The 57,068-nt window shown below is 56.8% G+C and carries 52 protein-coding genes (2 of these 52 running past the window's edge); 36 read left to right on the top strand and 16 right to left on the bottom strand.

The genetic code is table 11. The annotated features are described in order from the left end of the window. Together malF and malE are read right to left on the bottom strand one after the other, a co-directional pair. Nucleotides 1-451: the beginning of a maltose ABC transporter permease MalF gene (gene malF, locus FHW76_RS21695; RefSeq protein ID WP_008807314.1), read on the bottom strand. 1,094 nt of this gene lie to the left of the window's left edge; 451 of the gene's 1,545 nt are visible here — the first part of the coding sequence; its start codon is at nt 449-451; the stop codon falls past the left edge of the window. A gap of 117 nt (nt 452-568) precedes the next feature. Further along, nucleotides 569-1,759: a maltose/maltodextrin ABC transporter substrate-binding protein MalE gene (gene malE, locus FHW76_RS21690; protein WP_008807313.1), complete on the bottom strand. Its 1,191-nt coding sequence runs from the start codon at nt 1,757-1,759 to the stop codon at nt 569-571. Between the two features lie 370 nt (nt 1,760-2,129). On the opposite strand from malE, the gene malK reads away from it, so the two are divergent. The 5 genes from malK (at nt 2,130) to ubiA (ending at nt 7,222) form a co-directional block, all read left to right on the top strand. Next, nucleotides 2,130-3,239 carry a maltose/maltodextrin ABC transporter ATP-binding protein MalK gene (gene malK, locus FHW76_RS21685; protein ID WP_008807312.1) on the top strand — a complete coding sequence of 370 codons (1,110 nt, stop codon included), beginning with the start codon at nt 2,130-2,132 and terminating at the stop codon, nt 3,237-3,239. An 85-nt stretch (nt 3,240-3,324) separates the two neighbouring features. Then, nucleotides 3,325-4,614: a maltoporin gene (locus FHW76_RS21680; RefSeq protein WP_008807311.1), complete on the top strand. Its 1,290-nt coding sequence runs from the start codon at nt 3,325-3,327 to the stop codon at nt 4,612-4,614. 114 nt (nt 4,615-4,728) lie between these two features. Then, the gene (malM, locus tag FHW76_RS21675; protein ID WP_008807310.1) at nt 4,729-5,658 is read left to right on the top strand and encodes a maltose operon protein MalM; all 930 of its coding nucleotides are present in this window, start codon (nt 4,729-4,731) and stop codon (nt 5,656-5,658) included. 187 nt (nt 5,659-5,845) lie between these two features. Further along, entirely contained in the window at nt 5,846-6,343 is a 498-nt protein-coding gene (ubiC, locus tag FHW76_RS21670; RefSeq protein ID WP_008807309.1) for a chorismate lyase, read from the top strand. A 12-nt stretch (nt 6,344-6,355) separates the two neighbouring features. Next, a complete protein-coding gene (gene ubiA, locus FHW76_RS21665) occupies nt 6,356-7,222 on the top strand; it encodes a 4-hydroxybenzoate octaprenyltransferase (protein WP_008807308.1) in 867 nt (288 codons plus the stop codon). Nucleotides 7,223-7,279: 57 nt separating this feature from the next. Here the strand turns inward: ubiA and plsB are convergent, their stop codons facing one another. After that, on the bottom strand, nt 7,280-9,703 hold the full coding sequence (gene plsB, locus FHW76_RS21660; protein ID WP_008807307.1) for a glycerol-3-phosphate 1-O-acyltransferase PlsB: 2,424 nt from the start codon (nt 9,701-9,703) through the stop codon (nt 7,280-7,282). Between the two features lie 128 nt (nt 9,704-9,831). Between plsB and FHW76_RS21655 the strand changes: the two genes are divergently transcribed. From FHW76_RS21655 to FHW76_RS21640, 4 genes are all read left to right on the top strand, one after another. After that, a complete protein-coding gene (locus tag FHW76_RS21655; protein ID WP_008807306.1) occupies nt 9,832-10,200 on the top strand; it encodes a diacylglycerol kinase in 369 nt (122 codons plus the stop codon). 122 nt (nt 10,201-10,322) lie between these two features. Further along, nucleotides 10,323-10,931 (top strand): transcriptional repressor LexA, encoded by a 609-nt coding sequence (gene lexA, locus FHW76_RS21650; protein ID WP_004206291.1) that lies wholly within the window; start codon nt 10,323-10,325, stop codon nt 10,929-10,931. 69 nt (nt 10,932-11,000) lie between these two features. Further along, nucleotides 11,001-12,317, top strand: a complete 1,317-nt coding sequence (dinF, locus tag FHW76_RS21645) for an MATE family efflux transporter DinF (protein ID WP_008807305.1) — start codon at nt 11,001-11,003, stop codon at nt 12,315-12,317. Between the two features lie 235 nt (nt 12,318-12,552). Beyond that, nucleotides 12,553-12,762 (top strand): CsbD family protein, encoded by a 210-nt coding sequence (locus FHW76_RS21640; RefSeq protein WP_004206293.1) that lies wholly within the window; start codon nt 12,553-12,555, stop codon nt 12,760-12,762. Between the two features lie 95 nt (nt 12,763-12,857). On the opposite strand, the gene zur is transcribed toward FHW76_RS21640, so the two are convergent. Next, nucleotides 12,858-13,373 carry a zinc uptake transcriptional repressor Zur gene (gene zur, locus FHW76_RS21635; protein WP_012543190.1) on the bottom strand — a complete coding sequence of 172 codons (516 nt, stop codon included), beginning with the start codon at nt 13,371-13,373 and terminating at the stop codon, nt 12,858-12,860. 249 nt (nt 13,374-13,622) lie between these two features. Here zur and FHW76_RS21630 point away from each other — a divergent pair, with 249 nt between their 5' ends. The 3 genes from FHW76_RS21630 (at nt 13,623) to pspG (ending at nt 15,592) form a co-directional block, all read left to right on the top strand. Continuing rightward, entirely contained in the window at nt 13,623-14,111 is a 489-nt protein-coding gene (locus tag FHW76_RS21630) for a cupin domain-containing protein (RefSeq protein WP_002884935.1), read from the top strand. A gap of 100 nt (nt 14,112-14,211) precedes the next feature. Beyond that, a complete protein-coding gene (dusA, locus tag FHW76_RS21625) occupies nt 14,212-15,210 on the top strand; it encodes a tRNA dihydrouridine(20/20a) synthase DusA (protein ID WP_012543189.1) in 999 nt (332 codons plus the stop codon). A gap of 139 nt (nt 15,211-15,349) precedes the next feature. Next, nucleotides 15,350-15,592, top strand: coding sequence for an envelope stress response protein PspG (pspG, locus tag FHW76_RS21620; RefSeq protein WP_012543188.1), 243 nt, complete (start codon nt 15,350-15,352; stop codon nt 15,590-15,592). Between the two features lie 181 nt (nt 15,593-15,773). Here the strand turns inward: pspG and FHW76_RS21615 are convergent, their stop codons facing one another. Next, nucleotides 15,774-16,757, bottom strand: coding sequence for a quinone oxidoreductase (locus FHW76_RS21615; protein WP_032734031.1), 984 nt, complete (start codon nt 16,755-16,757; stop codon nt 15,774-15,776). A gap of 169 nt (nt 16,758-16,926) precedes the next feature. Between FHW76_RS21615 and dnaB the strand changes: the two genes are divergently transcribed. The 6 genes from dnaB (at nt 16,927) to FHW76_RS21585 (ending at nt 22,637) form a co-directional block, all read left to right on the top strand. Continuing rightward, nucleotides 16,927-18,342, top strand: coding sequence for a replicative DNA helicase (gene dnaB / locus FHW76_RS21610; protein ID WP_008807299.1), 1,416 nt, complete (start codon nt 16,927-16,929; stop codon nt 18,340-18,342). Nucleotides 18,343-18,373: 31 nt separating this feature from the next. Beyond that, entirely contained in the window at nt 18,374-19,453 is a 1,080-nt protein-coding gene (alr, locus tag FHW76_RS21605; RefSeq protein ID WP_008807298.1) for an alanine racemase, read from the top strand. A gap of 176 nt (nt 19,454-19,629) precedes the next feature. Further along, nucleotides 19,630-20,823, top strand: coding sequence for an aromatic amino acid transaminase (tyrB, locus tag FHW76_RS21600; RefSeq protein ID WP_008807297.1), 1,194 nt, complete (start codon nt 19,630-19,632; stop codon nt 20,821-20,823). 193 nt (nt 20,824-21,016) lie between these two features. Next, a complete protein-coding gene (aphA, locus tag FHW76_RS21595; RefSeq protein ID WP_008807296.1) occupies nt 21,017-21,730 on the top strand; it encodes an acid phosphatase AphA in 714 nt (237 codons plus the stop codon). Between the two features lie 130 nt (nt 21,731-21,860). Further along, nucleotides 21,861-22,277, top strand: coding sequence for a secondary thiamine-phosphate synthase enzyme YjbQ (locus tag FHW76_RS21590; RefSeq protein ID WP_008807295.1), 417 nt, complete (start codon nt 21,861-21,863; stop codon nt 22,275-22,277). 3 nt (nt 22,278-22,280) lie between these two features. After that, a complete protein-coding gene (locus tag FHW76_RS21585) occupies nt 22,281-22,637 on the top strand; it encodes an MmcQ/YjbR family DNA-binding protein (protein WP_008807294.1) in 357 nt (118 codons plus the stop codon). Here the strand turns inward: FHW76_RS21585 and uvrA are convergent, their stop codons facing one another. Further along, nucleotides 22,638-25,463: an excinuclease ABC subunit UvrA gene (gene uvrA, locus FHW76_RS21580; protein WP_100681901.1), complete on the bottom strand. Its 2,826-nt coding sequence runs from the start codon at nt 25,461-25,463 to the stop codon at nt 22,638-22,640. A gap of 251 nt (nt 25,464-25,714) precedes the next feature. Between uvrA and ssb1 the strand changes: the two genes are divergently transcribed. Further along, on the top strand, nt 25,715-26,242 hold the full coding sequence (ssb1, locus tag FHW76_RS21575) for a single-stranded DNA-binding protein SSB1 (RefSeq protein ID WP_008807292.1): 528 nt from the start codon (nt 25,715-25,717) through the stop codon (nt 26,240-26,242). A 150-nt stretch (nt 26,243-26,392) separates the two neighbouring features. On the opposite strand, the gene FHW76_RS21570 is transcribed toward ssb1, so the two are convergent. After that, a complete protein-coding gene (locus FHW76_RS21570; protein WP_012543186.1) occupies nt 26,393-27,973 on the bottom strand; it encodes a lytic transglycosylase F in 1,581 nt (526 codons plus the stop codon). 588 nt (nt 27,974-28,561) lie between these two features. Here FHW76_RS21570 and FHW76_RS21565 point away from each other — a divergent pair. Continuing rightward, a complete protein-coding gene (locus tag FHW76_RS21565; RefSeq protein ID WP_008807289.1) occupies nt 28,562-30,820 on the top strand; it encodes a TonB-dependent siderophore receptor in 2,259 nt (752 codons plus the stop codon). A 263-nt stretch (nt 30,821-31,083) separates the two neighbouring features. Here FHW76_RS21565 and FHW76_RS21560 read toward each other — a convergent pair whose 3' ends face one another. After that, a complete protein-coding gene (locus FHW76_RS21560) occupies nt 31,084-31,452 on the bottom strand; it encodes a helix-turn-helix transcriptional regulator (protein ID WP_008807288.1) in 369 nt (122 codons plus the stop codon). A gap of 33 nt (nt 31,453-31,485) precedes the next feature. Continuing rightward, nucleotides 31,486-33,246: a tannase/feruloyl esterase family alpha/beta hydrolase gene (locus FHW76_RS21555; protein WP_022065216.1), complete on the bottom strand. Its 1,761-nt coding sequence runs from the start codon at nt 33,244-33,246 to the stop codon at nt 31,486-31,488. 626 nt (nt 33,247-33,872) lie between these two features. Here FHW76_RS21555 and bamA point away from each other — a divergent pair. Then, entirely contained in the window at nt 33,873-36,296 is a 2,424-nt protein-coding gene (gene bamA / locus FHW76_RS21550; RefSeq protein ID WP_012969159.1) for an outer membrane protein assembly factor BamA, read from the top strand. 39 nt (nt 36,297-36,335) lie between these two features. On the opposite strand, the gene FHW76_RS21545 is transcribed toward bamA, so the two are convergent. Then, nucleotides 36,336-37,502, bottom strand: a complete 1,167-nt coding sequence (locus FHW76_RS21545) for an L-dopachrome tautomerase-related protein (protein WP_023323470.1) — start codon at nt 37,500-37,502, stop codon at nt 36,336-36,338. 129 nt (nt 37,503-37,631) lie between these two features. On the opposite strand from FHW76_RS21545, the gene FHW76_RS21540 reads away from it, so the two are divergent. Then, the gene (locus FHW76_RS21540) at nt 37,632-38,579 is read left to right on the top strand and encodes a LysR family transcriptional regulator (protein WP_022065214.1); all 948 of its coding nucleotides are present in this window, start codon (nt 37,632-37,634) and stop codon (nt 38,577-38,579) included. Nucleotides 38,580-38,849: 270 nt separating this feature from the next. Then, the gene (locus FHW76_RS21535) at nt 38,850-39,203 is read left to right on the top strand and encodes an anti-adapter protein IraM (RefSeq protein WP_008807283.1); all 354 of its coding nucleotides are present in this window, start codon (nt 38,850-38,852) and stop codon (nt 39,201-39,203) included. A gap of 38 nt (nt 39,204-39,241) precedes the next feature. On the opposite strand, the gene FHW76_RS21530 is transcribed toward FHW76_RS21535, so the two are convergent. The 3 genes from FHW76_RS21530 to FHW76_RS21520 are packed head-to-tail and all read right to left on the bottom strand — an operon-like array spanning nt 39,242 to nt 41,794. Continuing rightward, nucleotides 39,242-40,003, bottom strand: a complete 762-nt coding sequence (locus tag FHW76_RS21530) for an inositol monophosphatase (protein WP_012969157.1) — start codon at nt 40,001-40,003, stop codon at nt 39,242-39,244. Nucleotides 40,004-40,013: 10 nt separating this feature from the next. Further along, entirely contained in the window at nt 40,014-41,027 is a 1,014-nt protein-coding gene (locus FHW76_RS21525; RefSeq protein ID WP_016160112.1) for a LacI family DNA-binding transcriptional regulator, read from the bottom strand. Further along, nucleotides 41,024-41,794 (bottom strand): MBL fold metallo-hydrolase, encoded by a 771-nt coding sequence (locus tag FHW76_RS21520; RefSeq protein WP_117269254.1) that lies wholly within the window; start codon nt 41,792-41,794, stop codon nt 41,024-41,026. Before FHW76_RS21520 ends, FHW76_RS21525 begins: the two co-directional genes overlap by 4 nt. A gap of 162 nt (nt 41,795-41,956) precedes the next feature. Here FHW76_RS21520 and FHW76_RS21515 point away from each other — a divergent pair, with 162 nt between their 5' ends. From FHW76_RS21515 to FHW76_RS21500, 4 genes are read left to right on the top strand one after another with little or no spacing between them, the layout of a single operon-like run. Then, the gene (locus tag FHW76_RS21515; protein WP_012543175.1) at nt 41,957-42,988 is read left to right on the top strand and encodes an ABC transporter ATP-binding protein; all 1,032 of its coding nucleotides are present in this window, start codon (nt 41,957-41,959) and stop codon (nt 42,986-42,988) included. Nucleotides 42,989-43,017: 29 nt separating this feature from the next. Further along, entirely contained in the window at nt 43,018-44,157 is a 1,140-nt protein-coding gene (locus tag FHW76_RS21510) for an extracellular solute-binding protein (RefSeq protein ID WP_008807278.1), read from the top strand. A gap of 60 nt (nt 44,158-44,217) precedes the next feature. After that, nucleotides 44,218-45,051, top strand: a complete 834-nt coding sequence (locus FHW76_RS21505) for an ABC transporter permease (protein WP_008807277.1) — start codon at nt 44,218-44,220, stop codon at nt 45,049-45,051. Further along, nucleotides 45,048-45,905, top strand: a complete 858-nt coding sequence (locus FHW76_RS21500) for an ABC transporter permease (protein ID WP_183476979.1) — start codon at nt 45,048-45,050, stop codon at nt 45,903-45,905. Before FHW76_RS21505 ends, FHW76_RS21500 begins: the two co-directional genes overlap by 4 nt. 46 nt (nt 45,906-45,951) lie before the next feature. On the opposite strand, the gene FHW76_RS21495 is transcribed toward FHW76_RS21500, so the two are convergent. Further along, the gene (locus tag FHW76_RS21495; protein WP_008807275.1) at nt 45,952-46,233 is read right to left on the bottom strand and encodes a YjcB family protein; all 282 of its coding nucleotides are present in this window, start codon (nt 46,231-46,233) and stop codon (nt 45,952-45,954) included. A gap of 508 nt (nt 46,234-46,741) precedes the next feature. Here FHW76_RS21495 and FHW76_RS21490 point away from each other — a divergent pair. Further along, the gene (locus tag FHW76_RS21490; protein WP_008807274.1) at nt 46,742-48,346 is read left to right on the top strand and encodes an EAL domain-containing protein; all 1,605 of its coding nucleotides are present in this window, start codon (nt 46,742-46,744) and stop codon (nt 48,344-48,346) included. Here the strand turns inward: FHW76_RS21490 and soxS are convergent. Then, nucleotides 48,331-48,660, bottom strand: a complete 330-nt coding sequence (gene soxS / locus FHW76_RS21485) for a superoxide response transcriptional regulator SoxS (RefSeq protein ID WP_004151738.1) — start codon at nt 48,658-48,660, stop codon at nt 48,331-48,333. The genes FHW76_RS21490 and soxS overlap by 16 nt on opposite strands. 84 nt (nt 48,661-48,744) lie before the next feature. On the opposite strand from soxS, the gene soxR reads away from it, so the two are divergent. From soxR to FHW76_RS21465, 4 genes are all read left to right on the top strand, one after another. After that, nucleotides 48,745-49,203 carry a redox-sensitive transcriptional activator SoxR gene (gene soxR, locus FHW76_RS21480; RefSeq protein WP_004206331.1) on the top strand — a complete coding sequence of 153 codons (459 nt, stop codon included), beginning with the start codon at nt 48,745-48,747 and terminating at the stop codon, nt 49,201-49,203. A gap of 259 nt (nt 49,204-49,462) precedes the next feature. Next, nucleotides 49,463-50,131 (top strand): glutathione S-transferase family protein, encoded by a 669-nt coding sequence (locus FHW76_RS21475; RefSeq protein ID WP_012543173.1) that lies wholly within the window; start codon nt 49,463-49,465, stop codon nt 50,129-50,131. Nucleotides 50,132-50,521: 390 nt separating this feature from the next. Beyond that, the gene (locus FHW76_RS21470) at nt 50,522-51,871 is read left to right on the top strand and encodes an NCS2 family permease (protein WP_008807272.1); all 1,350 of its coding nucleotides are present in this window, start codon (nt 50,522-50,524) and stop codon (nt 51,869-51,871) included. 147 nt (nt 51,872-52,018) lie between these two features. After that, nucleotides 52,019-53,665, top strand: coding sequence for a Na+/H+ antiporter (locus FHW76_RS21465; RefSeq protein ID WP_012543172.1), 1,647 nt, complete (start codon nt 52,019-52,021; stop codon nt 53,663-53,665). A gap of 162 nt (nt 53,666-53,827) precedes the next feature. On the opposite strand, the gene FHW76_RS21460 is transcribed toward FHW76_RS21465, so the two are convergent. Further along, the gene (locus tag FHW76_RS21460; protein WP_008807271.1) at nt 53,828-54,709 is read right to left on the bottom strand and encodes a LysR family transcriptional regulator; all 882 of its coding nucleotides are present in this window, start codon (nt 54,707-54,709) and stop codon (nt 53,828-53,830) included. A gap of 105 nt (nt 54,710-54,814) precedes the next feature. Between FHW76_RS21460 and FHW76_RS21455 the strand changes: the two genes are divergently transcribed. The 4 genes from FHW76_RS21455 to FHW76_RS21440 form a co-directional block, all read left to right on the top strand. Further along, nucleotides 54,815-55,222 (top strand): CidA/LrgA family protein, encoded by a 408-nt coding sequence (locus FHW76_RS21455; RefSeq protein ID WP_022065207.1) that lies wholly within the window; start codon nt 54,815-54,817, stop codon nt 55,220-55,222. Beyond that, nucleotides 55,219-55,908: an LrgB family protein gene (locus tag FHW76_RS21450; protein ID WP_012969151.1), complete on the top strand. Its 690-nt coding sequence runs from the start codon at nt 55,219-55,221 to the stop codon at nt 55,906-55,908. Before FHW76_RS21455 ends, FHW76_RS21450 begins: the two co-directional genes overlap by 4 nt. Before the next feature lie 510 nt (nt 55,909-56,418). Next, nucleotides 56,419-56,976, top strand: coding sequence for a fimbrial protein (locus FHW76_RS21445; protein WP_074442684.1), 558 nt, complete (start codon nt 56,419-56,421; stop codon nt 56,974-56,976). A 60-nt stretch (nt 56,977-57,036) separates the two neighbouring features. Continuing rightward, nucleotides 57,037-57,068, top strand: the 5' end (the start) of a protein-coding gene (locus FHW76_RS21440; RefSeq protein WP_032691118.1) for a fimbrial assembly chaperone. It continues 658 nt past the right edge of the window; only the first 32 of its 690 coding nucleotides appear in the window; it begins with the start codon at nt 57,037-57,039; its stop codon lies off the right edge, out of view.

The raw sequence follows: 57,068 nt of genomic DNA, 5'->3' as shown, positions 1-57,068 counted from the left end.
ATTTAAAAGCGTCGGAAAGGTAGTTTTTACCGCTCTCGCCGTCGGTCAGGGCCAGTTTCCACTCGTCCCCCGCCGGGATCAGCGTGAAGTTATAGGCTTTGCCAGCCTGGAAAGAGCGATCCATCAGCACCTGCTGCGCACGTTCAAAGGTCAGCTGGTTGGTGCTGCTGTAGTTAGTGAAGGCGATGGCAATGGTACAGATCAGCGGAAACAGGACGAACAGACCCATGCCGGCGAGGCCGGGATAGACATAGCGCCAGGCATAAGCCTTGCGATTAGCGAAAATATACAGGCCAACTGAGCTTAAAATCAGCGTCATGATGGCGAACAGGTACTCCCCCTGGGCGTACATCAAAACAACAAGGTAACCCACCAGCAGGCACAGTAAGCCAATCACAGACCATGTGAGTTGCGGACTTTGCCACCAGTGTTTCTTTTTAACGGCATCCATGGGGATCATCCTCTACAGCGGTGAAAACTTATTTGTCAGGCGGCGCTTCGCTTACCTGACCTACGGTCCGAGCCGTAGTGGTAGGGCGGGTAAGCGCAAGCGCCACCCGCCGTTTTCTTACTTGGTGATACGGCTCTGTGCATCCTTCAGTGCAGCATCGACCGTCTGGCGACCGCTGGCGGCGTTGATTACCGCGGTACGAACGGCATACCAGAAGGCAGACATCTGCGGGATGTTAGGCATGATTTCGCCATTCTGGGCGTTCGCCATGGTGGCGGCGATGCGCGGATCTTTTTCCAGTTTCTCCTGGAAGGATTTCAGCGCGACAGCACCCAGCGGTTTGTCGTTGTTAACCGCTTCCAGACCCTGATCGGTCATCAGGTAGTTTTCGAGGAACTCTTTCGCCAGCTCTTTGTTCGGGCTGGCGGCGTTGATACCGGCGCTCAGCACGCCAACGAACGGTTTCGATGGTTTGCCTTTAAAGGTCGGCAGCAGGGCGACGCCGTAATTAACCTTGCTCTTATCAATGTTAGACCACGCCCACGGACCGTTGATGGTCATGGCGGTTTCGCCTTTGTTGAAGGCGGCTTCCGCGATGGAGTAATCCGTGTCGGCATTCATGTGCTTGTTCTTGATCAGGTCAACCAGGAAGGTGAGACCCGCTTTCGCGCCTGCGCTGTCTACGCCGACGTTTTTCACGTCATATTTGCCGTTTTCAAACTTGAAGGCGTACCCGCCGTCGGCAGCGATCAGCGGCCAGGTGAAGTACGGTTCTTGCAGGTTGAACATCAGCGCGCTCTTACCTTTCGCTTTCAGCGCTTTATCCAGCGCCGGGATCTCTTCCCAGGTTTTCGGCGGGTTCGGCACCAGGTCCTTGTTATAAATCAGGGACAGGGCTTCAACCGCCACCGGATAGGCGATCAGTTTGCCGTTAAAGCGCACGGCATCCCAGGTGAAGGGATAGAGTTTGTCCTGGAACGCTTTGTCCGGGGTGATTTCAGCCAGCAGGCCGGACTGTGCGTAGCCGCCGAAACGGTCATGCGCCCAGAAGATGATGTCCGGGCCGTCGCCGGTCGCCGCAACCTGCGGGAACTTCTCTTCCAGCTTGTCCGGATGCTCTACGGAAACTTTAATGCCGGTGTCTTTTTCAAACTTTTTACCCACTTCAGCGAGGCCGTTATAGCCTTTGTCGCCGTTAATCCAGATAACCAGCTTACCTTCTTCAATTTTTGCGAGGGCAGAGGCGGAAAACATCATCGTGGTCAGTGCTGACAGCGCGAGGATGCGAGCGCCAGTTTTGATTTTCATATACCCGTCCTATTTGGTGATGTACTCGTGGATACACTTCGGTGGCTTAACGATGATGAGTTTCCTTTTTTAACAACCCCTTTCCATCCTCCCCAGGTCTACGCCCCACCCGCTGGTTGTGTGATCTCCATTGCAAAAACGGCCGTATTGCGTCCTGGAGCACAGAAAAAAGTGCCCAATTTTGTCGTCCCCATCACGAAATCACGCTGCGTCCGCCATCCCCCGCGGCGAGAGGCAATCTCTCATCCTCCCATCTCCTCCCCCATAAAAAAGCCGGGGGGTGGAGGATTTGCCAGCCTAAGGAATGCCGCATAGTCGACCCATCTTGAATGTGTCTTTAAGTGACAGGTTGTAACGAAGGGAGAAGGGCATGGCGAGCGTACAGCTGCGAAATGTAACGAAAGCCTGGGGCGACGTGGTGGTATCTAAAGATATCAATCTCGAGATCCAGGATGGGGAGTTCGTCGTGTTTGTTGGACCGTCGGGCTGCGGCAAATCCACCCTGCTGCGTATGATTGCCGGACTGGAAACCGTCACCAGCGGCGATCTGTTTATTGGCGATACCCGGATGAACGACGTGCCGCCAGCCGAACGTGGCATCGGCATGGTATTCCAGTCATATGCGCTTTATCCCCATCTTTCCGTTGCCGAAAATATGTCTTTCGGCCTCAAGCTGGCCGGCGCGAAAAAAGAGGTTATTAACCAGCGTGTGACTCAGGTGGCTGAGGTCTTACAGCTGGCGCATCTCCTGGAGCGTAAACCGAAAGCGCTTTCCGGTGGTCAGCGCCAGCGTGTGGCGATCGGTCGTACGCTGGTGGCAGAGCCAAGCGTCTTCCTGCTGGATGAACCGCTCTCTAACCTGGATGCCGCCCTGCGCGTCCAGATGCGTATCGAGATCTCCCGTCTGCATAAGCGACTGGCCCGCACCATGATTTATGTCACCCACGATCAGGTGGAAGCGATGACCCTCGCCGACAAGATCGTGGTTCTGGACGCCGGCCGTGTGGCGCAGGTCGGGAAACCGCTGGAGCTCTATCACTATCCGGCTGACCGCTTCGTTGCCGGCTTTATCGGTTCGCCGAAGATGAACTTCCTGCCGGTCAAAGTCACGGCGACGGCTATCGATCAGGTGCAGGTAGAACTGCCGAACCGTCAGCAAGTCTGGCTGCCGGTGGACAGCGCCAACGTTCAGGTGGGCGCCAACATGTCCTTAGGTATCCGCCCGGAGCATTTACTGCCCAGCGATATCGCCGATGTGACCCTCGAAGGCGAGGTTCAGGTCGTCGAACAGCTCGGTCATGAAACGCAAATTCATATCCAGATCCCCGCCATCCGTCAGAACCTGGTTTACCGCCAGAACGACGTGGTGTTGGTAGAAGAGGGAGCCACATTCGCCATCGGTTTGCCGCCAGAACGTTGCCACTTATTCCGTGAGGATGGCACCGCTTGTCGTCGGCTGCATAAAGAGCCGGGCGTGTAAGGCTTCCCATTAAAAAAAGGCGCGAACCCGGCAGGCGGTACACCGGCGAAGCGTTCAAAGAAAAGCAATGATCTCAGGAGATAGAATGATGATTACTCTGCGCAAACTTCCTCTGGCGGTCGCCGTCGCAGCAGGCGTAATGTCTGCTCAGGCGCTGGCTGTCGATTTCCATGGCTACGCGCGTTCCGGCATTGGCTGGACCGGCAGCGGCGGCGAGCAACAGTGCTTCAAAGCGACCGGTGCTCAAAGTAAATACCGTCTTGGTAACGAATGTGAAACCTATGCGGAACTGAAGCTGGGCCAGGAACTGTGGAAAGAAGGGGATAAGAGTTTTTATTTCGATACTAACGTTGCCTATTCCGTGAATCAGGAAGATGACTGGGAAAGCACCTCTCCGGCGTTCCGTGAAGCCAACATCCAGGGTAAAAACCTGATCGACTGGCTGCCGGGCTCCACGCTGTGGGCGGGTAAACGCTTCTATCAGCGTCATGACGTTCACATGATCGACTTCTACTACTGGGATATCTCCGGCCCGGGTGCAGGTCTGGAAAACGTTGACCTTGGCTTCGGTAAGCTCTCTCTGGCCGCTACCCGTAACTCAGAAAGCGGCGGTTCTTATACCTTCTCCAGCGATGACACCAAAAAATATGCAGCGAAAACGGCCAACGACGTCTTTGACATCCGTCTGGCGGGCCTGGAAACCAACCCGGGCGGCGTGCTGGAGTTAGGCGTCGATTACGGCCGCGCGAACCCGCAGGATGACTACCGCCTGGAAGACGGCGCGTCGAAAGACGGCTGGATGTGGACCGGTGAACATACTCAGTCCATCTGGGGCGGCTTCAACAAGTTTGTCGTTCAGTACGCGACCGACGCAATGACCTCCTGGAACAGCGGCCACTCTCAAGGGACCAGCATCGATAACAACGGCAGCATGATCCGCGTTCTGGATCACGGTGCGATGGACTTCAACGATGACTGGGGCCTGATGTACGTGGCAATGTACCAGGACGTGGACCTGGACAGCAAAAACGGTTCGACCTGGTACACCGTGGGTGTCCGTCCGATGTACAAATGGACGCCGATCATGAGCACCCAGCTGGAAATCGGTTACGACAACGTGAAATCCCAGCGTACCAGCGAAAACAACAACCAGTACAAAATTACTCTGGCTCAACAGTGGCAGGCAGGCAACAGCGTCTGGTCTCGTCCGGCTATCCGTATTTTCGCAACCTACGCGAAGTGGGATGAAAACTGGGGTTACAGCAACGCCTCCGGTCTGCAGACCAAAGACAGCAGCGGAAGCGGCATGTACACCTCCAGCCGCGGTGACGACAGCGAAGTTACCTTCGGTGCCCAGATGGAAGTGTGGTGGTAATACCGTCCGCAGGACGGGTGTAACCTGGGAGGGGCGTCAGCCCCTCCTGACTATTCAGGGTTAGCGCGCTATTGCCTGGCTACCGCTAAACCGATGCTATCCAAGGTGAGAAGAATGAAAATGAAGAAAACTCTCGTCGCTCTGTGTTTATCCGCAGGGATGTTGGCATGCGTGCCGGGGATGAGCCTTGCCGATGTTAACTTTGTACCGCAAAACACCAGCGCCGCTCCGTCTATTCCAGCCAGCGCGCTGCAGCAGCTGATCTGGACGCCTGCCGATCAATCAAAGACGCAGAGCGTTGATTTAACCACCGGCGGTCAACGCCTGGATGTCCCGGGGATCGTCGGACCGGTCGCCGCCTGGAGCGTACCGGCCAATATCGGTGAGCTGACTCTGACGCTCGACAGCGAACTGAACAAACATAAGCAGATTTTTGCGCCGAACGTGCTGATTCTGGATCAGAACATGACGCCAGCGGCGTTCTTCCCCAGCAACTACTTTACCTATCAGCAGCCGGGCGTCATGACCGCTGACCGCCTGGGCGGCGTGATGCGCCTGACCCCGGCGCTGGGCCAGCAAAAACTCTATGTGCTGGTGTTTACCACTGAAAAAGATCTCCAGCAGACCACGACCCTGCTGGATCCGGCGAAAGCCTATGCCAAAGGCGCCGGCAATGCGGCCCCGGATATCCCGGATCCGATCGCTAAACATACCACCGATGGCGTGCTGAAGCTGAAAGTGAAAACCAATAGCACCTCCAGCGTGCTGGTGGGCCCGCTGTTCGGCTCCTCCGGCCCGGGTCCGGTCACCGTCGGCAATACCGCCGCGCCGGTGGCCGCGCCAGCCGCCGCTGCTGCTGCTGCGCCGGCAGCCAAAAGCGAACCGATGCTCAGCGATACCGAAACCTACTTCAACAACGGTATTAAGCAGGCGGTGAAACAAGGTGACATCGACAAAGCCCTGAAATTGATGAACGAAGCTGAGCGCCTCGGCTCGAAATCCGCTCGTTCCACCTTTATCAGCAGTGTAAAAGGCAAGGGGTAATCGTCTCCCCACAATGCTGATGTTTAGGCACAGCCTTTAGGTGCATCCTTCGGGATGCACCTTTTTTTGCACGCGCGGCAGCCTGTTGCATGGCTGTTGCGTGAATGATCGTATATTGACGTTTGCCCGCCACCAACCGCCTATTCTGCGATACAATGCTTTCACGTTATGTACCGGAGAATCAGGCATGTCCCATCCTGCGCTTACGCGACTGCGTGCGCTGCGCTATTTTGCCGTTATGCCATCCCTGGCGCCGCCCCTGAGTGACTGGCTGCTGCTGGAGGACTCAATGACCCAGCGCTTTGAGCAACAAGGAAAGCAGGTCACCGTGACCCTGATTAACGAAGGGTATATTGAGCGTGAGGCGCTGACTGACGAAGCGGCGCTGCTACCTGACGAGCCGCGCTACTGGCTGCGGGAGATTATACTCAATGCCGATGGCGAACCCTGGCTGGCCGGGCGCACGGTGGTGCCGGAGTCGACACTGTGTGGTCCGGAGCTGGCGCTACAGCAGCTCGGGCAGATCCCGCTGGGCCGATACCTGTTCACGTCGTCGACATTAACCCGCGATTTTATTGAAATTGGTCGCGATGCAGCGCTGTGGGGGCGTCGTTCCCGCCTGCGGCTGAGCGGCAAACCCCTGCTGCTGACCGAGCTGTTTTTGCCTGCGTCGCCGTTGTACTAAGAGGAAGAAAAAATGGAGTGGAGTCTGTCGCAGAATAAGCTGTTGGCGTTTCATCGCCTGATGCGCACTGACAAACCGATCGGCGCTTTGCTGCTGCTGTGGCCGACGCTGTGGGCGCTGTGGGTGGCCTCGCCGGGCGTCCCGCCGCTGTGGATCCTGGCGGTATTCGTCGCCGGCGTCTGGCTGATGCGCGCCGCCGGCTGCGTGGTGAATGACTATGCCGATCGAAAATTTGATGGTCACGTAAAGCGTACCGCCCGTCGTCCGCTACCGAGCGGCGACGTTACCGAGAAAGAGGCGCGAACGCTGTTTATCGTTCTGGTGTTGCTCTCCTTCCTGCTGGTGCTCACCCTCAACACCATGACCATTCTGCTGTCGGTCGCGGCGCTGGCCCTGGCATGGGTCTACCCGTTTATGAAGCGCTACACTCATCTGCCGCAGGTGGTGCTGGGGGCCGCCTTTGGCTGGTCGATCCCGATGGCCTTCTCGGCCGTTAGCGAATCGCTGCCGCTGAGCTGCTGGCTGATGTTCCTCGCCAACATTCTGTGGGCGGTGGCCTACGATACCCAGTATGCGATGGTGGATCGCGATGACGACGTGAAGATCGGCATCAAGTCCACGGCGATCCTGTTCGGCGAAAACGATCGTCTGATTATCGGTATCCTGCAGGTGGCCGTGCTGGCGCTGATGGGCGCGGTGGGCTGGCTGAATGGGCTGGGCTGGGAATACTACTGGTCGTTGTTTGTCGCGGCAGGTCTGTTTGGCTGGCAGCAGAAGCTTATCTTCAATCGCGAGCGCGATAACTGCTTCAAAGCGTTTATGAACAATAACTACGTCGGGCTGGTGCTATTCCTGGGCCTGGCGATGAGCTACCTGTAATCCCCTGTCAGCTTCCCCCCGGTGTATCGGGGGGAAGCGAGGGCAGAAAACACCGCGTTACGCGTCATCCTGCGTGACGCTTTCAATCGTCAGCCGCACATCCGACGTAATCAAGTCCGCCAGCATCCGATAAACCTTCAGGGTCTCTTCCGGCTCGGCATCGCCGGTGTCGCTAATGTAGCCTTCATCGCGCAGGGTCAGCACCAGGGTGCTGAACACCGCTTTGTCGAAGAACTCCGGCGCGTTAATGCCATGCAGCACCGACAGGCGCTGGGCCACGGTACGACTCTCTTTTTCCAGCGAACTGCGGTTGATTGACGGGTTGGCGCTCAGCAGCCAGAAGGTGATGGCATAGCGCTGCAGCGTCTCGCGCGCGCCCGCGGCCAGCAGTTGCAGGGAGCGAGAGTGCGACGGATTGAGGCTCATCACCTCGCCATCGACGACGATCAGCTCCTGACGCAGCATCTCGGCAATCAATGCATCCACCACCCCGGCCAGCTCTGCTTTCTCCCAGCGCAGGAACAGCTCGGCCTTGAGGAACGGATACAGCGTTTCGACATGGCGCAGCACTTCGGTGCGGCTGAGCTGACGATGCTGAGTCACCAGGGCGGCTAACAGCGACGGTATCACCAGCATATGGGCGATGTTGTTGCGATAGTAGGTCATCAGCACCGCCTGCTCGCGCGGCAGGATGATGATATCGCCGATGGTGTCCTTCTCCACTTCGAACTTGTTCATTTGCAGCGCGTGGTCGATAAGCTCGCTGGCCGAAGCGGAAGGTGTCGTCGCATCTGGCGAATAGGGCACATTGCGCAGCAGCGCGAGGTAGCACTCCAGCTGTTGGGTGAGCTGCTCCCGGGTCAGTGAACGCTGACGCGAGGCCAGCAGCGCCGTGCAGCACAGGTTCATGGCGTTGGCCGCGCCGGCGTTGTTGATGCGCACCATCAGGTCAGCGGCGATGTTGTTCACCGTTGGCGTCAGCCAGGAAGGGCGGATGGCTTCGATCGGGTCGATGGCTTCCCGCCACTCCGGCACATGGTGGTTAAGGTAGGTCATCAGCGGCAGTGGTTCGCCGAAGTTGACATAGCCCTGGCCAAGGTTGCGCAGCTTGCTCAAGCCACGCACCATCTGCGGCAGGCTCTCTTTCTCTTTGGTGGCGCCGCGCAGCTCTTTAGCGTAGGTGCCTACTTCCATCACGTGTTCATAGCCGATGTAGATAGGCACCAGAGTGATCGGCCGGGTGCCGCCGCGCAGCATCGCCTGGATGGTCATCGACAGCGTACCGGTCTTCGGATCGAGCAGACGGCCGGTACGGGAGCGGCCGCCTTCGACGAAATACTCGACGGAATAGCCGCGGCTGAACAGCTCGCCAAGATATTCGCGGAACACCGTGGAGTAGAGCTTGTTGCCCTTAAAGGTGCGGCGGATGAAGAACGCGCCCAGGCGGCGGAAGATCGGCCCGGCTGGCCAGAAGTTGAGGTTGATGCCCGCCGCGATATGCGGTGGCACCAGGCCCTGATGATACAGGACGTAGGAGAGCAGCAGATAGTCCATGTGGCTGCGGTGGCAGGGGACATAGACAATCTCATGGCCGTCGTGAGCCAGCTGGCGCACGCGCTCGGCGTTATGCACGTTGATCCCCTGGTACAGGCGGTTCCAGGTGAAGCCGAGAATGCGGTCGGTCAGGCGGATCATCTCGTACGAGAAGTTCGCGGCAATCTCTTCCATCAGCGCGATAGCGTTCTGCTGAGCCTTCTCATGCGAAATTTTCTTGCTGCGCGCTTCGTCTTCCACCGCGCGGGCAATCGCTTTCGAGGCCAGCAGTTTATTAAACAGATCCTGGCGAGCCGGCAGACGCGGGCCGACGGCGGCCAGGCGCTGGCGGGCAAAGTGCATCCGGGCGACGCGAGCCAGCTTCTGGGCGATGATCTTATCGGTACCGTGCTCATCCGCCATGCGGCGCAGCGACACGGAAGGCGAGAAACGCACGAAACTGTCGCGGCCGAGCCAGGAGACGGCGAAAAATTTCTGGATACCGTTCAGCATCCGCAGCGGCGGATTGACTTCCCCTTTCTCACGACCCGGCGAGCGGCCGAACATCACCGAGACCGGCACCATTTGCACATCGAGGTCCGGATGGTTGCGGTGCAGATCGAGGTAGTCGTGGAACAGCTTGATGGACTCTTCTTTTGGCGTGTAATAGGTAAATACGCGCGGCCCACCGTGGATGAATACGTAACGCGGCAGCAGCGCGCCGTCGATCTCCAGCGGTTCAAGCGGATCGGGTAAATCATGCGCCAGGCATTGGGCGCGCAGCGTCAGCAGGTCCGCCTTGGAATTATAGGGCAGGACGTACATGACCGGACGCGAGGTATCGAGTCCTAATTCCTGGGCAGGCTCTGCCGGAATAGACTTGCTTTTTACCAGCACCCGTAATGGTAAATTCAGTAATTTATAGTAAATTCGTTGCCAGCCGGACATAAACGATGTGAAGCCTCTGGTTAATCATGCAAATGCGCGGCAAGAATAACAGAAAGTGGGCAAAATTTCCGTTACCACGCGGCAAACGCGTACACTCATCGACGTCATTTACGTAAAAAGGTTTTGTGATGGCCAATAATACCACCGGGTTAACCCGAATCATTAAGGCGGCAGGTTACTCCTGGAAAGGATTTCGCGCAGCGTGGATCAACGAGGCCGCGTTTCGTCAGGAAGGTATCGCCGCCATCGTGGCCGTCGCGATAGCCTGCTGGCTGGACGTCGACGCCATTACCCGCGTATTGCTGATTGGGTCGGTCCTGCTAGTGATGATAGTCGAAATTCTCAACAGCGCGATTGAGGCGGTCGTGGACCGTATAGGCTCGGAATATCATGAGCTTTCAGGGCGCGCCAAAGACATGGGATCGGCGGCGGTCCTGCTGGCGATTATCATCGCACTGATCACCTGGGGAACGCTGCTGTGGAGCCATTATCATTAACGTTCTTCGCTAAGCCTCGCAAAATATAAACAATCTGCCGATTTTTGTGTGCCATGTGGTTCCAAAATCACCGGTAGCTGTATATACTCACAGCATAACTGTATATACACCCAGGGGGCGGAATGAAAGCGTTAACGACCAGGCAGCAAGAGGTGTTTGATCTCATTCGGGATCATATCAGCCAGACGGGCATGCCGCCGACGCGTGCGGAAATTGCTCAGCGCTTGGGGTTCCGTTCCCCAAACGCGGCGGAAGAACACCTGAAAGCGCTGGCGCGTAAAGGCGCGATCGAGATCGTCTCCGGTGCTTCTCGCGGTATCCGCCTGCTGACGGAAGAAGAACATGGCCTGCCGCTGATCGGCCGCGTCGCCGCCGGCGAGCCGCTGCTGGCGCAGCAGCACATTGAGGGGCACTATCAGGTCGACCCGTCGATGTTTAAACCCAACGCGGATTTCCTGCTGCGCGTCAGCGGCATGTCGATGAAAGACATCGGTATCCTTGATGGCGATCTGCTGGCGGTCCACAAAACCCAGGACGTGCGTAACGGCCAGGTAGTGGTAGCGCGCATTGACGACGAAGTGACGGTGAAGCGCCTGAAAAAGCAGGGTAACGTCGTCGAACTGTTGCCGGAAAACAGCGAATTTACCCCTATCGTTGTCGATCTGCGTCAGCAGAGTTTTACCATTGAGGGTCTGGCCGTTGGCGTGATCCGTAATGGAGAATGGCTGTAACGCCTGCCCCTGCGCAGCGTCATCTGATGCATGACGCTGCGACGTTTGTCCTCAATCAGGTCTCCGAACATGCTGCTCAACGCTGCCGATAAAGCGCTGTGGCGCCTTGCGATCCCGATGATTTTCTCCAATATCACCGTCCCGCTGCTGGGGCTGGTGGATACCGCGGTGATCGGCCACCTTGACAGCCCGGTATACCTCGGCGGCGTCGCGGTTGGGGCGACGGCTACCAGTTTCCTCTTCATGCTGCTGCTGTTTTTGCGCATGAGCACCACCGGGCTCACCGCTCAGGCCTGGGGTGCCAAAGATCCGCTGCGACTGGCGCGGGCGCTGGTGCAGCCGCTGGCTCTGGCGCTGGGCGCCGGGGTTCTCATCATCCTGTTTCGCCTGCCGCTGATTAACCTCGCTCTGCATATTGTCGGCGGCAGTGAGGCGGTGCTTGAGCAGGCACGGCGGTTCCTTGAAATTCGCTGGCTCAGCGCCCCCGCCTCGCTGGCCAATCTGGTGCTGCTCGGCTGGCTGCTGGGAGTCCAGTACGCCCGGGCGCCGGTGATTCTGCTGGTGGTCGGTAATCTGTTGAATATTGTGCTCGACCTGTGGCTGGTGATGGGCCTGCGGATGAACGTCCAGGGGGCGGCGCTGGCCACGGTCACCGCGGAGTACGCCACTCTCATTATTGGCCTGATGATGGCGAAGCGGGTGCTGACGCTGCGCGGCGTGTCGCTGGCAATGCTGAAAAACGCCTGGCGCGGGGATCTGCGCCGTCTGCTGGCGTTGAATCGGGACATCATGCTGCGTTCCCTGCTGCTACAGCTGTGCTTTGGCGCGCTGACCGTGTACGGCGCGCGTCTGGGCAGCGACATTGTGGCGGTCAATGCGGTACTGATGACCATGCTGACCTTTACCGCCTATGCGCTGGATGGCTTTGCCTATGCCGTGGAGGCCCACTCCGGCCAGGCCTACGGCGCGCGCGACGGCAGCCAGCTGCTGGAAGTCTGGCGGGCGGCCTGCCGGCAGTCTGGCATGGTGGCGCTGGCGTTTGCCCTGATTTATAGCCTGGCGGGGGAGTACATCATCGCGTTGTTAACCTCGCTGCCTTCTCTGCAGCAGCTGGCCGATCGCTATCTGATCTGGCAGGCCATCCTGCCGGTGGTGGGCGTCTGGTGCTATCTGCTGGACGGCATGTTTATCGGCGCCACACGCGGCGCGGAGATGCGGAACAGCATGGCGGTCGCCGCGGCGGGGTTTGCTGTAACGCTGCTTTCGGTCCCGCTGCTCGGTAACCACGGTCTGTGGCTGGCGCTGGCGGTGTTCCTCGCCCTGCGCGGCCTGTCTCTGGCGCTGATCTGGCGTCGCCACTGGCGACACGGCACCTGGTTTAGCTAGTCATTGCCGTTCATCACGGCCATCTATGAATTCCCGCGGTTGCGCGCCGCTTACCGGGGCAACTCAGTAGCCCGGCTCAGCGTAGCGCAAGCCGGGAAAATCGCCTCAGCCTTACCCATCGGTATGATGGTTAAAAATTCCGAATAACGAATCGGTACCAGCATTCTCATCTATAGTTAATACCATGTCCGGTACAAAACGGGCTGTAAACCCACCGAATGATGAGGACGTTATCATGAATAAAGACGAAATCGGCGGTAACTGGAAACAGTTGAAAGGTAAAGCCAAGGAACAGTGGGGCAAACTTACCGATGATGATATGACCGTGATCGAAGGTAAGCGCGATCAGCTGGTCGGTAAAATTCAGGAACGGTACGGCTATGCGAAGGATCAGGCTGAGAAAGAAGTCTCAGACTGGGAGCATAAAAACGACTACCGCTGGTAGCGTTCCGTGGCTCAAAGAATAAAGCATTTGTGTTAGTGCCTGTCTGAATGGCGTAAGGACGCGCCGTTAACCCTGTTTCCCGCTGCGGCTGACGCTCAGCGGGCTTTCTTTTTCAGCTGAATGGAATGGTCGTGCTGGCAGTGTCCCGGCGTGCTGCAGGCTTCGACTTCCACGCAGTCTGCACAAAGGCCGTGAGCTTCAATCACGTTGTGGCGCAGGGCAAAGCCCATTCTGGCCGCTAACGTATGCATGATATCTTCCACCCCTTCCGCCGCCTCTTCCTTCACCACGCCACAGCGGTCACAGATAAACATGGCTGAGCTATGGGTCGGCTGGTCAAAGAGATGGCACAGCACATAGCTGTTGGTCGATTCAACCTTGTGAACAAAGCCCTGCTCGAGTAAAAACTCCAGTGCGCGGTAAACCGTCGGTGGTTTAGCCTGCGGCTCTTTGTCACGCAGGAGATCCAGCAGATCGTAGGCGCTGATCGCCCCTTGTTGCAGGCTCATCAGGCGCAACACCTCCAGACGCTGTGGGGTCAGGCGTACGCCGCGCTGCGCGCATAGCTTTTCAGCATGCGCTAACATCTCTTGCGAAGGGGTCTTATCCATGAGCATCCTCGGGTTGCGTGAATTTGAATCTGTTACTTTATCACGTTCCTCAGAAAACACCGAGAGCCGGCAGGTGATACGGGTCATACTTCAGATTGTCGGTACCTCTGCCAGTTCCGGGTGCTGGCCGCTGACTTTCGTGCAGACTACGCCTTAGTCGATCGCTAAAACCGTCCTGCCCGATTTAATCGCAACACGCATGACCCTGGGTATGCTATATCTGAAGTGTCTCATTTTCGGGAGAAAACGATGAAACGACCTGATTGCATTCGCCACTGGCGCGAACTGGAAGGGCCCGACGATGCCACTTATCCCGACAGCCCGGAGCGTTTTTCGATTGGCGCGCCGCTGGGGCGCGGTTTACGTCTCAACCGGCTGGGGATCCACCACGAGCGACTGCCGCCCGGGCGGCGCACCTCGTACCCGCACGCGGAGAGCGATGAGGAAGAGTTCATCTACGTGCTGGAGGGCTATCCGGAAGTGTGGATAAACGGCTATCTCTGGAAGCTGGAGCCAGGGGACAGCGTGGGTTTTCCCGCGGGTACCGGTATCTGCCACACTTTTCTCAATAACACCGAGCAGGAGGTTCGTCTGCTGGTGGTGGGCGAGGCCAACAAGAAATACAACCGCATCTATTATCCGCTCAATCCAGGCTATGCCGCGACGCGCCAGGATCGCTGGGTTGACCATCCGCCGCAATTCTTCGGTCCACACGACGGCAAGCCGCGGAAAAAGTAATCGACCCGGGGAAGGGGCGAAGCGCGGCGCACTATGCGCCTGTGGTTTATCTTTGTGCTATAGTAGCGCCCCTTTTTACCCGGATGCTTATTTATTCGCCATGATGCCTGAATCAACGTCACCTGTTTTCCCTGCTCACCGCTTCTCCATCGCGCCGATGCTCGACTGGACTGACCGACACTGCCGCTACTTCCTGCGGCTGCTGTCGCGGCATACGCTGCTGTATACCGAAATGGTGACCACGGGGGCGATTATTCACGGCAAAGGTGACTATCTGGCCTATAGCGAAGAAGAGCACCCGGTTGCTCTGCAGCTCGGCGGCAGCGATCCGCAGGCCCTGGCGCAGTGCGCGAAGCTGGCTGAAGCGCGTGGCTACGATGAGATCAATCTCAACGTCGGCTGCCCCTCCGACCGCGTGCAGAACGGGATGTTTGGCGCCTGTCTGATGGGCAATGCGCCACTGGTGGCCGACTGCATCAAGGCGATGCGCGATGTGGTGTCGATTCCGGTCACGGTGAAAACCCGTATCGGGATTGACGATCAGGATAGCTATGAGTTTCTATGCGAATTCATTGAGACGGTCTCCGGCAAGGGCGAGTGTGAGATGTTTATTATTCACGCCCGCAAAGCCTGGCTCTCCGGCCTGAGCCCAAAAGAGAACCGCGAGATCCCGCCGCTGGATTACCCCCGCGTCTGGCAGCTGAAGCGCGACTTTCCCCACCTGACGATGGCGATTAACGGCGGGATCAAATCGCTGGACGAAGCCAGACTGCAGCTTGAGCATATGGATGGGGTGATGGTCGGGCGTGAGGCCTATCAGAACCCGGGTATTCTGGCCTCGGTCGACCGCGAAATTTTCGGCATCGCCGGCGCGGATGCCGATCCGGTGGCGGTGGTGCGAGCCATGTACCCGTATATTGAGCGCGAGCTCAGCAATGGCACCTATCTGGGCCATATTACCCGCCATATGCTGGGGCTGTTTCAGGGCATCCCCGGCGCTCGCCAGTGGCGTCGCTACCTGAGCGAGAACGCGCATAAAGCCGGCGCCGATATTGCGGTGCTGGAGCATGCTCTGAAGCTGGTGGCCGATAAACGTTAATTTCTGACGAAAACCTGGTGAAATTGACCACGCCTCGCGCACTGACGCGGGGCGTTTTCTTTTAAAGTCAAATGTTTATGTTTGGCATGCTTTTTGTAATACCTGCAGAGTGAAGTATTCATTCGTTGGGGAGAGAACCATGCTGGAACTGCTATTTGTCATTGGATTTTTTGTCATGCTGTTGGTGACCGGCGTATCGCTGCTGGGGATTATCGCGGCTATCGTGGTCGCTACCGCGCTGATGTTCGTCGGCGGGTTGTTTGCCTTGATGATCAAATTACTGCCGTGGCTGCTGCTGGCCGTGGTGGTGGTGTGGATTATTCGGGCGCTGAAATCCCCGAACGGAAACGCTTTTCGCGACAATAACCGTTGGCGTTACTAAGGTATTGAGGGGTCTGTCACAACCTGAACAATTTTGCAGACAACCGCGTAGGCATTACTGAGCAAATCTGTCACTATTAGCGCGTTAACGAATTCATCGCGCTGTACCCTACATACAGCCGAACTAAAAAAAAGTAAGGGCTTCCCAGGTGGAAGCCCTAAACTTTTGTCCCTTTGTCCGCTTACGGCAGCAGCAAACTAGACCCCTGAGTTACCCGGCTTTCCAGAACTTCATGCGCCCGACGGGCCTCGGTCAGCGGATAGGTCTGACTCTCGGGCACGTCCACTTTGATTACCCCACTGGCGATCAGTGAAAACAGTTCACTGCAGGCTTCCGCCAGCTCTTCCCGGTTGGTGATATAGCCCTGCAGCGATGGGCGGGTGACGTACAGAGAACCTTTCTGATTCAGGATCCCCAGATTGACGCCGGTCACCGGGCCGGAGGAGTTGCCAAAGCTGACCATCAGGCCGCGTCGCTGCAGGCAGTCCAGAGAGGCTTCCCAGGTATCTTTCCCCACCGAGTCGTAGACCACGGCCACTTTCTTACCGTCGGTAAGCGCCTTGAGTCGCTCCACGATTTGCTCTTCGCGATAGTTAATTACCTGCCAGGCGCCAGCCTCTTTGGCACGCTGCGCTTTCTGCGCGCTGCCGACGGTGCCGATAAGTTTCGCGCCCAGCGCTTTCGCCCACTGACAGGCAATCAGCCCCACGCCGCCGGCGGCCGCGTGAAACAGGAACACTTCATTAGGCTTAATTTCATAGGTTTTGCGCAGCAGATACCAGACCGTCAATCCTTTCAGGAACGATGCCGCGGCCTGTTCGAAAGAGATGGCGTCCGGCAGGACCGCGGTTTTGTCGGCCAGCACATTGTGTACCGTGCTGTAGGCGCCGAGCGCCGACTGCGCGTACACCACCCGATCGCCTACCTTAATGTGCGTTACCCCATGGCCAACTTTACTGACGACGCCGGCTGCCTCGGTGCCCAGACCGCTCGGCAGCGATGGTGGCGGATAGAGGCCGCTACGAACATAGGTGTCGATATAGTTGATACCGATGGCTTTGTTTTCGACCTGAATTTCATGTTCCGCAGGATCGCGGGGCGTGAACTCAACCGCCTGAAGCACCTCCGGCCCGCCGTGTTTTGAAAATTCGATGCGTGTTGCCATGTTCGCTCCTGTGTTGTTCTGAGATTATCCAGTAAGCTTAACAGCCTGCGGCGGCAGCGACGGATTTTCTTATCCGCCTCAGGCCTGCCACGCTTAATGGGTTCTTTAGCGGCAATGGCTTTCTCGCTATACTGTCACGCTCTTTTCCGTATCGGTGAAATGTTAGGCTATGGCAGGAAATAAACCCTTCAACAAACCACAGACAGAAACCCGCGAACGCGATCCGCAGCTCGCCGGGCTGAAAGTCCCGCCGCACTCGATTGAAGCGGAGCAGTCGGTGTTGGGCGGTTTAATGCTGGATAACGAGCGCTGGGACGACGTCGCCGAACGCGTGGTGTCGGAAGATTTCTATACTCGTCCGCATCGTCATATCTTTACCGAGATGGCGCGTCTGCAGGAGTCAGGTAGCCCGATTGACCTGATCACCCTTGCGGAGTCGCTGGAGCGTCAGGGGCAGCTGGACAGCGTCGGCGGCTTCGCCTACCTGGCCGAACTGTCCAAAAACACGCCCAGCGCGGCGAACATCAGCGCCTATGCTGACATCGTGCGCGAACGCGCGGTGGTGCGCGAGATGATTTCGGTGGCCAACGAGATCGCCGAAGCCGGCTTCGACCCGCAGGGGCGAACCAGCGAAGATCTGCTCGATCTCGCCGAATCCCGGGTTTTCAAAATCGCCGAAAGCCGGGCCAATAAAGACGAAGGGCCGAAAAACATCGCCGATGTGCTTGATGCCACCGTCGCCCGTATCGAACAGCTGTTCCAGCAGCCGCATGACGGTGTCACCGGGGTGAATACCGGCTACGACGACCTCAACAAAAAGACCGCTGGCCTGCAGCCGTCGGATCTGATTATCGTCGCCGCCCGTCCGTCGATGGGTAAAACGACCTTCGCGATGAACCTCGTGGAAAACGCGGCAATGCTGCAGGATAAGCCGGTACTCATCTTCAGTCTCGAGATGCCCTCGGAACAGATCATGATGCGTTCTCTGGCCTCGCTGTCGCGCGTCGATCAGACCCGCATTCGTACCGGTCAACTGGACGATGAAGACTGGGCGCGGATCTCCGGCACCATGGGCATCCTGCTGGAAAAACGCAATATCTATATCGATGACTCCTCCGGCTTGACGCCGACGGAAGTGCGCTCCCGCGCGCGGCGTATCGCCCGTGAGCACGGCGGCATCGGACTTATCATGATCGACTACCTGCAGCTGATGCGCGTGCCGTCGCTCTCCGACAACCGTACCCTTGAGATCGCCGAAATCTCCCGCTCGCTGAAGGCGCTGGCGAAAGAGCTGCAGGTGCCGGTGGTGGCGCTGTCGCAGCTGAACCGCTCGCTGGAACAGCGCGCCGATAAACGCCCGGTCAACTCCGACCTGCGTGAGTCCGGATCCATTGAACAGGATGCCGACTTGATCATGTTCATTTACCGTGATGAGGTTTATCACGAGAACAGCGATCTTAAAGGCATCGCGGAAATTATCATTGGTAAACAACGTAACGGCCCGATCGGCACCGTGCGACTGACCTTTAACGGCCAGTGGTCGCGTTTCGATAATTATGCCGGCCCTCAGTATGACGATGAGTAAACCTCTGTCTGTCTTTTTTTAAGGAATTCAAATGCAAGCGGCAACTGTAGTTATCAACCGCCGCGCTCTGCGACACAACCTGCAACGTCTGCGTGACCTGGCGCCTGCCAGCAAACTGGTTGCGGTGGTGAAAGCGAACGCCTACGGACACGGCCTCCTTGAGACCGCGCGAACGCTGACCGACGCCGACGCCTTTGGCGTCGCCCGCCTGGAAGAGGCGCTGCGCCTGCGAGCAGGAGGCATCGCCCAGCCGATCCTCCTGCTGGAAGGCTTTTTTGCTGCGGAAGACCTGGCGGTGATCGCCGCCCAGCGCCTGCATACGGCGGTGCATAGCCCCGAACAGCTGGCGGCGCTGGAGCAAGCCGATCTCCCCGAGCCGGTAACCGTGTGGATGAAGCTGGATACCGGCATGCATCGCTTAGGGGTGCGCCCGGAGGAAGCCGAGGCGTTTTATCAGCGTCTGAGCCAGTGTAAAAACGTCCGCCAGCCGGTGAACGTGGTGAGCCATTTCGCCCGCGCCGATGAGCCGACCTGCGGCGCCACCGAACGCCAGCTGGATATCTTCACCACCTTTACCGAAGGCAAACCGGGGCTGCGCTCTATCGCCGCCTCGGGCGGCATTCTGCTGTGGCCGCAATCGCATTACGACTGGGTGCGCCCCGGGATTATCCTGTATGGCGTGTCGCCGCTGGACGATCGCTCCACCGGGAAAGATTTTGGCTGCCAGCCGGTGATGACCCTGACGTCCAGCCTGATTGCGGTGCGCGAGCATAAAGCAGGGGAGCCCGTCGGCTACGGCGGCACCTGGATCAGCGAACGCGATACCCGTCTCGGCGTGGTGGCGATGGGCTATGGCGACGGTTATCCGCGCGCCGCACCGTCGGGCACGCCGGTGCTGGTCAATGGCCGGGAAGTGCCGATTGTCGGCCGGGTAGCGATGGATATGATCTGCGTTGACCTCGGACCGCAGGCCCAGGATAAAGCCGGCGACGCGGTAGTGCTATGGGGAGAGGGGCTCCCGGTAGAGCGCATCGCCGAGATAACGAAAGTGAGTGCTTACGAACTTATTACGCGACTGACCTCCCGCGTCGCCATGAAATACCTCGACTAAGTACCAGCCGTACCGGATAACCCTGATGTTATCCGGTACGCCATCGGCACAGCCGCGAGCGAAAAAGCGGTTTATGCCACCTCGCGGTCATTTTCCCCTCAACATCCTCTCGACCTGTCGTCATATCCGGTTTATTGTGTAAGAACCTGCCCTATGTAAACCTGGAGATACATCGCGTGTTTCAAAAAGTTGACGCCTACGCCGGCGACCCTATTCTTTCTCTGATGGAACGCTTCAAAGAAGATCCGCGAAGCGACAAAGTCAACCTGAGTATCGGGCTGTACTACAACGATGACGGCATTATCCCGCAGCTGCAGGCGGTGGCGGAAGCGGAAGCACGCCTGAACGCCGGGCCGCATGGCGCCTCGCTGTATCTGCCGATGGAAGGGTTGAGCGGCTACCGTCAGGCGATTGCGCCGCTGCTGTTTGGCGCAGAGCATACCGCGCTTAAGCAAAACCGCATTGCCTCCATTCAGACGGTCGGCGGTTCGGGCGCGCTGAAGGTCGGGGCCGACTTCCTCAAACGCTACTTTCCGGAGTCTCATGTCTGGGTCAGCGATCCGACCTGGGAAAACCACATCGCCATTTTTGAAGGGGCTGGCTTCGAAGTAAGTACTTACCCCTGGTTTGACAAAGCCACCAACGGCGTGCGCTTTGAGGACCTGCTGGCGACGCTGCAAACGCTGCCGGCGCGCGATATTGTGCTGCTGCACCCTTGCTGCCACAACCCGACCGGCGCCGACCTGACGCCAGCCCAGTGGGACCGCGTGGTTGAGGTATTACAAGCGCGTCAGCTGATCCCCTTCCTCGACATCGCCTACCAGGGCTTTGGCGGGGGGCTGGAAGAGGATGCTTACGCCATTCGCGCCATCGCCAGCGCCGGGATGCCGATGCTGGTCAGCAACTCGTTCTCCAAGATTTTCTCCCTGTACGGGGAGCGTGTCGGCGGCCTGTCAGTGGTCTGTGAAGACAGCGAAACTGCAGGCCGCGTGCTGGGTCAGCTGAAGGCCACCGTGCGCCGCAACTACTCCAGCCCGCCAAGCTTTGGCGCGCAGGTGGTGGCGACGGTGCTGAACGATGCAGCTCTGAAAGCCACCTGGCAGGCGGAAGTGGACGCCATGCGCGCGCACATCCTGACCATGCGCCAGGCGCTGGTCGACGCGCTGCAGCAGGTTGCTCCGGGCAGCAAGGTGGATTACCTGCTTAAGCAGCGCGGGATGTTCAGCTACACCGGCTTCAGCGCAGCGCAGGTCGATCGTCTGCGCGACGAGTTTGGCGTCTACCTGATTGCCAGCGGTCGTATGTGCGTGGCAGGGTTAAACTCACGTAATGTTCAGCAGGTGGCGAAAGCCTTTGCTGCGGTGATGTAAGCCGCTCTCCAGTGGGTTGCCGCTGCCGGTCAACGGGCAGCGGCAACCTCCTCTCTGATTGTGATCATCCTCTTTTTCTATGACATCTAAGCGAAAAAGGCTTTTCATCCACGCGATCGGCGGGTAAGGTCGGGGCGTTGCTAAGCATGCACATTATTAAAAATAATAATGATTGATAGATTTAGGGATAAATATGCGCAAACTTACTCTCGCCTTTGCGGCGGCTTCTCTTTTGTTCACGCTGAACAGCGCCGTTGTGGCGCGCGCCTCCACGCCACAGCCGCTGTGGGTGGGCACCAATGTGGCCCAGCTGGCCGAGCAGGCGCCGATCCACTGGGTTTCGGTGGCGCAAATCGAGAACAGCCTGCTGGGGCGGCCGCCGATGGCCGTCGGTTTTGATATCGATGACACCGTCCTCTTCTCCAGTCCGGGCTTCTGGCGCGGGCAAAAAACCTTCTCTCCCGGCAGTGAGGATTACCTGAAAAACCCGCAGTTCTGGGAAAAAATGAACAACGGCTGGGATGAATTCAGCATGCCGAAAGAGGTGGCGCGCCAGCTGATCGCGATGCATGTGAAGCGTGGGGACAGCATTTGGTTCGTCACCGGCCGCAGCCAGACCAAAACAGAAACCGTTTCTAAAACCCTGCAGGATGATTTTCTCATTCCGGCCGCCAATATGAATCCGGTGATTTTCGCCGGTGATAAGCCTGGCCAGAACACCAAGACCCAGTGGCTGCAGGCGAAGCAGATAAAGGTTTTCTACGGCGATTCGGATAACGACATCACCGCTGCCCGTGAGGCCGGCGCCCGTGGGATCCGCGTGCTGCGGGCCGCCAACTCCTCCTATAAGCCGCTGCCGATGGCCGGGGCGCTGGGCGAAGAAGTGATCGTCAATTCCGAATACTGACGATCGCCTGAACGCGATAAACGGCAGCGGTAGCGCTGCCGTTTTTTTATGCAAAATCAGGGGTGGAAGGTTTTACCTTTTCACGTATTGCTGCACACTTAGAAGGATTCATTCGCAAAAGGAGTCGATGATGTGGTATCAGCAAACCCTGACGCTTGGGCCAAAATCCCGCGGTTTTCATCTGGTCACCGATGAGGTCCTCGGTCAGATTCGCGGGCTGTCCGGGGTGAAGGTTGGCCTGCTGCACCTCCTGCTCCAGCATACTTCCGCTTCCCTGACGCTCAACGAAAACTGCGATCCCACCGTCCGCTATGACATGGAGCAGTATTTTCTCAACGCCGTGCCGGACAATGCGCCGTACGAACATGATTATGAAGGTCCTGACGATATGCCTTCGCACATCAAATCATCGATGCTTGGCGTGTCGCTGATGCTGCCGGTCGAGGACGGGCGCGTCAGGCTGGGAACCTGGCAGGGCATCTGGCTGGGGGAGCATCGGATACACGGCGGTTCGCGGCACATCGTTGCGACGCTCATGGGGGAATAAAAGATGACAATTTCGGAGTTATTGCAGTACTGCATGGCGAAACCGGGAGCGGAGCAGAGCGTCCATAGCGACTGGAAAGCCACGCAGATCAAAGTCTCGGACGTGCTGTTTGCCATGGTGAAGGAAGTGGAGGACCAGCGGCCGGCGGTCGCGCTGAAAGCGAGCCCGGAACTGGCGGAGCTGCTGCGAGAGCAGCATCGCGATGTCCGGCCCAGCAAGCATCTCAATAAAGCGCACTGGAGCACCGTCTTTCTGGATGGCTCGCTGCCGGATTCGCAAATCTACTACCTGGTCGATGCATCTTACCAGCAGGCGGTGAAAATGCTGCCGGAGTCGGTCCGGCAGCAGCTATCCCGCTAATTATTTCAGCATCGGCTTCAGGAAGCGCGCGGTGTGCGAGGCTTCGCACTCGGCGACGGTCTCAGGTGTACCGGAGACCAGTATTTCGCCGCCGCCGCTACCGCCTTCCGGACCCAGATCGACAATCCAGTCGGCAGTTTTAATCACATCGAGGTTATGCTCAATCACCACGATGGTATTGCCCTGATCGCGCAGCTGATGCAGCACTTCCAGCAACTGCTGAATATCGGCGAAGTGCAGACCCGTGGTCGGCTCATCGAGGATATACAGCGTCTGGCCGGTACCGCGTTTGGAGAGTTCGCGCGCCAGCTTCACGCGCTGCGCCTCGCCGCCGGACAGCGTCGTCGCCGACTGGCCGAGACGGATATAGGTCAGGCCGACGTCCATCAGGGTTTGCAGCTTACGCGCCAGCGCCGGTACGGCATCAAAGAATTCACGCGCCTCTTCAATGGTCATATCCAGCACTTCGTGGATGGTCTTACCCTTGTACTTAATCTCCAGCGTTTCGCGGTTATAGCGTTTGCCTTTGCACTGGTCGCACGGCACATAGATATCCGGCAGGAAGTGCATCTCAACCTTAATGACGCCATCACCCTGGCAGGCTTCACAGCGCCCGCCGCGAACGTTAAAACTAAAGCGCCCTGGCGTATAGCCGCGTGAACGTGATTCCGGCACCCCGGCGAACAGTTCGCGCACCGGCGTAAACACCCCGGTATAGGTCGCCGGGTTGGAGCGCGGCGTACGGCCGATCGGGCTCTGGTCGATATCGATCACTTTATCGAAGTGCTCCAGCCCCTGGATATCGCGATACGGCGCCGGTTCGGCGATGGTCGCGCCGTTAAGCTGGCGCTGAGCAATCGGGAACAGGGTGTCGTTAATCAGCGTCGATTTACCCGAGCCGGAAACGCCGGTAATGCAGGTAAACAGACCGACCGGCAGGGTCAGCGTCACATCCTTCAGGTTGTTGCCGCGCGCGCCGGTCAGTTTCAGCACTTTTTCCGGATTGGCGGGTACGCGCTGTTTCGGCACTTCGATTTTGCGCTTACCGCTCATGAACTGCCCGGTGAGGGATTCTGGTACCGCCATAATGGCGTCCAGTGGCCCTTCGGCCACCACCTGGCCGCCGTGGACCCCAGCGCCAGGGCCGATATCGATCACATGGTCGGCGGCGCGAATCGCGTCTTCGTCATGCTCAACGACGATCACCGTGTTGCCTAAATTACGCAGATGGATCAGGGTACCCAGCAGGCGTTCGTTATCGCGCTGGTGCAGGCCGATAGAAGGCTCATCCAGCACGTACATCACACCAACCAGCCCGGCGCCAATCTGGCTCGCCAGACGGATACGCTGGGCTTCGCCGCCGGAGAGCGTTTCCGCCGAACGGGAAAGCGTCAGATAGTTCAGACCGACGTTGACAAGGAACTTCAGGCGATCGCCGATCTCTTTCAGCACTTTCTCAGCGATTTGCGCCCGCTGGCCGGAGAGCTTCAGGTTGTTGAAGAAGTCCATCGCGTGGCCGATGCTCATATCGGAAATGGTCGGCAGCGGGGTGTTCTCTACAAACACGTGGCGCGCTTCACGACGCAGCCGCGTGCCGTCACAGCTGGCGCATGGGCGGTTGCTGATGAATTTCGCCAGCTCTTCGCGCACGGCGCTGGATTCCGTCTCTTTGTAACGGCGCTCCATATTGTGCAGCACGCCTTCGAACGGGTGACGACGTACCGAGGTGTCGCCGCGATCGTTCATGTATTTGAATTCAATATTCTCTTTACCGGAACCGTACAGGACCACTTTCTGCACGCTGGCGCTGAGGGTGCCCCACGGCGCTTCGACGTCGAATTTATAGTGCTCCGCCAGCGACTTCAGCATCTGGAAGTAGTAGAAGTTGCGGCGATCCCAGCCGCGGATGGCGCCGCCCGCCAGCGACAGCTCCGGATTCTGCACCACGCGGTCGGGATCGAAATATTGCTGAACGCCGAGGCCGTCGCAGGTCGGGCAGGCGCCCGCCGGGTTGTTGAAGGAGAACAGGCGCGGCTCCAGCTCGCGCATGCTATAGCCGCAGATCGGGCAGGCGAAGTTAGCGGAAAACAGCAGTTCTTCCGCTTTTTCATCATCCATATTGGCCACGACGGCGGTACCGCCGGAGAGCTCCAGCGCCGTTTCGAACGACTCGGCCAGGCGCTGCGCCAGATCGTCGCGCACCTTAAAGCGGTCGATCACTACCTCGATGGTGTGCTTCTTCTGCAGCTCCAGCTTCGGCGGATCCGAAAGATCGCAGACTTCGCCGTCGATCCGCGCGCGGATGTAGCCCTGGCTGGCGAGGTTTTCCAGGGTTTTGGTGTGCTCGCCTTTACGCTCTTTAATAATGGGCGCCAGCAGCATCAGGCGCAGGCCTTCCGGCTGCGCGAGGACGTTATCGACCATCTGGCTGACGGTTTGCGCCGCCAGCGGCACGTCGTGATCCGGACAGCGCGGTTCACCGACGCGGGCGTACAGCAGACGCAGGTAGTCGTGAATTTCGGTAATGGTACCCACCGTCGAACGGGGGTTGTGAGAGGTTGATTTCTGTTCGATGGAAATCGCCGGCGACAGCCCTTCGATATGGTCGACGTCCGGCTTCTCCATCAGCGACAGGAACTGTCGCGCATAGGCGGAGAGCGATTCGACGTAGCGACGCTGGCCTTCGGCATACAGGGTGTCGAAAGCGAGTGAAGATTTGCCAGACCCGGAAAGCCCGGTGACGACAATGAGTTTGTCGCGCGGGATAACGAGGTTGATGTTTTTGAGATTATGGGTGCGGGCGCCCCGAACTTCGATCTTATCCATTCACCTTTCCCGGTAGGTAGATACACGGATTGCCTGGTTTGCTTGAAGGACAAACGGCAGAAACGGCTAATTATGACACAATTTAACCTGAATGAATATACAGTATCGGAATGCAAATTCAGGGGGAGTGTGCAACAATGTCTTGTACGAGTGCTATCTCTGGAATCAGCCTCGCAGCTATCAAAATGCTACGTGGAAATGGTACACTCGCGCGTTTACACTATTAAGAAACGTATTCAGGAGACACGAACATGGCCAGCAGAGGCGTAAACAAGGTGATTCTCGTCGGTAATCTGGGGCAGGACCCGGAAGTACGCTACATGCCAAGTGGCGGCGCTGTCGCCAACTTCACGCTGGCAACTTCCGAATCCTGGCGTGACAAGCAGACCGGCGAAATGAAAGAGCAGACCGAGTGGCACCGCGTTGTGCTGTTCGGCAAACTGGCGGAAGTCGCTGGCGAGTATCTGCGCAAAGGCTCTCAGGTATATATCGAAGGCCAGCTGCGTACCCGCAAGTGGACCGATCAATCCGGTCAGGAGAAATACACCACCGAAGTCGTGGTTAACGTTGGCGGCACCATGCAGATGCTGGGCGGCCGTCAGGGTGGCGGCGCGCCGGCAGGCGGCGGCCAGCAGCAGGGCGGTTGGGGTCAGCCTCAGCAGCCGCAGGGCGGCAACCAGTTCAGCGGCGGCGCACAGTCCCGTCCGCAGCAGCAGGCCCCGGCAGCGCCTTCTTCTAACGAACCGCCGATGGACTTCGACGACGACATCCCGTTTTAAGGCTTGCCTTAAACGCGTTGCCTGCGCCGTAAAATACAAAAAGCCCCGGTTTCGCCCGGGCTTTTTCTTTATCCTTTCAGCATCATCCTTTCAGCATTTTTTCTGCGCCACCGTGTCAGAACCGGTTTTTAACCTGCGGCGACGAGCGTTTCAGGCAGAGGGCGCCTGAGCGGTCTCCGGCGTCGCCACGCTGGGCTGCGGTTTCACTGGCTCTGCTGCTGGCTCCTGTCGCGGCGCGGCCGTCGCTTTCTGTTTGCGGGCCATATCATCGACGATCAGCCGATAGGCGATGTAATACTTATAGATATTACTGACGTAGGTGACCGTCTCGGCGCCAATTTTTTCTGCCGCCAGATTTTCGACATTACCGAACCAGACGTTCGGGTCAAATCCTCGCTGTTTAGTCATGGTGCGCAGGCGGGCGATACGCGCCGGACCCGCGTTATAGGAGGCAAAGGCAAACAGCGCCTTATCGAGCCGGGTCATGGGCTCATCAGCATAGTAGCGATCTATCATCCAGCGCATGTATTTCACGCCAGCATGGATGTTGGGATCCAGCTGTTTAATATCGCCCACTTTCAGCTCTTTTCCGGTGCTGGGCATCACCTGCATTACCCCGACGGCGCCGACGTGGCTTCGCACCGACTGGTTCAGTCGCGATTCCTGGTACCCCTGGGCCGCCATCAGCAGCCAGTCGACATCGTAGCGATCGCCATATTTGCGGAAGACTTCCACCATGGCGAGGAACTTGCGCCGTTCCTTACTCGCGGCGGCATTTTTGACATATTTGGCATTTTTCAGGTAACGCAGCAGGAGGGTATTACCCAGCGTGGTGCCCTGACGATTCTTTTTGACGAAGTTGTTTAGCACCGCCAGCAGCTGCGGGCTGTCTTTGCGTACCGCCCAGGCAATGTTGCCGCCGTCGCGCAGCACCACGTTGTCATGGACCTGAATTTTCGGAAACACCTGTTTCCAGAAAACGGCTTTGTGTTGATCGACGACGATCAGCGGAATCAGCCCGGCGTTGAGCATTTCCAGCAGATCTTCATCCTCCAGCGCTTCCGGCGCTGCCTCCAGGATAACCGGCGGCCGCGACTCACTGGCAAATCGGGCATTCAGCGCCTGCAGACTCTCGTAATAGCTGGAGGAGCGGCGAACAAAGACGGTTTGGCCGGAGAGCTGCTCCAGGCTGTCGATCTTCGGCGATGCCGGCCCGGAGATCAGTAATTCTTTCACGTTGCTGTAGAGCGGCTGGGCGAAATCGACCTGGGCTTCCCGCGAGGGCGTGATGGTCAGATTGGCAGCCGCAATATCGCCTTTACCTTCATTAAGCGCGATAAAGAGATTATCCCGGCTGACCGGCACAAAAACGATATGCAGCTTCAGGTGGCGCTGTTTGAGCTTTTTATCCTTCGCCAACTGCTTATTCAGATCGTTTTCCAGCGCCATAAAGATATCGTGGGTTGCTCCGCGCTGAGTGCCTTTATCAATAAAAAAGAAGGTCTTGCTGTAGGTGGTTAATACCCGAATGGTGCGCCGCTCGGTCATGCCGGGCAGATCGCCTTTCCATGGCTGCAGCATATCGTCGATGTGGATCGACAGCGTATTGTCTTCGGTTGCGACTGGCGGCGCTTTTTCCGCCTCCGCCGCAAGCAGGATAGGGGCGAATAACAGCGCCGCGAGGCAGGTGAGCCAGGCGATAAACAGGCGTGATAGCAAGTTGGCGTTCATGGAGGAACACTCCGCAGGGGGATGTGATTATTTTAGCAGAACGGCTGCCGTTAGCCGGGCACGACAAGGGCGTAAAAAACATAACGATGCCGACAAATAGTCTTCTCCCATTCTATCGCTTGCTATTAATGTGCTTTTATCTTTACTTTAACTATGGAGATAATATGGCGGAAATGTGTTTTTTTAATGATAAATAGAAAATGATGATGATATTTTTATTTTATTCTTCTCCATTTGTTTTGTTGTAACCGTTTGATTATTTGTGTTTATTTTATTTTTCTCCGATATTGATTATTATCATCTTGATAATGAATCTCATTTTTATTACCGTAGCACAGCACATTACTCTTATTATTCGCTGTCTGGATTACGCTATCAAAGAATAGCGCGCAGCGCTTTTTCTCTAATGATGAAACAGGGCACTTAATTTTATTATGCCTCATGCTGTTTTCTTATTCCCATGACTATCGGGAAGGGGCTGACCTACGCCAAAATCTGGCGAGGCGCAGAGGCGAGTATTTTATCCCATTGTTTTTTCAATTGGGGAAGGCGTTATGCCCGACAGCAACAGAAAACAGGGCATATTCTATGAAATACACGTCTCACTTCCCGCTGGGGATCGTCATTCCTTTGCTCGCCTGTAGCGTGCCGCTGCAGGCGGCAGAGAATATGACAGAACAATCGACGCGCGATAAGAGCACCCCAACGGCCGAAAACCAGGAGGAAACGATGGTGGTGACCGCTGCCAGGCAGAACCTGCAGGCACCGGGCGTGTCGACCATTACCGCAGAGGAGATTCGCAAACATCCCCCCGCCCGCGATGTATCGGAGTTAATTCGTACGCAACCTGGGGTAAACCTGACCGGCAACTCCACCAGTGGTCAGCGCGGCAACAACCGGCAAATTGATATCCGTGGCATGGGGCCCGAGAATACGCTGGTGCTGGTCGATGGTAAACCGGTGACCAGCCGTAACTCGGTGCGGTATGGCTGGCGCGGCGATCGTGACTCCCGCGGCGATACCAGTTGGGTGCCAGCGGAGATGATCGATCATATCGATGTGATCCGCGGCCCGGCGGCGGCGCGCTATGGTAATGGCGCGATGGGCGGGGTCGTCAACATCGTGACCAAACCGACCACGCCAGAATGGCACGGGTCGTGGAATACCTATATGAATGCTCCGCAGCACCGTAAAGAAGGGGCGACGAAACGTACCAACTTTAGCCTCAATGGTCCACTGTCGGACAGTGTCAGCTTCAATCTCTGGGGTAATCTGAGTAAAACCCAGGCTGATGCTCAGGACATTAACGCCGGGCATGAAGCGGAGCGTACCGGTTCCTACGCCGGTTCTTATCCCGCCGGACGTGAAGGGGTGGTGAACAAAGATATTCACAGTAAGCTACGCTGGGAGTTCGCCCCGATGCAGGCCCTGGAGTTTGAGGCCGGCTACAGCCGCCAGGGCAACCTCTATGCCGGCGACACGCAAAACACCAATACCAGTACGTTGGTGAAGAGTATGTACGGGAAAGAGACCAACCGTCTCTACCGGCAAACTTACGGCGTCACATGGACCGGCGGCTGGGATAATGGCGTGACCAGCAACAGCTATGCCCAGTACGAACACACCCGTAACTCGCGAATGAATGAAGGGCTGGCGGGCGGTACGGAAGGGATCTTCTCCAGTAGCGAGTTTTCAGATATCGATCTGGCCGATGTCCTGCTACATAGCGAAGTGAATATTCCGTTTACGCTGGGGGTCGATCAGAATCTGACGCTGGGCACCGAATGGAATCAGCAGCGGATGAAAGATGGCGTATCGACAACCCAGGCGCTCTCTTACGGGACTATCGACGGTGTGTCGGCTACCGGTCGTAGCCCGTACTCCAGCGCCGAGATCTTCTCGCTGTTTACCGAAGATAATATGGCGCTAACGGACAGTACCATGCTGACACCCGCCCTGCGCTTCGATCACCACAGCATCGTCGGCAATAACTGGAGCCCCTCACTGAACCTCTCCCAGGAGTTGACGGATGACTGGACGCTGAAGCTGGGCATTGCCCGCGCTTACAAGGCACCTAACCTCTACCAGTTGAACCCGAACTATATTCTCTACAGCAACGGTCAAGGCTGTTATGCCAGTAGTTCCGCCTGCTATCTGATGGGGAATAGCGACCTGAAAGCGGAGACCAGCGTTAATAAAGAGATTGGTCTTGAGTACAAGCATGATGGCTATCAGGCGGGAATCACCTGGTTCCGTAACGACTATCACAACAAGATTGAGTCAGGGTACGCGGCGGTGGGCACCGCCAGCAACGGCACCACCAATATCTATCAGTGGGAAAACGTACCAAAGGCGTTAGTGGAAGGCCTGGAAGGAACGCTGAATCTTCCGGTGGGGGAGACGGTTAACTGGAGCAATAACCTGACATGGATGCTGCAGAGCAAGAATAAGACGACCGGCGACCGGCTGTCAGTGATCCCGCAGTTTACCCTGAACTCGACTTTGAGCTGGCAGGTTCGTGAAGATCTCTCCCTGCAGAGCACCTTTACCTGGTATGGTCGACAGAAACCAAAACGCTTTAATTATAAGGGCGAGGCGGTCAGCGGCAGCGAACTAAACGAAGTCAGCCCATACAGCATTGTCGGCCTCAGTGCGACCTGGGATGTGAACAAAAATCTGAGCTTCACCAGCGGGATAGATAACCTGTTTGATATTCGCCACTACCGGGCAGGGAATGCGCAAACGACCGGCAACGCGACGACGGGGGCTTATCTGTATGGCGCGGGTGCGGAGACCTATAACGAGTCGGGGCGGACCTTCTTTATGAGCGTTAATACTCATTTCTGATGATCCTGATGAGGAGTAAACCGGGTGCAGCGCGACCCGGTTTTTTTATTTCAGATGAGAGCGGAGGAGGCGGTTATAAATCGTGACAAAATCTTCACGCCCTCTACATTATTAGCTCAACATATCCTTTTATACTGATTTCCGTCGCGCAAGGTCGTTGATCCCGACCGGGTTCGATAATAGCATCCTGCTATTTCCCTTCTGTAATATCCCCTGTCCCCCTTCCATTCCCAACCGCAGCGATGCGGAGGAGGGGGACCTCCTTATTTTTGCCGCGTGATCTGATAGCGATACTGAGTGGGTGTGAGCGCATAATATTTTTTGAAGGTACGATTAAACGCACTGAGATCGTCATAACCGACCATCATACAAATATCGACGATTCGGTAACCAGGCGTCGTCAGCAATAAACGGCAACACAGCGACATGCGCTGCTGGCGGATATATTCCATGGGCGAACGATCAAAATAATGGCGGAAGAGTCGAAATAAATGCCAGGGGGAATAACCAGAGATATCGCTCAGATCGTCGACGGTCAGTTTCTTATCCAGATTATTATCGATCCACAAGAGCAGGTCGTTTAATACCGATTGCTGGAGCGTTTTGCTACGCATGATTGCGGCTAATCCCATAACGAATGGCTCCTCAGCGAGGAGCCTTGGGGTTTATTGAACAGTGAGTTCGCCGTGGCGAACCTGATAATTTTTTTGATTATCAGGGCCAATATAGTCGCTGGCGGGTTTTGCCAGCTGCAGATGACCAAACGCGGTTGATTGCTCTGCATGATAATTTTCGCCGTCATTCACGTCGCCGTGCCCGTTATAACGGGCAATGGCCGGAAAGGGGTACGCCGGGCGAGTCGCGATAACGGCTGGGGCGGCGTCAGCGTAAGGCTGACTGACTTTCTGCACGCCGTGAAACTGCGTTTGGGCATCTGGTTTTTCTGTCATCGGCGGCAGGCTGGTGGCGGCTGGCGCCCGTTTTCCGGCCATGATCTCTTGCGGCGCGATGCCTTCCTCGGTCCAGCGCATCAGCGGGGTAAGGAGATCAATTTGATCGTAACCTTCGCCATTACCGCAATGGGCTACCCCAGGCAGCAGGAATAACCGCAGGAAGGTATCCGTTGCGGCATGGCCCATCTCTGCTTCTACGCCGCGGTAATAGGCGATAGAAAAGGCTGGGCTGACGGAGTCATCGGCCAGACCGTGCCACAGGATAAGCTTGCCGCCGCGCTGTTGATAGGCATGAAGATTGGTATTTGCCGCGTTATAGAGCGGTGCCAGTTGAGCGACGGCGTCAAAATTCTGCTGGTTCAGTGGGAAATCCCGCATCGATTGGATCTTCTGTTTTCCTCCCGGCAGGAGCACGGATTGCAGAGCCGGCAGTACCATCATTTCCGACATCGAGTGGCCGGTCGGGGTCTCGGGCACCGGCCAGCGTAGCTCGGAGCCCAGCGGCAGACCGCCAGCGACAAACTGGGCGCCGTGGCTGTCGTAAGCGCCGCGGTAGAGTTTTTTCACCACCTCGATCTCTTCCTGCGTCAGGCAGGTAGAACGGTCCTGAGCATCGGCAGGACAGCGGGGGAGCCATGACTCAGAGAACTGACAGGCATACGGATTTTGCAGGATACCATCCTGCACGCCGGAAAGCGTCGGGCAGTGAGCCAGCACGGCCTGGTGAATCAGAGGAAGGCGATCTTTCAGCAGGATAGCGGTACCGTCCGGACGCTGATTGGCGGCCACATTCCAGCCGTGGAAGAAGGAATTCTGAAACTGGAAAAAGGCCGCAGGCGCGCCAGCGCTGATACCGTCAAAATCTTGCGGAAAGCGCTGTGCTTCCATCAATGCTTCGCGACCGCCGTCTGAGCAGCCCATAAAGTACGCGTACTTTGGTTGCTGGCGGTAAAGCGTCTGAATCACCGCTTTGGTCAGCACGGCGGTCAGGTGGTTGGCGCGCCAGGCAAAATCGATGCGCTTTTGCGGATCCTCGGCCCATGAAGCATCCATCATACTGCCATGGTGCCCCATATCGGTTGCTGCCACCACAAACTCGCCGTTCATTGCCGGCAGGCAGCCGCTGGCATTCGACAGACTCAGGTTAATACTCCCGCACAGTCCGCCGCAGCCGACCTGCAAGAAACGTTGACTCCAGCGTTGGGTCGGCAGGGCAATCTGCACGCCAATCTGGGGGGCGATAGTGGCGCTCACCTTGCACCAGCTTCCCTGCGCGGAGGTCTGCATTTCAGTGTGGTTGATAGTGACCTTTGCGCCAACGGCGGCGCTGAAGTCGGTCGCGCTCAGCGCATCGCATGTTAGCGCGGGGAGAACCATCGGCAGACTGGCGGCAGCCTGCGTGGGTGAAGCGAACGATAACCCAAAGAGGGTGCAGAGGATGACGGGTAAGATCGTCTTGAGTAAGCGTGTCATACGCAGTTCCCTGTTGCTAATGATGGGAGGCGGCAGGATGGCGAAGCCTATGCCTCACCTTCCCTGGCGAGGCGCCACTGCTTGGCTATTGTAGATAACGATAGACTTTCCTTGATGCCTTGATAAGGCGACCCTACTGTATTCTGCTATTTTGAGGAAAATATGGAGATGTTCGTTAACGGCCTTTGGCAGTGTATACGGGGTAGAATGTTGTGATATCAGTTGCATAATTTATTCAATTTCTCTTCATTATATCTGCTGGGTTTCAGGATATTTTTCTCCCTGTTCCTGGTGATCCCAGAGAGCATCATTCCTAACGAGAATTTTCCCCCTTTTCATTAACAAGAAAGGGGGCTTTTTTAATAAAAAAACGTTCAGGTAAATCTAAATATAGCCCTGGTGTTGGCCATTAGAACCACGGCGTTCAGCAAAAGTTCCATCATTAAATATATTTTTAAAGATGATTTAACATCCTTTTTTTCTCCATTTTATCGCCATAATTGCATGTAATTCTGCGCCTCGCTCAGGTTATTTTCTGTCGCACATTTTAGAGATGCATCCTGAACAAATAAGCTCAACGCCAGCAGAATACTGCTATTGCTCATTATCTCGTAGACGACACATTCATGTTAAAAAAGACTCATATCATCAGCGGATTATTGATCGCCCCTTTAACGTTATATGCCGCAACATCATATCAAGTTGATGATATCCGTTTTGAAGGGCTACAGCGCGTGACCGTCGGGGCGGCGCTATTAAGTATGCCATTGCACGCGGGAGATGCGGTGACGCCAGAAGATGTCAGCGAGGCTGTGCGCGCGCTGTATGCGAGCGGCAATTTCGAGAATGTGCAGATCCTGCGCGATGGGAAAACGCTGGTGGTGCAGGTTAAGGAACGGCCCACTATTGCCAGCGTCAGTTTTTCTGGGAATAAGTCAGTGAAGGATGATGCGCTAAAGGAAAATCTCACCGCGTCCGGTATTTCTGCAGGTAGCGCACTGGACAGAAATTCGCTTAGCGAAATAGAAAAAGGGTTACAGGATTTCTATTACAGTGCGGGGAAATACAGTGCGCAGGTTCACGCGGTGGTGACCCCGTTACCGCGTAATCGCGTTGACTTAACGTTCGTCTTTCAGGAAGGCATCTCGGCGAAAATCGCACAAATAAACATTATCGGTAATCAGGCGTTTCGGGAAGAGACGCTCCTGGACCAGCTTCAGCTACGCGATAATGTGCCGTGGTGGAACGTGGTAGCCGATAAAAAATACCAGAAGCAGAAGCTGGAAGCCGATCTGGAAACGCTGCGCAGTTTTTATCTCGATCGCGGCTATGCGCGCTTTGCTATCGAGTCCACGCAGGTCAGTATGACGCCAGATAAAAAATCCCTGTATATCACTATCGCCCTCAATGAAGGCGAACGTTATCGGGTCGACCGAACTCAGGTGACAGGCGACCTGGCGCAGCATGGCCCAGAGATCGAGGCCCTTGCCCAGCCGCTGGCGGGGGCATGGTACAGCGGGGCGCAAGTCACCACAGTTGAAAATGAGATCAAAAAGCGTTTCGGTAAGTATGGTTATGCCTGGCCGCAGGTGACGACCACGCCGGAAATCGATGATGCGCATCACCGCGTGGCGCTGCATATTCAGGTCAACGCGGGCCGCCGCTACTCGGTACGCCAGATCCGATTTTCCGGTAACGACACCTCCCGGGACGCGGTGCTGCGTCGTGAAATGCGCCAAATGGAAGGGGCGTGGCTCAACAACGAAAAAGTCGAACAAGGGAAAGTACGTCTTGACCGAACGGGTTTTTTTGAGAACGTTGAACAGCAGATCGTTCCGGTCAGTGGGACGGCAGATCAGGTCGATGTGGTCTACAAGGTGAAGGAGCGCAACACCGGCTCATTTAACGTGGGCCTGGGATTTGGTACGGACAGCGGCGTGAGCTATCAGCTTGGCGTGACTCAGGATAACTGGCTGGGAACGGGTAATAGCGTTAGCTTCAACGGGACGCGCAACAGCTACCAGTCTTATCTTGAACTGGGGGCGACGAACCCGTGGTTTACCGTCGATGGCATCAGCCTGGGCGGAAAGATTTTTTATAACAGCTATGATGCTTCCGATGCGGATGCCGGGAGCTATAACCAGCAGAGCTATGGCTTAGGCAGTACGCTGGGGTTTCCCATTAGCGAAAATAACTCCCTGAACCTGGGACTGGATTATGTTCATAATCGCCTGACCAATATGGATCCGGAGCTGACGACCTGGCGCTACCTCAGCTCCCGGGGAATCGAGCCCAGCGTGGTGACGAAAGATGGCGACAGCGGCGCGAAATATAGCGCCAACGACTATTTTGTGAGTCTTGGATGGGGATATAACGATCTCGATCGCGGCTTCTTCCCGCGTGCGGGAAACAAGAGCAGTCTTAGCGGTAAAGTGACCCTCCCCGGTTCGGATAATAGCTACTACAAGCTCTCATTTGACACCGCCCAGTATCTGCCGCTGAGCGAGAATAAGCGCTGGGTCTGGATGGAACGTTTGCGTGCAGGCTATGCCGGTGGGTTAGACGGCAAAAGTGTACCGTTCTACGATAACTTTTACGCCGGCGGCTCGTCGTCAGTGCGCGGCTTCTCTTCTAACACCATTGGGCCTAAAGCGGCCTATTACCGCTGCAATGGTAGCGAAAGCAGCTATAGCGCCTGCCCGCTGGACGCCTCATCTGATGCGGTCGGCGGGAATGCCATGGCGGTGCTGAACAGCGAATTTATCATTCCAACCCCCTTTGTGAATGATAAGTACGCCGATAGCCTGCGAACCTCGCTGTTTGTTGATGCCGGGACGGTCTGGAGCACATCCTGGCAGAACACCGCGCAGACGCTGGCGGCAGGGATCCCTGATTACGGCGATCCGGGTCATATTCGTCTCTCCGCGGGGATTGCCGTGCAGTGGATGTCTCCCCTTGGTCCACTGGTCTTCTCCTGGGCAGAGCCGTTTAAAAAGTATGATGGCGATAAAGCAGAACAGTTTCAGTTTAATATTGGCAAAACCTGGTAAAAACGCAGGCAGGTCCAACGGGCCTGCCTGCCGTGTGGATCAGGGTTGCACCACTTTCCAGATGGTATATTTCTCTTCTCCCGGTTTAACCGCCTGAGCGAAGTGTTGGTTTAAATGGCTGGCGGTGAACATTACCGCGCCATCCGGGCCGATAGTCGGCGTATCGGGCCAGTACACGCGGTCGTCAGCGGCAAGCAGGGTGAACCGCCCGCTCTGCGGGCGATAACGGACAATACCGTTATGGGTCACATCGGTGATATAGAGTGCGCCATGCTTATCGACCACGATCCCATCGCTATTCCCGCCGACCTCACCCGCGGTACGGATGGCCGCGGCGAGCTGGCGTTCGTTCATCGCGGGATCGCGCAGCGCGGCGGTGGCGATGGTCCGCGCCGTGGTACCGGTGGTGACCGTCCAGTAGAGGGTTTCCTGGTCCGGTGACAGCGCAATACCATTGATACCAAGCATAATGGGGTTGCCCGGCCAGACCGTTTCCCCATGTGAAACCACCTGCAGACCGGCAACCGGCATCAACGCCGGGTGCTGGTTCAGTACCCGGCGGACCGTCCCACGGTTAGCATCCGCGACGATCAGTCCGGCCTGATTGTCCGGCGCGCTGCGCAGGCCGCTGTCGGCGATATACGCCACCCGGCGCGCCTCATCGACCACAATATCGTTGAGGAAGCTTCCTTCCCGGTCGGCGACGCTGTCGAGCGGAATACGCTGCACCAGATGACCGTCGCTGAGCGCATAGATCATGATTTTTTGCGCCCCCGGCGGCGCCGTCTTTTCCCCTGCGACAAAGCCCTGATCTAACGCCCATAGCCAGCCGTTGCGGTTATCGACGTAAAAGCCCAGCACATTGCGCAGGTGCGTGCGGGGATCGGCGCTGATGCTGTTGGCCGCGGTGGACGGAAAGGCGGTGAGTCGTGCCGGGCCGCTCAGGGACTTGGTATCGAGCAGGCTGAGCGTGGCGGGCGCCTGGGTCGAAATCAGACGTGGGGTGCTAACAAATGCCCGACCGGCGGCGTCAAAGTGCAATCCTGCGATGGGCGCATTGACGGAATGCGCATCGACGCGCTGCTGCCAGGTGACCCCGGTATAACTGCGCCATAGCGCCAGATGGGCAGGGGCGTCAGGCCCGGCCGCCAGTGCGGTCTGCCCCAGGGACAGCAGGCCGAGAACGAAGAGTGAAAAACGATGCATCATGGTCTCCAGAAAGCAGTAAAAAAGAGGGGCAGATGGCCCGGTTAAGCCTCGGTAAACGATTTTATTAAATCCCTTCGGGAAGATAAGATGCCTGGAATGACAATCATTTGTTCTCTGGAGAACCAAATGGCCCGGCGGTTTGATTATCTTGCGGATGTAGAAGTCTTTCTGGCGGTGGCCGAGCGCGGGTCGTTTACCGCCGGCGCGGTGGCGCTGTCGTCGACGCCGTCGGTGTTAAGCCGGGCCGTCACCCGTCTTGAAACGCGTCTGGGGTGCCAGCTGCTGCGCCGCTCCACCCGTCGGATCAGCCTGACCGAGGCCGGAAGCGCCTATCTGAGTCAGGTCCGCCAGGCGTTTGAGGTGCTGGATAATGCCGAACGGGAGACGCAGGGGCAAAAAGGGGCGTTATCCGGGCGCGTTAAATTGAGCGCCCCCACCACCTGGGGACACTATCGTTTGCCCGCCCGGCTGGCGTTGTACCGTCAGTTGCACCCCGACGTACAGATTGAGCTGAATATTACCAACCGTAATGTCGATATTATCGCTGAGGGCTTCGATCTGGTGGTGCGCCAGGGACATTTACCCGACAGCGGCCTGGTGGCAAAAAAGCTGGAAGATGCGGCGCTATGTCTGGTGGCCTCGCCGGCCTATTTACGCTCGACAGCGAGACCGCTGAGTAAAATAGCCGATTTGCGCCATCATTCATGCCTGACATTTATTATGCCGGCAACGGGAAAAGTCGCCGAATGGGTATTTCGTGAGGATGGCCGGGATATCAGCTGGCTACCGACGTCATCTCTGCATGTCTCCGATGATGTGCTCGGGGTGGTCTCGCTGGCCCTGCAGGGGGCGGGGATCTGTCAGAGCTATGCGTTTATTGTGCAGGAGGCGATCGCGCGCGGGGAGCTGGTTCCTGTTCTTCCGGCGTTCGCCGGACGTTCACGGCCTTTCTCGGTGCTTTACCCGCCGCATAAAAGCCAGTCAGCCGCTGCCCGGGCATTAATTACCCTGCTGACCATGCCAGCCGAGGCGCTGGCGACGCTGTGTGCGACATTACCTGATACCCATGGCTGAGGGCTCATCCACAAGGACTAAGACGTTTTGTCAATTATGTTTATATTATCTTATTTTTTATTATATTTTCTTTTCTGTGGTTAATTTATTTCTTTTTTTATAGAGGTTAACCATTAATCTCTTGATGAAAAATTAAGGTTACCGATAATGGGTTATGTTGTTAGGAATTGTCTTAAGTCACATAATTGTCAGGTGTGCTTGCAGTTTATAATGATGGATGCTATCACTATATAAGGTAATAATTTGTAGCATCTGTTATAAGGAAGGAATATGAAATGGACTATTCTTAATACTCTCATCTGCCCGCAATCCGGCATCGCCTTTTCGGCAATATCCAGCCTGCGTTTCTTAAAATTTATTATGTGGTACGAGGCCGATGTGATACTGCTGCCCGGCGAGTCGATGAAGCTCTATTCCTCGAGAGTTTTAATTAATGACCAGTATCATTCATTAAAAATCTACAATATTACGGTGTACGACGAGGCGCAGTGGGAGAAATTACGCGAACGGCCATCTTGCCCGTATCAGGCTGGCGGCAAGCAGTCTGACTCCTGTTTTTTCCAGTCCTTTTGCGCGATTAAGCGCTGCCCGAATAATATTCCGCGCGGTGAACCCTGGCGTTAGCCCGAGAAAGCCGCCGGTCGGCTACCGGCGGCGCGATGTTATTTGACCAGCAGGGCGGCCATTCGTGGCTGGACGCTTGCGCAGCCGGCGAGGACGAGGTTGCCTTGCCGCAGCCCTTCATTGGCGAGAAATGCATTGCACGTTCCGCCCGCCTCCTCAATCAACAGCATACCCGCCAGCGCGTCCCAGCTGTTCATATGCGCTTCAAAATAGCCATGGATCTGACCGGCAGCGACATGCGCCAGCATCAGGGCGCCTGCGCCAAAACGGCGATACTCCAGGCCGGCGTCGAGCAGCGTGTCGATGGCCCGGGCATAGTCGCTGGCCGGGGCGCGGCTGGAGCGCCCCATGCCGATCACCACCGCGTCGGGATCCGGTTCACGCAGCGTCAGGCGACGACCGTTGAGAAACGCCCCTTCGCCGCGGCCGGCGAAGAAAAACTCATTGCGATCGGGGGCGTAGATGATGCCGAGCGAGAGTTCGCCCTGGCACACTCTCGCCAGTGAGATGCACCAATAATCCATACCAAGGATAAAGTTGGTGGTGCCATCCACGGGGTCAAGTACCCAGACGGTGTGCTCATCGCCTTCGAAACCGCTCTCTTCACCGAGGAAACCCTCCTGCGGAAAGTGCGCCTTCAGCCACCCTTTAATCTCCTGTTCTACCGCGAGATCTGCTTGCGAAACAAAGTCCTGGCGCGATTTTTTATCGACCTGCAATCCCGCATCGCGCAGCGCCTGGGCGTGGGCGCCTGCCTGGCGAATCAAGGCGCATAATGACTCTCGTTGTGCTTCCGTCATGGTCTTGCTCTCAGATAATAAAGGGCGACGTGCGCCGGTGAATTAATGTCACCTCCACCCAGGTGGTGCGTGAAGGTTGTAAAGGGTCGACGGTGCGCTCCTGCAGCCGGGCGAGTGCCTGGCGGGAGATCGCCGCCACATCCTGATGTAGCGTGGTGAGCTGGTAGCTATATTGCGCGGTCGGCGGCGTGTTATCAAAACCAATCAACTGATAATCCTCAGGCGCCTGTTTGCCGCGCTGGCGCATTCCATCGAGAAAGCCGCAGGCAATCTGGGCGTTAGCGCAGAAGATCCCCTCCAGCGCCTCGTCGGCGAGCGCAGCGGCCTGAAACCCGCCCGTATAGCCCTCTTCCGGGCAGGCGAGGATCGCCAGATTGCGTTCGACGTCCACTCCGCGCGCCTGCAGTGCCCGGCTGAATGCTTCCCCACGCATGCGCCCGGCCCAGGTGGAAGGTGAGTGGTTGAGCCAGCCAAACCGCCGGCAGCCGCTGCGCAGCAGCTGGTCGGCCGCCAGTTCGGCGCCGGCGATGTTGTCAGAGCAGACATAATCCACCCCGGGTATCGTCGGCTGGCGGTTAATGCCCACTACCGGGATATGCTGCTGGACGCACTCATTCACCAACGCCTCCGGCGGCTGGCCGGAGGTGACGATAACGCCGGAGACGCGAAACTGCGTGAAACGGCGCAGGGTGTGCGCCAGGTCCTGCTCGCTGTGGATCTCGCTCACCAGCGCCTGAAAGCCCTGGCGCTGGATCTCGTTGAGCAGGGCATCAAGCAGGGCGCTGCGAAAAGGATCGCTGATGCGCGAGACGATCACGCCGATTAAGTGGCTGCGCTGGCGATTGAGCCCCTGGGCAAGAAAGTTAACCTGGTACCCCAGCTCTTCGGCGGCGCGCAGCACCCGCGCCCGGGCGTCGGGAGAGATGCTGCCGTTGCTGCTCAGCGCGCGTGACACCACCGCCCGCGAGACGCCGGCCAGTCTGGCCACATCCTGGGCGGTGACGCTGGGTTTACGTGGGCTCATAGGGCATGCGCCTCATCGGCGAATGCGGGACGCGGCAGCGTAAAGTGGTCCCCATCCTGCGACACGAATAATCCCTGCCACGGCTGACAGGCTTGCTTCAGCGCCGACAGGGCGGCGTCCTCGCAGTGATAGAGCCCCAGCGCCGGGAGCTGCAGCGTTCTGAACAGCATCAGGCAGGAGGGGAAATCGCCATGAGAAGCATCGTCGTCAAGGGCCGCCACTGAGGCACACTCCTGAAACGCCAGCCCGGCGCCGGCCATCAGGGCTATCGAGTCGGCGGTTGGCCGGCCATCGCCGCTGTAAAACAGCGTCTGCCCGGCAATGGTGATGCGGATGGCGCGATTACTCAGCTCATGCTGGGTGGCGGCGGTGCGGATCTGCCAGTCCTGCCACGTCCAGGCTTCGCGGCATTCCTGCCAGTCGATGGTGAAACCAGGGGCCGCCTGAGGCCAGTTCGCCAGCGCGGTCAGCTGCATGAGCACCGGCTGCTGCGCTGGCTGGCAGTAGATAATCAGCGGCTTCTGACGGGAGCCACTTTTCCAGTAATTCAGCAGCGCCGTCAGACCGGTACAGTGATCCGGATGGACGTGGGTGAAGTAGATTGCGTCAATATCATTGACCCCACCGCCGCGCTGCCAGAGTGCGCGGGGAACGGTGGGGCCGCAGTCGATTAACCACTGTTTGTTGTCCGCGTCGATCACCCGCAGCGCGGAGGTATTTTGCGTGCAGGAAAAGGCGCTCCCGCAGCCAAGCACATCTATTTTCATTGACCCTCGCCAAAATTTTTTGCCGCTTAATTAAATTGTCATAAATACCCGACAAAGTAGGCTCACATCATGTCGAGTTAACGTTGCATTTTTTTTACAGCCAAATGAACACGTGTTCACCTTGCTAAAAAAATGCCGCAGCAGCGCTTTCAGGTAGCGAATATGAGTTATTTACAGATCACCGGCCTTAAAATTAGTTATGGCGATAACGTGGTTTTACATAATATCGATCTGGCGGTCGAGCAAGGGGAAATGATTGCCCTGCTGGGTCCGTCGGGATGCGGAAAAACCACGCTGCTGAACGCGCTCTGCGGCTTTATTCCGGTGCAAAGCGGCGAGATGGCTATTGCCAGTCGAACGATCACCCATCTTGCGCCGGAGCAGCGCAATATCACCATGGTGTTTCAAAGCTACGCCCTGTGGCCGCACCTGACGGTAGCGCGCAATATCGGCTATGGCCTGAAGCTGCGCAAATGGCGCGGGGCGGATATCGCGCGGCGGGTGGCGGAGCTGCTGCGAATAGTGAATCTTGAGGGACTTGGCGAGGTGAAAGTGACCGAACTGTCGGGCGGTCAGCGGCAGCGGGTGGCGCTGGCAAGAGCCCTGGCCATAGAGCCCCAGGTGCTGGTGCTGGATGAGCCGTTATCTAATCTGGATGCCAAAGTGCGCCTGAATGTGCGCCATGAAATTAAATCTCTGCAAAAGAGACTGGGTTTCACGTCATTAATTGTCACCCACGATCAGCAGGAAGCCTTAGTGATGGCGGACCGCATTGCGGTATTAAATCAGGGGCGTATTGAACAAACTGGCACCCCGGAACAAATATATCAACATCCTGCGACGCCCTTCGTCGCTGATTTTATGGGCGCCGATAATAAAATAACCTCCGGTGAATTATCCGCTGCCGCAATATCCGGTTTATCCGCCGCTCAGCAGGGGGAAAAAGTTATTTATTTTCGCAGCGCTGATGCCGCGCTCGCTGAATTAACGCAGCCTGCGCCGCAGGAGGGACTTGCTCTGGAGGGCGTGGTGGAGCAAAGCGCGTTTCTGGGCAATCTGTATCGCCACAGCGTGCGCTGTCATGACCGCCTGCTACTGGCCGATGCCGCGCAGTGCTGGCCGACAAAAAGCCGCGTTCGGCTCCATGTGCCAACGCCGGCCCTGCATATTTTTCCTTTACCACTATCACAGTGATATCAGCGTGTTCATTCTGGGGACAATCCATGTTGACTAAGACGAAAGCAGCGATCGTAACGACCCTCTTCCTGAGCCTTGGCGCACAGGCCGACACCATTCTGAATGTCGCCACCGCGGGCGATCAGAATATGGTGGATTATGTAAAAACCTGGCTGGGGCCAAAATTTGAAGCCGCTCATCCCGGCGTCAAGGTGCGGGTGATCGGTACCGGCCCCGGCGACGCCGGGTCGAATAAAATTAGCGAGAAGCTAACGGCCCAGCAGGAGAGCGGCGCGCAGCAGTGGGATATCGACGTCGCGGTAGTGCACCAGAAGGCGGGCGGTGAGCAGGTGGAAAAGGGATTACTGCAAAAATACCGTCAGGATATTCAGACCGGCGGCATGGTGAGTTCGCCGAGCGCCACTCAGGCGCTGGGCGTTAACGTCGACGGATACGTCATGCCGATGTTCTTAAGCCAGACCGCTATCGCCTGGAACAGCGATCTGCTCAGTACCCCACCGGCGTCGTATGACGAGCTGGTGGCCTGGACGCAGAAACATCCGCAGGCTTTTGGCTATAACGGCATCAAGAACGGCATGTCCGGCGTCAGCTTTGTGGTGGGCTGGATCTACGCCTACGGGACCGACGCCCAGCGTCTCTCCGCCGGGCCCTATGATAAAAGCGTCGAAAAAGGCTGGCAGCAGGCCTATGAGAAGCTGAAGGCGTTCAATAAAAACGTAACTTTTACCCCGGGCAACGCCGGGACGCTCGATATGCTGAGCCGGGGGGAAATCGCCATGGGCCCGGTGTGGGTCGATATGTTCTATAGCTGGAAAGATCAGGGCAAGCTGCCGCCCTCGATCAAGCTTGCTTTACTGGCGCCGGGTATGCCGGGTCAGCCGATGTATTACGTCATCCCGGCGAAGGCGGCGAATCCGCAGCTGGCGCGCGACTTTATCGCGCTGGCCACCAGTCCGGAAGTGCAGGCGCAGGGGATCGTTAAGCAGTTTAACTGGTATCCGGGCATCGACGCCGGGCAGGTGAAGCCGAAGCTGGATACGGCGACCTGGCAAAAGCTGTTTGCCGAAATCTCGCCGGAAGCGCTGGCAAAGTATGGCAAAAGCTTCCCGATCGCTCCCTATTTTGACGACATCAAAGAGGGTTACGAAAGCCAGGTGGCCAACTAACGCCTTCTCCCGCCCGGGTTGTCGGCCCGGGCGCTTTCTTGTGCTGACGCCAGGTGCATTATGTCCAGTTCATTAAAATATCTGCTGCTGGTTGCTCCGGCGGCGCTGATGATCGCGATCCTGTTTTTGTATCCGCTGGGGTTTTCGCTGGTCTCGGCGTTTACCGCGCCGGGACAGCCGTTCACGCTCGATCACTTCCGCAAGGTCTATGCGCTTTACGCCAGTGATGTGCTCTTTTCGCTGATTATCGTACTGGTCTCAGTGGCGCTGTTAGCGCTGATCGCCATTACCCTGTCGGCAGTGATTGCGCTGTCACCGTGCCGACCCGTTGTTCGTCTGCTGGGTTTTTTGTATCGCTTACCGCTGTTTATTCCGTTTATCGTTGTCGCCCAGATGATGCGCACTTTTCTCGCCAAAAATGGCCTGATGAACAATGCGCTGGTGGCGGCCGACCTGGTCACACCGCTGGAGACGCTCTCCTGGCTGGGATGGAAAGGGATAGTGATCACCTTTGTCTGGAAGCAACTGGCCTTTGCCACGCTGCTGATCTGCGGAGCGATGGCGGCGCTGGAGTCGTCGCAGATCCTTGCTGCGCGTAACCTTGGCGCCTCCCGGCCGCGGATCCTGTTCGATATCATGCTGCCGCAGGTCCTGCCGACCATCGGCGTGGCGCTGGTGCTGTCGACGGTGACCATGATGTCGGTGCTGTCGGTACCGTTGATGATCGGCGTCGGAACGCCGACGATGCTGACGGTGGATATGGCGTTTCGCGTGAATTCCTATGGCGATTACGCGGTGGCGAATGCGCTGGGTGTGGTGTCGCTGGCGATCTGCGGCGCGCTGTCGTGGTTTTACCTGCGCCACAGCCTGCAGCAAAAAGGAGGGGAATCATGAAAGCGCTGACTCTCGCCTCATCCCCGTCATGGTGGATAAAAGGGCGCCGTAAAGTGCGCGCCAGCCTGGCGCTGCAGACCCTGCTGCTGCTGTTTATGCTGCTGGCGATGTTTGGCCCGTTGCTGAACCTGTTGATCTGGACCGTAGCGGAAAGCTGGTATTTTCCCCATTCGCTGCCCAGTCAGTGGGGGTTGAAGTACTGGTATCAGGTTTTCAATCCATACAGCGATGTGTCCGGTTCGCTGTTAACCAGCGTGTTGATCGCCCTGTTATCGGTGGGGGTCTGTTTGCTGATTTCCGTCCCCGCCGGCTATGCGCTTTCCCGGCGGAAAATGCCGCTGCGGGTGCTGTTTATGCTGCTGTTTCTCATCCCGCAGGCCTTTCCCAACTTGACGGTATACATGAATGTTGCCCGATTGTTTTATCAGTGGGGATTGAACGGCAGTATCGCGGGGGTGGTGCTGGTGCATAGCGTCCACGGCCTGATGTATTCGGTGTGGATCTGTGTGGCAGCCTTCTCATCCATCGACCCGCTGCTGGCGCGGGCGTCGCGTAACCTTGGCGCCGGACCGGTGTATACCTTCTGGCACATTGTGCTGCCGCAGGCGGCGCCGGGGATCGTTGCCGCCAGCATCTTCGTTTTTCTGGAGTCGCTGGATGAGTTTACCGGCACCTTCTTTGTCGGCGCGCCGGATATCACCACGCTGCCGCTACTGCTCTATAACGCCAACATGTCGGGTAACTATCAGGTCTCGTCGATTACGGCGCTGATTTTGCTGGTGCCATCGCTGCTCTTTATGGTGGTGATCCATAAATTTATGCGCCCGGAGATGATGGCGAAACTGGGGAAGTAAGGACCGTAGAAAACGAAAAAGCTTCCCGGTGGGAAGCTTTTTAACCTCAGGTCATCATCATTGGCCATTCTGGCGGCGTCTGACTCATGACCTCAATCATCACATCTTTGATATTACCCCAGATTTTTGCGATATCGATCAGGGTGATGCCCAGCAAACCGGTGGCGAACCAGCAGGCGGCGGCAAGGCCGAGGCAGCTGCAGATCACTGCCAGACCGGCATAATCGCTTTTCCGTAACTGGATATTCAACGAGCTGGCGAGAAACATCAGTACCGCGCTCACCAGGGGCCAGCGCAACAAAACGACACTGGTAGTAATGGAAGCCATTAACCTATCCTCAAAGAAAGTCGGGGAGCCATGGATGACCTGGCGCGACTGACGATGGCATAGCGCTCTGGTCTCGACTGGCAAACTAGAGAGTGATGAAACGTCATTTCTGTTTCATCAACTTGTGTGAACTATATCACACTTGGTGCTTTATTCGCCAGCCAAAAAATGAGCTTTCGCTGCGCTGAATAAGCTTTAATTTTGTGTGGATATAGGTAAGCAAAACCCGATTATCTTATTTTCATTCTCTTGCTAATGATTATTATTCTGCGGGTTTTATTACCAGTTCCTGTTTATTACACGGAGAAACCGAGTCAGATGCGCGTCTATTCTTAATCTGACGAGAATATCTTTCGAATACCTGATAAATAAGTATTATTCAACACCACCAGCTGAAAAGCTGACGCCCTGAAGGGCTGGCAGATATCTGCTGATGTCTATCGCAGTCGCGATTGCTAACGTGTTCGGGCTACCTTAATTAAGGCATATCGCATGGATGAAAGCGTAAATGGCTGACAGTGCGCCGCATAAGGCGCTCAGACTTGTCGGAATGGGGCTGGTTATTTTATTGCCGGTGATGTTGGCATTGTGGTTTGCCCAGCTGCGGGCCAAAGCCGAAACCATTGATCAATTGCACTCATTTTCGCAGCTGGCGCTGCAAAAAACAGAAATGGTCATCCGGGAAGCGGATCAGGCGCGGTTTAAAGCCAGCCAGTATCGTGGTGAGCTATGCTCAGCGGAGCACCAGCGTTATTTACTGCATATTGTTCGCGGTCTGCTGTATGTAGAAGATCTGATCTACGCCAACGGTCAGCGCTTTATCTGTTCAACGTCCGCTCATCCCGAGACCGGCTGGCGGATGCCCGCGGCGAATTACACCAAAAAGCCGGATGTGGCGATTTACTACTATCGGGATACGCCGTTTTACCCGGGCTTTGCCATGAATTATATGCAGAAGGGGCCCTATGTGGTGGTGGTCAACCCCTACTCGTTCAGCTCGGTGATTGCCAGCGACCGCGATTTAGCCTATGGCGTTTTCGATACTAAAACCAACCTCTTTTTCTCGCTGAGTAATAATGTTGAGCCCGCCGAACTCCAGGCGTTAATTCGCGAAGGCGATGCTTTTTTTAATCAGAATGGTCGGGTGTATACGATAGCCCGCTCCGCTATCCGGCCGATCGCGGTCATCATGTCCACCTCACGGGCCAGCTACTACCACAACTTCTGTGACCAGGCGAGCCTGACGCTGCCGCTGGGGATCATTTGCAGTATTTTACTGGTGCTGGTGTGGACACGAACCCGCCGCCAGTATCACTCGCCGCGCAATATGCTACAGCGGGCTCTGAGCTGCCGCCAGCTGCGGCTGCACTACCAGCCGATTATCGATATTAAAAATAACCGCTGCGTCGGGGCGGAGGCGCTACTGCGATGGCCGGGGTTTGATGGCCCGGTGATGAACCCGGCGGAGTTTATCCCGCTGGCGGAAAATGAAGGCATGATTGCCCAGATCACGGACTACGTGGTGGACGAGCTGTTTTATGAAATGGGTGAGTTTCTTGCCAGCCATCCGCAGCTGTATGTGGCGATCAATCTCTCTGCGTCCGATTTCCACTCGGCGCGGCTGATTTCCCAGATCAGTGAGAAAGCGCATAGCTATGCGGTCTGCATCGGACAGATCAAAATCGAAGTGACCGAGCGCGGGTTTATCGACGTGGCGAAAACGACGCCGGTGATCCAGGCGTTCCGCGAAGCAGGCTATGAGATTGCGATCGATGATTTTGGTACCGGCTACTCGAATCTGCATAATCTGCACGCGCTGAATGTCGATATCCTCAAAATCGATAAAACCTTCGTTGATACGCTGACCACCAACAACACCAGCCATCTGATCGCTGAGCACATCATCGAGATGGCGCGCGGGCTGCGTTTAAAAACTATCGCGGAAGGGGTGGAGACCCCGGAGCAGGTAAGCTGGCTCTACAAGCGCGGCGTGCAATTTTGTCAGGGCTGGCTGTTTGCGAAAGCCATGCCGGCGCGGGAGTTTATGCAGTGGTTAGCGAATGCTCCCACGCCCATAAGCAGGCCTCAGCCGCCGCGTCACGCGGAGATCTGATGGCGGTAGTCGCTGGGAGTGCGGTCGAACTCGCGACGGAACACCCGGGAGAAGGTTTGCTGCGAGACGTAGCCCAGATCCATCGCGATATCAAAGATAGGTCGCTGAGTGGTTCGCAACGCTTCCGCCGCCAGCAGCAGGCGGCGCTGACGAATATAATCACCCAGCGTCTGATGCATTACGGTACGGAACATCCGCTGCAGATACCATTTCGAGTATCCTGACTTTCTGGCGACTATATCAATGTTAAGTGGTTGATCGATATGTTCATCAATCCATTCAATCAGTGTTTGAATAATATCCTGATGGGACATAAAGCGGCCTCTCTCAATTCTCGATTCGTCGTTTTGTCTGCGGGCGAGTATAATTCCTCAAGTTAACTTGAGGTAAAGCGCTTTATGGAAAAGAAATCACCCCGCATCAAAATGCTGCTGACGCCCGGGGAAGTGGCAAAACGAACCGGCGTGGCGGTCTCGGCTCTCCATTTTTATGAGAGTAAAGGCCTGATCCATAGCCAGCGGAATGCCGGCAACCAGCGGCGCTACCGGCGCGATGTCCTGCGCGCGGTGGCGATTATCAAAATTGCGCAACGCATCGGCATCCCGCTGGCGACCATCGGCGACGCGTTTGGCGTACTGCCGGAAGGGCACAACCTCAGCGCAAAAGAGTGGAAGATGCTGTCATCGCAGTGGCGTGAGGAGCTGGACCGGCGTATTCATACCCTGACGGCGTTGCGCGACCAGCTCGACGGCTGTATCGGCTGCGGCTGTTTATCACGGCGCGACTGCCCGCTGCGCAACCCGGGCGATAAGCTGGGGGAAGAGGGGACCGGCGCCCGGCTGCTGGAAGAGGAGTAATAAAACTAAAGCGCCACAACTGGGCGCTTTAGTTGTTTTCCGGTCTTTGTCTTTCGCATTATCTCGCTGGTTCACGAGAGGGTTTCCCCCGACATCGACGTCCCTCAGTATTGCGCAATCTGTTGATGGAGGTTCCGGTTTGCGTCGACACTTTAACTATGGCAGCTGCTGCCATTTTTTCCTTACTATTTTGCCGAAATTTTCCCGGCAATGAGCGCCTGTTCCTATAGTTAATTTGAACAAACCACGGGAGAGGCCCATGCTGACGGTACACCATCTTAATCAATCACGATCGCAACGCGTACTGTGGGCACTGGAAGAGCTGCAGCTGCCTTATCAGATAGTCCGCTATCAGCGGGAAAAGTCGATGCTGGCGCCGGCGGCGCTGAAGAAAGTCCATCCGTTGGGGAAATCGCCGGTGCTGGAAGACAACGGCTATGTGCTGGCGGAGTCCGGGGCCATTCTCGAGTATTTGCAGGAGACCTGGGACAGCGGCGGGCTGCTGAAGCCGCAGGCGATAGAGGACAAACTGCAGTACCGCTTCTGGCTGCACTATGCCGAAGGCTCGCTGATGCCGCTGCTGTTAATGAAGCTGGTGTTCGCCAGCCTGGGTAAACCCCCTGTGCCCTTTGGCGTCCGCTCGCTGGGCGCCCTGCTGGGCAAGGGCATTCAGAAAGCGTGGCTGGATCCCCAGCTGGCCACCCATGCGCGGTTTATTGACGACCATCTTGCCACGCGGCCATGGTTTGCCGGCGAGCGACTGAGTATGGCCGATATCCAGATGAGCTTCCCGGTGATGGCGCTGTTGGCGCGCGGTGGCGTGCATGACCTTGTCCATATCGAGGCCTGGCGACAGCGGGTGGAGCAGCGTCCGGCCTGGCAGCGGGCCATCGAGCGCGGCGGCCCCTTTTCCTTACCTGGCGCCTGAGGTATCAGCGGATCCGATGACGCCGACAAATGAAAGCAACTCACTAAAAATTTGTTAGCGGATTGCGCATAGACGATAACGTTTGCGCATCGTCTGGTTATTTTCTGCTCGTCATAAGCGAAATTTAGCGAAATACGATAAACATCGGTTGAAAAGGGTTATCTAAAGGCCGGATAATCGTTTGCCTTTCTGTTTTGCTCCCTCTTTTTTCTGCTATCCAGGGGGAGGAGATAAGGTTGACACACCGTAGTGTATGCGCGGAGTTAAACGTTTGCTTTTTTGCAGCCCCCCTGGCGCTGCGATTCGGTACAAGGAGATCGCGTTTAACTGGCAGTGGAGGGTCCACCACGCATATCAACGAACAATAAAAATTTTCAGGGGAAGTTTTCTATGTCTACGCCTTCAGCGCGTACCGGCGGTTCATTAGACGCCTGGTTTAAAATTTCGGCGCGCGGTAGCACCGTGCGTCAGGAGATTGTTGCAGGTCTTACTACCTTTCTGGCGATGGTTTACTCCGTCATCGTGGTGCCGGGCATGCTCGGTAAAGCGGGCTTCCCGCCGGCCGCGGTGTTTGTCTCGACCTGTCTGGTGGCGGGCGTTGGCTCGCTGGTGATGGGGTTATGGGCAAATCTGCCGATGGCTATCGGCTGCGCCATTTCGTTGACCGCCTTCACCGCCTTCAGCCTGGTGCTGGGGCAGCAGATCAGTATTCCGGTGGCCCTCGGCGCGGTATTCCTGATGGGTGTCCTGTTTACGGTGATTTCCGCGACCGGCATCCGCAGCTGGATCTTGCGCAACCTGCCGCAGGGCGTGGCGCATGGTACCGGGATCGGGATTGGCCTGTTCCTGCTGCTGATCGCCGCCAACGGCGTTGGTCTGGTGATCAAAAATCCGCTGGACGGTCTGCCGGTGGCGCTGGGCAAATTTGCCAGCTTCCCGGTGGTGATGTCGCTGATTGGCCTCGCGGTGATCATTGGTCTGGAAAAAATGAAGGTGCCGGGCGGTATTCTGCTGACCATTATTGGTGTGTCGATTGTGGGCCTGATTTTCGATCCGAACGTCCATTTCTCCGGTATTTTCGCCATGCCATCCCTGAGCGATGATAAAGGCAACTCGCTGATCGGCAGCCTCGACATCATCGGCGCGCTGAACCCGGTCGTGCTGCCCAGCGTGCTGGCGCTGGTGATGACGGCGGTCTTTGACGCCACCGGTACTATCCGCGCGGTGGCCGGCCAGGCAAACCTGCTGGACAAAGACGGACAGATCATCAACGGCGGTAAAGCGTTGACCACCGACTCCCTGAGCAGCGTCTTCTCCGGTTTAGTTGGCGCGGCGCCAGCGGCGGTGTATATCGAATCGGCGGCGGGTACCGCGGCTGGCGGTAAAACCGGTCTGACCGCGGTGACGGTCGGTGTCCTGTTCCTGCTGATCCTGTTCCTCTCCCCGCTCTCTTATCTGGTACCGGCCTACGCGACCGCGCCGGCGCTGATGTACGTCGGCCTGCTGATGCTGAGCAACGTGGCAAAAATCGATTTCAACGACTTCGTTGACGCGATGGCTGGCCTGATCACCGCGGTGTTTATCGTGCTGACCTGTAACATCGTGACCGGCATCATGATCGGTTTCGCTACCCTGGTGATTGGCCGTCTGGTCTCCGGCGAGTGGCGCAAGCTGAACCTCGGTACGGTAATTATCGCCGTGGCGCTGGTGGCGTTTTACGCGGGCGGTTGGGCGATTTAAACCCTTCGTGCTCCTCACGGGCGGCTCAGGCCGCCCGTTTTATTTTTAAGCCACATCCTGTTTCCATTTGCGTTAATCTGGGTAGCGTATGATTCACAGGCACGACGCCTCACAGGTATAAAAGAAAACGCAGCAAACAGGGAACACATGGAAATATTCTTTACCATCCTCATCATGACCCTCGTGGTCTCACTGTCCGGGGTAGTGACGCGTGTACTGCCCTTTCAGGTTCCACTCCCACTGATGCAAATCGCCATTGGCGCGCTTCTGGCATGGCCGACCTTCGGTTTGCACGTTGAATTTGATCCAGAGCTGTTTCTGGTCCTGTTTATCCCGCCGCTGCTGTTCGCCGACGGCTGGAAAACGCCGACCCGTGAGTTTATTGAACACGGGCGGGAGATCCTTGGTCTGGCGCTGGCGCTGGTCGTCGTGACGGTGGTCGGCATCGGCTTTCTGATCTACTGGATTGTGCCTGGCATTCCGCTGATCCCGGCGTTCGCGCTGGCGGCCGTACTCTCGCCGACCGATGCCGTGGCGCTCTCCGGCATCGTCGGGGAAGGGCGGATACCGAAAAAAATCATGGGCATTCTGCAGGGGGAGGCGTTAATGAACGACGCCTCTGGTCTGGTTTCGCTCAAGTTTGCCGTCGCGGTGGCGATGGGCACTATGGTCTTTACCGTTGGCGGCGCGACCGTAGAATTTCTGAAGGTGGCGATCGGCGGCGTGCTGGCCGGGTTTGTGGTGAGCTGGTCGTATGGCCGTTCGATGCGTTTCCTCAGCCGCTGGGGCGGGGATGAACCCGCCACGCAGATTGTCCTGCTGTTCCTGCTGCCGTTTGCCTCCTATCTGATTGCCGAACATATCGGTGTCTCCGGTATCCTGGCGGCGGTGGCGGCGGGGATGACCATCACCCGTTCCGGCGTGATGCGTACCGCGCCGCTGGCCATGCGTCTGCGCGCCAACAGCACCTGGGCGATGCTGGAATTTGTCTTCAACGGCATGGTCTTCCTGCTGTTGGGCCTGCAGCTGCCGGATATCCTCTCCAGCTCGCTGGTGGCGGCGGAAGCTGACCCCAACGTCGAGACCTGGATGCTGTTTACCGACATCATCCTGATCTATGCCGCGCTGATGCTGGTGCGTTTTGGCTGGCTTTGGTCGATGCGTAAGCTTAGTCAGCGCTTCCTGAAGAAGAAACCGATGGAGTTTGGCTCCTGGACCACCCGCGAGCTGCTGATCTCCTCTGTGGCCGGGGTGCGCGGGGCGATTACCCTCGCCGGTGTGCTCTCGATTCCGCTGTTGCTGCCGGACGGGAATGTTTTCCCGGCGCGCTATGAGCTGATTTTCCTCGCCGCCGGGGTGATCCTGTTCTCGCTGTTCGTCGGGGTGATAGCGCTGCCGATCCTGCTGCGCCACATTGAATCCAGTGACAACGTGCAGCAGCGGAAAGAGGAACGGCTGGCGCGCGCAGCGACGGCAGACGTGGCGATTGTGGCGATCCAGAAGATGGAAGAGCGGCTGGCGGCAGATACCAAAGAGAATATCGATAACCAGCTGCTGACCGAAGTCAGTTCGCGGGTGATCGGTAACCTGCGCCGCCGCGTCGATGGTCGTAACGACGTGGAAACCTCTATGCTGGAGGAGAGTCTGGAGCGTCGCTTCCGCCTGGCGGCGCTGCGCTCTGAACGCGGAGAGCTGTATCACCTGCGCGCCACCCGGCAGATCAGTAACGAGACGCTGCAGAAGCTGCTGCACGATCTCGACCTGCTGGAAGCGCTGTTAATCGAAGATCAATAACCTGTAATCCGGATAGCGCGACGCTTATTCGGGCTACTGGCGAGACTGCAGTAAATGTGTCGCCCCGGTAAGCGTTAGCGCGACCGGGGGAAACCCGGGCAGCGGCGCAAGCGCCTGACCCGGGTTACCCATTCCTCTGTGAAACGCGTTGTCACCAGGGAATTATTCCAGCCAGAACGCTTTACTGCACGCCAGCCAGGCCTCAGCGCTGCGCGACATATACACGCCCTCCCGCCAAATCATCCCCAGCTCCCAGCGCAGCTCGCTTTGCAATGGGATCCAGCAAAAGTTCTGCGGGTCGAGACGCTGGCAAATCGGCTCGGGCAGGATCGCCACGCCAATGCCGGCCTGCACCATCGCGGCGAGAAAATCCCACTGGCCGCTGCGCACCGCGATACGCGGCTTTACGTCATGCTCGGTAAACAGGCGCATCAGCTGCTGGCTGAGGGCAAATTCTTCGTTGTAGATGACCAGCGGATACGCCGCCAGCTCGGCCGGCGAGAGCGAGGTCACGCCCTCCCACGGCGCGGTTCTTGGCGTCAGGACGCACAGCGGGTGGTTGAACAACGGCAGGGTGGTGAGGTGGCTACCCTCTTCGATGGGCAGGGCGGTCATCGCCATATCGAGCTCGCCGTTGCTGACCGCCTGCTGGACCGTCAGGCCGCCAAACTCGGCGATTTTCAGCTCGACGCCCGGGTAGCGCTCGCGGAAGCGGCTGATCGGCTCCGCCATCAGCATTCCGACCATCGGTGGAATGCCAAGCCGCAGCACCCCTTTATGCAGGTGGTTGATATCGCTCAGTTCTGACTCCAGCTGGCTGAACTCGCCAAGGATCGCCTGGCCGCGTTCAAAAACAACGCGCCCGGTATCGGTGAGCAGCAGTTTACGGCCATCGCGGATCAACAGCGTGCAGTTCAGTTCATCTTCGAGATTTTTGAGCATCTTGCTGATGGTGGGCTGTGTGACGAACAGCTTTTCCGCCGCGCGAGTAAAACTCTGCTGACGAACCACTTCAACGAAATAGCGCAGCGTTCGGATATCCATAATTATTCCCTGAGACTATACCTGCGATGATTTTAATTCATTTCTGTCCGCTTCGGCGGCTCTCTATACTGCACCCCTGACTTCTTTTTTTCAGGAATATCGCTCATGGCCTTCGCGCCAGCTCGCGTAGCCCCCGCCGTGGCGCAGCGTCTTCAAATCCCGCTGCAGGTGCTTCTTTATGTCGGGTTATTTATTTTTGCGCAATATCTGGTGAACAGGTGGCAGGTACCCCTGCCGGCTAACCTGGTCGGCATGGTGATGCTCCTGCTGCTGATCGTCTGCCGGGTGATCCCCCTGAGCTGGGTTCGCGCCGGCGCCCGCTGGCTGCTGGCGGAGATGCTGCTGTTTTTCGTCCCGGCGGTGGTCGCGGTGGTCAATTATACCCAGCTGCTGATGGTTGATGGCTGGCGGATTTTCCTGGTCATTGCCTTAAGCACGCTGATGGTGCTGGGCGCGACGGCCTGGGTCGTCGACAGGGTTTACCGTTACGAAGTGAGCCGGCTAAAAAAATGAATGATGTCATGCTGAGCGTCCTGTGTCTGGTGGCGACGCTGGGTCTCTATTACGCCAATAAAAAACTGTATCGCCGTTTTCATAAACTGCCGCTGATGCCGCTGGTGTTCACGCCGATCCTGCTGGTGCTGATCCTGGTGCTGGGCCATATCTCTTATCAGAGCTATATGGGAGAGACCCACTGGCTGCTGTGGCTGCTGGGCCCCGCCACCATCGCCTTTGCCGTCCCGGTCTATGAAAATGTCGCGGTGATCAAACGCCACTGGATGTCGCTCAGCGCCGGGGTGGTAACGGCGGTGGTGGTGGCGGTGACCAGCTCCGTATGGCTGGCGCGCGGATTGATGTTGTCTGATGAAATCCAGCGCAGCCTGGCGGTGCGCTCGGTGACCACGCCCTTTGCGCTGGCGGCGGCGAAACCGCTCGGTGGTCAGCCCGATCTGGTGGCGCTGTTTGTGGTGATCACCGGCGTCTTTGGCATGGCGGTGGGGGATATGCTGTTTTTACGCCTGGCTATCCGGGAAGGGATGGCGAAAGGAGCCGGGTTCGGTGCTGCTTCCCATGGTGCCGGGACGGCGCGCTCCTATGAGCTGGGCCAGCAGGAGGGCGTGGTGGCCAGCCTGGTGATGATGCTGTCTGGCGTAGTGGTGGTGCTGGCGGCGCCGTTAGTGCGCTGGCTGCTGTTTTAGCGTTCTCGTGTAACCGGTTGTTATGAAATATTGAGGGGCGGAATAGTTGTGAACTATTTTCGCCCCTTTTTGTTTATGCCGGTTATTGGTCATCAGAAAAGATTAAGGCAATTCTTATTACCATCCTCTCTTTGTAACTAAATATTTCATAATCAATACTGATCTAATTATATTGCGAATGATGTATAGGCTTTTTATTATCTCTAAGAATTTTATAAGTTTGTATCGCTATGATTTCAAAGGAACTTCATCTTATTTTTCTCATTTTTTAAGGCGATTTGTTTAAAAATCAATTTTTACATTAATAATTGAGCTTTTACCCTCTGTTCGTTATTCTTTTTACGCGGGCTTGTATTATTGAATGGATTCAAATGCTGGTCGTTTATTTATGTATAATATTAATTATCATAAATCATATGTCACGTAAATGTGTATGTGACGCCGCGCGGATGCAAATTCATTCTCTAATATATCTGCATAAAACAATTGACGGACTGATTGTCGTTTATAATGGATATGGGAATAAATATGAAGATGAGTAAAAAAATTCTGGCGGGTGCCCTGATTTTCTCTGCCTGCAGCGTGCTGTCTACCGTTGCTCAGGCCGATAACACCATTACTTTTAATGGAGTTGTTTCCGATACGACCTGTACGGCGACCATTGACGGCGGCGTAACGGCTATTGATATGGGCACCACCTCAGTGGCGGATCTGAAAGCGTATACCTTCGGCGCTGCCAAGAACTTCTCCTTTAGCTTAGCCGATTGCCCGACCGCGGAAGACGGTGGCAACAGCATCGCTCGCGTCACTTTTGGCGGTGTTTCCGATACCGCGAACAGCGATTATTTTAAAAACCAGGCGACTGATGAGCCGGCAACCGGTGTTGCTGTGGCCCTTTTCGACGAAGCGGGTAAGGTGATGAAGAATAATGAAGAGGGTTCGGATGTCGATATTTCTTCCGGTGCCGCAACCATTCCATTCACCGTTAAAATGGTGAAGTCGGGTGATACCGATCCGACGAAAGGTACCGTTCAGACAACTGTGACTTATAACGTGACTTATTATTAATTCGGCGTTTTGTTGAATGGAGAAAGGGGAATCGTCTGCTATTCCCCTTTAATTAAACGTATGAGATATCCTTTTTTTGTGGTCGGTTTTTT

The organism is Klebsiella sp. RC2 (assembly GCF_014192815.1).
Taxonomy (GTDB): Bacteria; Pseudomonadota; Gammaproteobacteria; order Enterobacterales; family Enterobacteriaceae; genus Klebsiella; species Klebsiella variicola.
The sequence above is the reverse complement of the archived record's forward strand: the minus strand, read 5'-3'. Positions and strand labels throughout refer to the sequence as shown.

Excerpts from the sequence above, each read along its gene's own strand:
- aphA (WP_008807296.1), top strand. The coding sequence starts at position 21,017 with ATGCGCAAACTTACTCTCGCCTTTGCGGCGGCTTCTCTTTTGTTCACG.
- FHW76_RS21465 (WP_012543172.1), top strand. The coding sequence starts at position 52,019 with ATGGAAATATTCTTTACCATCCTCATCATGACCCTCGTGGTCTCACTG.
- FHW76_RS21570 (WP_012543186.1), bottom strand. The coding sequence starts at position 27,973 with ATGAACGCCAACTTGCTATCACGCCTGTTTATCGCCTGGCTCACCTGC.
- pspG (WP_012543188.1), top strand. The coding sequence starts at position 15,350 with ATGCTGGAACTGCTATTTGTCATTGGATTTTTTGTCATGCTGTTGGTG.
- ssb1 (WP_008807292.1), top strand. The coding sequence starts at position 25,715 with ATGGCCAGCAGAGGCGTAAACAAGGTGATTCTCGTCGGTAATCTGGGG.
- uvrA (WP_100681901.1), bottom strand. The coding sequence starts at position 25,463 with ATGGATAAGATCGAAGTTCGGGGCGCCCGCACCCATAATCTCAAAAAC.
- FHW76_RS21680 (WP_008807311.1), top strand. The coding sequence starts at position 3,325 with ATGATGATTACTCTGCGCAAACTTCCTCTGGCGGTCGCCGTCGCAGCA.
- bamA (WP_012969159.1), top strand. The coding sequence starts at position 33,873 with ATGTTAAAAAAGACTCATATCATCAGCGGATTATTGATCGCCCCTTTA.
- plsB (WP_008807307.1), bottom strand. The coding sequence starts at position 9,703 with ATGTCCGGCTGGCAACGAATTTACTATAAATTACTGAATTTACCATTA.
- FHW76_RS21615 (WP_032734031.1), bottom strand. The coding sequence starts at position 16,757 with ATGGCAACACGCATCGAATTTTCAAAACACGGCGGGCCGGAGGTGCTT.
- FHW76_RS21460 (WP_008807271.1), bottom strand. The coding sequence starts at position 54,709 with ATGGATATCCGAACGCTGCGCTATTTCGTTGAAGTGGTTCGTCAGCAG.
- dinF (WP_008807305.1), top strand. The coding sequence starts at position 11,001 with ATGCTGCTCAACGCTGCCGATAAAGCGCTGTGGCGCCTTGCGATCCCG.
- FHW76_RS21585 (WP_008807294.1), top strand. The coding sequence starts at position 22,281 with ATGACAATTTCGGAGTTATTGCAGTACTGCATGGCGAAACCGGGAGCG.
- FHW76_RS21565 (WP_008807289.1), top strand. The coding sequence starts at position 28,562 with ATGAAATACACGTCTCACTTCCCGCTGGGGATCGTCATTCCTTTGCTC.
- FHW76_RS21560 (WP_008807288.1), bottom strand. The coding sequence starts at position 31,452 with ATGGGATTAGCCGCAATCATGCGTAGCAAAACGCTCCAGCAATCGGTA.
- malM (WP_008807310.1), top strand. The coding sequence starts at position 4,729 with ATGAAAATGAAGAAAACTCTCGTCGCTCTGTGTTTATCCGCAGGGATG.
- FHW76_RS21490 (WP_008807274.1), top strand. The coding sequence starts at position 46,742 with ATGGCTGACAGTGCGCCGCATAAGGCGCTCAGACTTGTCGGAATGGGG.
- FHW76_RS21495 (WP_008807275.1), bottom strand. The coding sequence starts at position 46,233 with ATGGCTTCCATTACTACCAGTGTCGTTTTGTTGCGCTGGCCCCTGGTG.
- FHW76_RS21545 (WP_023323470.1), bottom strand. The coding sequence starts at position 37,502 with ATGCATCGTTTTTCACTCTTCGTTCTCGGCCTGCTGTCCCTGGGGCAG.
- soxR (WP_004206331.1), top strand. The coding sequence starts at position 48,745 with ATGGAAAAGAAATCACCCCGCATCAAAATGCTGCTGACGCCCGGGGAA.
- lexA (WP_004206291.1), top strand. The coding sequence starts at position 10,323 with ATGAAAGCGTTAACGACCAGGCAGCAAGAGGTGTTTGATCTCATTCGG.
- malK (WP_008807312.1), top strand. The coding sequence starts at position 2,130 with ATGGCGAGCGTACAGCTGCGAAATGTAACGAAAGCCTGGGGCGACGTG.
- FHW76_RS21590 (WP_008807295.1), top strand. The coding sequence starts at position 21,861 with ATGTGGTATCAGCAAACCCTGACGCTTGGGCCAAAATCCCGCGGTTTT.
- FHW76_RS21515 (WP_012543175.1), top strand. The coding sequence starts at position 41,957 with ATGAGTTATTTACAGATCACCGGCCTTAAAATTAGTTATGGCGATAAC.
- FHW76_RS21520 (WP_117269254.1), bottom strand. The coding sequence starts at position 41,794 with ATGAAAATAGATGTGCTTGGCTGCGGGAGCGCCTTTTCCTGCACGCAA.
- FHW76_RS21470 (WP_008807272.1), top strand. The coding sequence starts at position 50,522 with ATGTCTACGCCTTCAGCGCGTACCGGCGGTTCATTAGACGCCTGGTTT.
- dnaB (WP_008807299.1), top strand. The coding sequence starts at position 16,927 with ATGGCAGGAAATAAACCCTTCAACAAACCACAGACAGAAACCCGCGAA.
- FHW76_RS21540 (WP_022065214.1), top strand. The coding sequence starts at position 37,632 with ATGGCCCGGCGGTTTGATTATCTTGCGGATGTAGAAGTCTTTCTGGCG.
- FHW76_RS21655 (WP_008807306.1), top strand. The coding sequence starts at position 9,832 with ATGGCCAATAATACCACCGGGTTAACCCGAATCATTAAGGCGGCAGGT.
- FHW76_RS21450 (WP_012969151.1), top strand. The coding sequence starts at position 55,219 with ATGAATGATGTCATGCTGAGCGTCCTGTGTCTGGTGGCGACGCTGGGT.
- FHW76_RS21630 (WP_002884935.1), top strand. The coding sequence starts at position 13,623 with ATGAAACGACCTGATTGCATTCGCCACTGGCGCGAACTGGAAGGGCCC.
- FHW76_RS21455 (WP_022065207.1), top strand. The coding sequence starts at position 54,815 with ATGGCCTTCGCGCCAGCTCGCGTAGCCCCCGCCGTGGCGCAGCGTCTT.
- alr (WP_008807298.1), top strand. The coding sequence starts at position 18,374 with ATGCAAGCGGCAACTGTAGTTATCAACCGCCGCGCTCTGCGACACAAC.
- FHW76_RS21505 (WP_008807277.1), top strand. The coding sequence starts at position 44,218 with ATGTCCAGTTCATTAAAATATCTGCTGCTGGTTGCTCCGGCGGCGCTG.
- FHW76_RS21530 (WP_012969157.1), bottom strand. The coding sequence starts at position 40,003 with ATGACGGAAGCACAACGAGAGTCATTATGCGCCTTGATTCGCCAGGCA.
- FHW76_RS21510 (WP_008807278.1), top strand. The coding sequence starts at position 43,018 with ATGTTGACTAAGACGAAAGCAGCGATCGTAACGACCCTCTTCCTGAGC.
- FHW76_RS21525 (WP_016160112.1), bottom strand. The coding sequence starts at position 41,027 with ATGAGCCCACGTAAACCCAGCGTCACCGCCCAGGATGTGGCCAGACTG.
- FHW76_RS21555 (WP_022065216.1), bottom strand. The coding sequence starts at position 33,246 with ATGACACGCTTACTCAAGACGATCTTACCCGTCATCCTCTGCACCCTC.
- FHW76_RS21535 (WP_008807283.1), top strand. The coding sequence starts at position 38,850 with ATGAAATGGACTATTCTTAATACTCTCATCTGCCCGCAATCCGGCATC.
- FHW76_RS21445 (WP_074442684.1), top strand. The coding sequence starts at position 56,419 with ATGGATATGGGAATAAATATGAAGATGAGTAAAAAAATTCTGGCGGGT.
- ubiC (WP_008807309.1), top strand. The coding sequence starts at position 5,846 with ATGTCCCATCCTGCGCTTACGCGACTGCGTGCGCTGCGCTATTTTGCC.
- zur (WP_012543190.1), bottom strand. The coding sequence starts at position 13,373 with ATGGATAAGACCCCTTCGCAAGAGATGTTAGCGCATGCTGAAAAGCTA.
- ubiA (WP_008807308.1), top strand. The coding sequence starts at position 6,356 with ATGGAGTGGAGTCTGTCGCAGAATAAGCTGTTGGCGTTTCATCGCCTG.
- malE (WP_008807313.1), bottom strand. The coding sequence starts at position 1,759 with ATGAAAATCAAAACTGGCGCTCGCATCCTCGCGCTGTCAGCACTGACC.
- dusA (WP_012543189.1), top strand. The coding sequence starts at position 14,212 with ATGATGCCTGAATCAACGTCACCTGTTTTCCCTGCTCACCGCTTCTCC.
- soxS (WP_004151738.1), bottom strand. The coding sequence starts at position 48,660 with ATGTCCCATCAGGATATTATTCAAACACTGATTGAATGGATTGATGAA.
- FHW76_RS21500 (WP_183476979.1), top strand. The coding sequence starts at position 45,048 with ATGAAAGCGCTGACTCTCGCCTCATCCCCGTCATGGTGGATAAAAGGG.
- FHW76_RS21640 (WP_004206293.1), top strand. The coding sequence starts at position 12,553 with ATGAATAAAGACGAAATCGGCGGTAACTGGAAACAGTTGAAAGGTAAA.
- FHW76_RS21475 (WP_012543173.1), top strand. The coding sequence starts at position 49,463 with ATGCTGACGGTACACCATCTTAATCAATCACGATCGCAACGCGTACTG.